Source organism: Xanthomonas sp. LMG 12462 (genome assembly GCF_009192885.1).
GTDB classification, from domain to species: domain Bacteria; phylum Pseudomonadota; class Gammaproteobacteria; order Xanthomonadales; family Xanthomonadaceae; genus Xanthomonas_A; species Xanthomonas_A sontii.
On the sequence record NZ_NMPP01000021.1, the window covers coordinates 1 to 42,735 of the forward strand.

At 69.8% G+C, this 42,735-nt stretch carries 40 protein-coding genes; 9 read left to right on the top strand and 31 right to left on the bottom strand.

The features are described from left to right. Positions 1-403: 403 nt before the first annotated feature. Together CEK69_RS06645 and CEK69_RS06650 are read left to right on the top strand one after the other, a co-directional pair. Entirely contained in the window at positions 404-1,330 is a 927-nt protein-coding gene (locus CEK69_RS06645; protein ID WP_152244568.1) for a carbohydrate kinase, read from the top strand. A gap of 91 nt (positions 1,331-1,421) precedes the next feature. Further along, positions 1,422-1,922, top strand: a complete 501-nt coding sequence (locus CEK69_RS06650; protein ID WP_152244570.1) for an MgtC/SapB family protein — start codon at positions 1,422-1,424, stop codon at positions 1,920-1,922. On the opposite strand, the gene CEK69_RS06655 is transcribed toward CEK69_RS06650, so the two are convergent. Further along, positions 1,883-2,509 (bottom strand): ParB-like protein, encoded by a 627-nt coding sequence (locus tag CEK69_RS06655; RefSeq protein ID WP_152244572.1) that lies wholly within the window; start codon positions 2,507-2,509, stop codon positions 1,883-1,885. The genes CEK69_RS06650 and CEK69_RS06655 overlap by 40 nt on opposite strands. Positions 2,510-2,926: 417 nt before the next feature. On the opposite strand from CEK69_RS06655, the gene CEK69_RS06660 reads away from it, so the two are divergent. Beyond that, complete coding sequence (locus CEK69_RS06660; protein WP_152244574.1) at positions 2,927-4,537, top strand: GGDEF domain-containing protein; 1,611 nt, start codon at positions 2,927-2,929, stop codon at positions 4,535-4,537. A gap of 102 nt (positions 4,538-4,639) precedes the next feature. Here the strand turns inward: CEK69_RS06660 and CEK69_RS06665 are convergent, their stop codons facing one another. Continuing rightward, positions 4,640-5,536: a DUF808 domain-containing protein gene (locus CEK69_RS06665; protein ID WP_152244576.1), complete on the bottom strand. Its 897-nt coding sequence runs from the start codon at positions 5,534-5,536 to the stop codon at positions 4,640-4,642. Positions 5,537-5,676: 140 nt separating this feature from the next. On the opposite strand from CEK69_RS06665, the gene CEK69_RS06670 reads away from it, so the two are divergent. Further along, positions 5,677-7,302, top strand: coding sequence for a dihydroxyacetone kinase subunit DhaK (locus CEK69_RS06670; RefSeq protein ID WP_152244578.1), 1,626 nt, complete (start codon positions 5,677-5,679; stop codon positions 7,300-7,302). Between the two features lie 205 nt (positions 7,303-7,507). On the opposite strand, the gene CEK69_RS06675 is transcribed toward CEK69_RS06670, so the two are convergent. Together CEK69_RS06675 and CEK69_RS21010 are read right to left on the bottom strand one after the other, a co-directional pair. After that, on the bottom strand, positions 7,508-8,668 hold the full coding sequence (locus CEK69_RS06675) for a hypothetical protein (RefSeq protein WP_152244580.1): 1,161 nt from the start codon (positions 8,666-8,668) through the stop codon (positions 7,508-7,510). An 84-nt stretch (positions 8,669-8,752) separates the two neighbouring features. Then, positions 8,753-8,893, bottom strand: coding sequence for a hypothetical protein (locus CEK69_RS21010; RefSeq protein WP_017915346.1), 141 nt, complete (start codon positions 8,891-8,893; stop codon positions 8,753-8,755). Between the two features lie 356 nt (positions 8,894-9,249). Between CEK69_RS21010 and CEK69_RS06680 the strand changes: the two genes are divergently transcribed. Next, positions 9,250-10,941: an AarF/UbiB family protein gene (locus CEK69_RS06680; RefSeq protein ID WP_017911885.1), complete on the top strand. Its 1,692-nt coding sequence runs from the start codon at positions 9,250-9,252 to the stop codon at positions 10,939-10,941. Positions 10,942-11,056: 115 nt separating this feature from the next. Here the strand turns inward: CEK69_RS06680 and CEK69_RS06685 are convergent, their stop codons facing one another. From CEK69_RS06685 to CEK69_RS06710, 6 genes are all read right to left on the bottom strand, one after another. Further along, a complete protein-coding gene (locus CEK69_RS06685) occupies positions 11,057-13,435 on the bottom strand; it encodes a DUF3772 domain-containing protein (RefSeq protein ID WP_152244582.1) in 2,379 nt (792 codons plus the stop codon). 232 nt (positions 13,436-13,667) lie between these two features. Beyond that, positions 13,668-14,690, bottom strand: coding sequence for an NAD(P)H-quinone oxidoreductase (locus CEK69_RS06690; protein ID WP_152244584.1), 1,023 nt, complete (start codon positions 14,688-14,690; stop codon positions 13,668-13,670). A gap of 319 nt (positions 14,691-15,009) precedes the next feature. Next, entirely contained in the window at positions 15,010-16,296 is a 1,287-nt protein-coding gene (locus CEK69_RS06695; RefSeq protein ID WP_226975065.1) for a histidine-type phosphatase, read from the bottom strand. A gap of 32 nt (positions 16,297-16,328) precedes the next feature. Next, positions 16,329-18,830, bottom strand: a complete 2,502-nt coding sequence (locus CEK69_RS06700; protein WP_152244588.1) for a TonB-dependent receptor — start codon at positions 18,828-18,830, stop codon at positions 16,329-16,331. Positions 18,831-18,944: 114 nt separating this feature from the next. Continuing rightward, a complete protein-coding gene (locus CEK69_RS06705; protein WP_152244590.1) occupies positions 18,945-20,039 on the bottom strand; it encodes a FecR domain-containing protein in 1,095 nt (364 codons plus the stop codon). Then, complete coding sequence (locus tag CEK69_RS06710) at positions 20,032-20,547, bottom strand: sigma-70 family RNA polymerase sigma factor (protein WP_026143698.1); 516 nt, start codon at positions 20,545-20,547, stop codon at positions 20,032-20,034. Before CEK69_RS06710 ends, CEK69_RS06705 begins: the two co-directional genes overlap by 8 nt. A gap of 355 nt (positions 20,548-20,902) precedes the next feature. On the opposite strand from CEK69_RS06710, the gene CEK69_RS06715 reads away from it, so the two are divergent. Then, positions 20,903-21,973, top strand: coding sequence for a pirin family protein (locus tag CEK69_RS06715; protein WP_226975066.1), 1,071 nt, complete (start codon positions 20,903-20,905; stop codon positions 21,971-21,973). A 195-nt stretch (positions 21,974-22,168) separates the two neighbouring features. Here CEK69_RS06715 and CEK69_RS06720 read toward each other — a convergent pair whose 3' ends face one another. The 9 genes from CEK69_RS06720 to CEK69_RS06760 form a co-directional block, all read right to left on the bottom strand. Next, on the bottom strand, positions 22,169-22,771 hold the full coding sequence (locus CEK69_RS06720) for a DUF4142 domain-containing protein (RefSeq protein ID WP_193313921.1): 603 nt from the start codon (positions 22,769-22,771) through the stop codon (positions 22,169-22,171). 214 nt (positions 22,772-22,985) lie between these two features. Then, positions 22,986-23,201 (bottom strand): hypothetical protein, encoded by a 216-nt coding sequence (locus CEK69_RS06725; RefSeq protein WP_026143700.1) that lies wholly within the window; start codon positions 23,199-23,201, stop codon positions 22,986-22,988. Positions 23,202-23,204: 3 nt separating this feature from the next. After that, positions 23,205-23,765 (bottom strand): TlpA disulfide reductase family protein, encoded by a 561-nt coding sequence (locus tag CEK69_RS06730; RefSeq protein ID WP_173003435.1) that lies wholly within the window; start codon positions 23,763-23,765, stop codon positions 23,205-23,207. Between the two features lie 391 nt (positions 23,766-24,156). Continuing rightward, positions 24,157-24,441 carry a hypothetical protein gene (locus CEK69_RS06735; protein ID WP_226975067.1) on the bottom strand — a complete coding sequence of 95 codons (285 nt, stop codon included), beginning with the start codon at positions 24,439-24,441 and terminating at the stop codon, positions 24,157-24,159. Positions 24,442-24,516: 75 nt separating this feature from the next. Then, complete coding sequence (locus tag CEK69_RS06740) at positions 24,517-24,948, bottom strand: hypothetical protein (protein ID WP_152244598.1); 432 nt, start codon at positions 24,946-24,948, stop codon at positions 24,517-24,519. 61 nt (positions 24,949-25,009) lie between these two features. Then, positions 25,010-25,498 (bottom strand): DUF6650 family protein, encoded by a 489-nt coding sequence (locus CEK69_RS06745; protein ID WP_152244600.1) that lies wholly within the window; start codon positions 25,496-25,498, stop codon positions 25,010-25,012. 23 nt (positions 25,499-25,521) lie between these two features. Beyond that, a complete protein-coding gene (locus CEK69_RS06750) occupies positions 25,522-25,929 on the bottom strand; it encodes a hypothetical protein (protein WP_152244602.1) in 408 nt (135 codons plus the stop codon). Between the two features lie 59 nt (positions 25,930-25,988). Next, the gene (locus CEK69_RS06755; protein ID WP_152244604.1) at positions 25,989-26,477 is read right to left on the bottom strand and encodes a hypothetical protein; all 489 of its coding nucleotides are present in this window, start codon (positions 26,475-26,477) and stop codon (positions 25,989-25,991) included. 221 nt (positions 26,478-26,698) lie between these two features. Further along, positions 26,699-27,451 carry an IclR family transcriptional regulator gene (locus tag CEK69_RS06760; protein WP_017910861.1) on the bottom strand — a complete coding sequence of 251 codons (753 nt, stop codon included), beginning with the start codon at positions 27,449-27,451 and terminating at the stop codon, positions 26,699-26,701. A 212-nt stretch (positions 27,452-27,663) separates the two neighbouring features. Here CEK69_RS06760 and fucP point away from each other — a divergent pair, with 212 nt between their 5' ends. Both fucP and CEK69_RS06770 read left to right on the top strand, forming a co-directional pair. Next, the gene (gene fucP / locus CEK69_RS06765; RefSeq protein WP_017911550.1) at positions 27,664-28,971 is read left to right on the top strand and encodes an L-fucose:H+ symporter permease; all 1,308 of its coding nucleotides are present in this window, start codon (positions 27,664-27,666) and stop codon (positions 28,969-28,971) included. A 3-nt stretch (positions 28,972-28,974) separates the two neighbouring features. Then, positions 28,975-29,349: an L-rhamnose mutarotase gene (locus CEK69_RS06770; protein WP_017910859.1), complete on the top strand. Its 375-nt coding sequence runs from the start codon at positions 28,975-28,977 to the stop codon at positions 29,347-29,349. Positions 29,350-29,707: 358 nt separating this feature from the next. On the opposite strand, the gene CEK69_RS06775 is transcribed toward CEK69_RS06770, so the two are convergent. The 8 genes from CEK69_RS06775 to CEK69_RS06805 all read right to left on the bottom strand — a co-directional run bounded on the left by CEK69_RS06775 (position 29,708) and on the right by CEK69_RS06805 (position 36,432). Next, entirely contained in the window at positions 29,708-31,027 is a 1,320-nt protein-coding gene (locus tag CEK69_RS06775) for an L-fuconate dehydratase (RefSeq protein ID WP_017910858.1), read from the bottom strand. Positions 31,028-31,276: 249 nt separating this feature from the next. After that, positions 31,277-32,134 (bottom strand): fumarylacetoacetate hydrolase family protein, encoded by an 858-nt coding sequence (locus tag CEK69_RS06780; RefSeq protein WP_152244606.1) that lies wholly within the window; start codon positions 32,132-32,134, stop codon positions 31,277-31,279. Positions 32,135-32,167: 33 nt separating this feature from the next. Beyond that, positions 32,168-32,914, bottom strand: coding sequence for an SDR family oxidoreductase (locus tag CEK69_RS06785; protein ID WP_152238678.1), 747 nt, complete (start codon positions 32,912-32,914; stop codon positions 32,168-32,170). A 31-nt stretch (positions 32,915-32,945) separates the two neighbouring features. Then, positions 32,946-33,827: an amidohydrolase family protein gene (locus CEK69_RS06790; RefSeq protein ID WP_152244608.1), complete on the bottom strand. Its 882-nt coding sequence runs from the start codon at positions 33,825-33,827 to the stop codon at positions 32,946-32,948. Further along, positions 33,824-34,858, bottom strand: coding sequence for an aldo/keto reductase (locus tag CEK69_RS06795; protein ID WP_152244610.1), 1,035 nt, complete (start codon positions 34,856-34,858; stop codon positions 33,824-33,826). The genes CEK69_RS06790 and CEK69_RS06795 overlap by 4 nt, the downstream gene beginning before the upstream one ends. 412 nt (positions 34,859-35,270) lie before the next feature. After that, positions 35,271-35,546, bottom strand: coding sequence for a hypothetical protein (locus tag CEK69_RS21230; protein WP_226975068.1), 276 nt, complete (start codon positions 35,544-35,546; stop codon positions 35,271-35,273). 2 nt (positions 35,547-35,548) lie between these two features. Beyond that, positions 35,549-35,725: a hypothetical protein gene (locus CEK69_RS21235; RefSeq protein ID WP_226975069.1), complete on the bottom strand. Its 177-nt coding sequence runs from the start codon at positions 35,723-35,725 to the stop codon at positions 35,549-35,551. Next, positions 35,725-36,432, bottom strand: a complete 708-nt coding sequence (locus CEK69_RS06805) for an HAD hydrolase-like protein (protein WP_152244612.1) — start codon at positions 36,430-36,432, stop codon at positions 35,725-35,727. Before CEK69_RS06805 ends, CEK69_RS21235 begins: the two co-directional genes overlap by 1 nt. Positions 36,433-36,598: 166 nt before the next feature. Here CEK69_RS06805 and CEK69_RS06810 point away from each other — a divergent pair, with 166 nt between their 5' ends. After that, positions 36,599-36,817, top strand: coding sequence for a hypothetical protein (locus CEK69_RS06810; RefSeq protein ID WP_226975070.1), 219 nt, complete (start codon positions 36,599-36,601; stop codon positions 36,815-36,817). A 516-nt stretch (positions 36,818-37,333) separates the two neighbouring features. On the opposite strand, the gene glpK is transcribed toward CEK69_RS06810, so the two are convergent. The 4 genes from glpK to CEK69_RS06830 all read right to left on the bottom strand — a co-directional run bounded on the left by glpK (position 37,334) and on the right by CEK69_RS06830 (position 42,581). Further along, entirely contained in the window at positions 37,334-38,833 is a 1,500-nt protein-coding gene (gene glpK, locus CEK69_RS06815) for a glycerol kinase GlpK (protein WP_019800732.1), read from the bottom strand. Between the two features lie 101 nt (positions 38,834-38,934). Then, positions 38,935-39,756 (bottom strand): MIP/aquaporin family protein, encoded by an 822-nt coding sequence (locus tag CEK69_RS06820; protein ID WP_017916383.1) that lies wholly within the window; start codon positions 39,754-39,756, stop codon positions 38,935-38,937. Between the two features lie 160 nt (positions 39,757-39,916). Beyond that, on the bottom strand, positions 39,917-41,431 hold the full coding sequence (glpD, locus tag CEK69_RS06825) for a glycerol-3-phosphate dehydrogenase (protein ID WP_152244616.1): 1,515 nt from the start codon (positions 41,429-41,431) through the stop codon (positions 39,917-39,919). A gap of 289 nt (positions 41,432-41,720) precedes the next feature. After that, positions 41,721-42,581, bottom strand: a complete 861-nt coding sequence (locus CEK69_RS06830) for a DeoR family transcriptional regulator (RefSeq protein WP_343195287.1) — start codon at positions 42,579-42,581, stop codon at positions 41,721-41,723. Between the last annotated feature and the right edge of the window lie 154 nt (positions 42,582-42,735).

Consider the following 42,735-nt stretch of genomic DNA (forward strand, 5'->3'; position numbering starts at 1 on the left):
TCGGCCACCCAGATCTCCCGCCACTTCTCCCACCAGGACAAATCGCCCCGAAGGGGCGGATGAGAGTACTGGCGCCGCTGCGTACAACGAAACCCAGCTCGGCCCTGCAGCGCCAGTCGCTTCGCGCCGCACCCTCACCCCAACCCCGCTCCCGCAGTGAGAGGGTCCATAGCGTGCGCGACGCTGCTTCAGCCATCGAGAGCCCTCCTCCCTTCTCCCACCGGGAGAAGGTGCCCCGCAGGGGCGGATGAGGGTACGGGCCCCAGCCAGGCATCCACCCGACACGGCAGCAATCGCTCCGCCTGCCCCCCCCCACACACGGTCGCCGCGCCGCAGCAGGTACGCCACAATAGCCGCCCCATCGCGCCGGCCGGCGCGCTGCAACCTGATGAGGAGCGGTTCGATGTTCGTGGTGTGCGGAGAGGCCTTGTACGACATCTTCATCGACGGCTACGCCGGCACCTCGGTCGGGATGACCGCGCGCCAGGGCGGTTCGCCGTTCAACGTGGCGATCGGCCTGGCCCGTCTGGGTGCGCCGTCGGCGCTGTTCACCGGCCTGTCCACCGATCCGCTCGGCCGCCAGCTGCGTGCCACCCTCGAAGGCGAAGGCGTGGCCCTGGACTACTGCATCGACAAGCGCGAGGCCACCACCCTGGTGATGGTCGCGCTCGACGCCGGCGGCGTGCCCAACTACGCCTTCTACGGCACCGGCTGCGCCGATCGCGCGCTGACCGCGGCCGACCTGCCGGCGCTGGACGCGCGCGTCGGCGGCCTGCATTTCGGTTCCTACACCCTGGTCGCCGAGACCACCGCCAGCACCTTCCAGGCACTGGCCGAGCGCGAGCGCGGGCAGCGGCTGATCTCGCTGGACCCGAACGTGCGGCCGACGGTGGAGCCGGACATGGCGGTGTGGCGCGCGCGGCTGGCGCGCTGGATCGCGCTGGCGCACGTGGTCAAGGTCAGCCAGGAGGACATCGAGCTGCTGTATCCGCAGCAGGATCCGTTCGCCATCGCCCGCAGCTGGCTGCAGCAGGGGCCGTCGCTGGTGGTGATGACCCTGGGCGGCGACGGCGCGGTGGCCTGGCGCGGCGACAGCGAAGCGCGCGTGCCCGGCCGCGTGGTGCAGGTGGTCGATACGGTCGGCGCCGGCGACAGCTTCCAGGCGGCGCTGCTGCAGCAGTTGCCCGACCCCGCCGCGCTGGCCGCGCTGGGCAGCGAGCCGGCCGCGCTGGAGCGCCTGCTGCAGTTCTGCGTGGCCGCCGCAGCGATCAACTGCACCCGCGCCGGCGCCAATCCGCCCAGCCTGGACGACGTGCGCGCCGCGCTCTGAGACCGGCCCACGGCATGCACGCGGCGCCCGCGGCCGGGTTGCCTATGATGGGCCGGCCGCCTGCGGCGACACATCCACCGGGAGACCTGCCTTGACCGACCTGTCCGAGATCGCCGTGCGCCTGGGGATCGCCGCCCTCGCCGGCGCGGCGATCGGGTTGAACCGCGACCTGCATGGCAAGCCGATCGGCATCCGCACGCTGGGCCTGGTCGGCCTGGCCACCGCGATGGTGGTGCTGCTGGCCGACCCGCTCGGCAAGGGCGGCTTCACCGATGCCGGCAGCCGCGTCATCCAGGGCATCCTCACCGGCATCGGTTTCCTCGGCGCCGGCGTCATCTATCACACCCAGAAACATGTGCGGGTGCATGGCCTGACCAGCGCCGCCTGCGTCTGGCTCACCGCCTGCGTCGGCATCATGTGCGGCGCCGGCCAGTGGCAGATCGTGGCGGTGTCGCTGGTCATCGCCTTCGTCATCCTGTTGTTCGGCGGCCGCGTCGAACGCGCCCTGCACGCACTCCTGGGCGGCAGGCCGGCGCATGACGCCACGCCGGATCAGTCGTCGGACAGCGGCCCGCACCAGCCCGGCAAATAGCTCGCCTCATTGCTCTTGGCGAGCGCGAGCGCGGTCTCCACGGAACGGGCGAAATCCTCCTTGACGTCGCGGCGCCGCAGCCGGCGGCGGAACAGGTCGGCCCACAGGAACTCGCTGAACGGCGTGGTGTCCTTGGCGTAGCCGCCCGCGCGGCGCACCTCGCCGGCGAGGCTGCGGTAGGGATCGTCCTTCAGGTCCGCGATCGACGTGGGCATGTCCTTGAACGGGCGGCGCTCGCCCTTGGCGTCGTAGGGATAGGCCCAGCGGCGATGATCCAGCACGCTCCACAGCGCGGCCTTGTCGACCATGCTGAGGTCGGCGATCACCGTGACCAGGATGTCCTCCACCCCTTCGTCGTGCAGTGCCCGCGCCAGATGGTGGTGATCGACCACGTAGTAGCGGCCGTCCGGTCCCAGCACCACCGGGATCATGTGCGTGCCGAGCATCTCGGCCTGCTTGTGCTTGGACGCGTGCGCGCGCCAGCGCTTGCGCTTCTCCTTCACCTCGCGCATGCCCACGGTCATCTGCGTGGGACGCAGGGACAGGATCGGAACGGGATGCAGCAGCGGTTCGCGGGGATCGGCCATGCTCAGTCTCCGTGGAAGTGCGCGCGCCGGCGGCAGGCGCGGCCGCCAGAGTGCCAGCGTCGTGCGCGTTCTGCACAGCGCCGCGGCACACGCGATCTTTCGGGAGCCAGGTGTTGCTCCCTCCCCTCCGGGAGAGGGGTTGGGGGTGAGGGTGCGACGGCCAGGGAACCTCTTCCCCCAGACACCTCCCTAGCGAACCGCCCCCTCATCCGCCCCTCCGGGGCACCTTCCCCCGAAAAGGGGGCCATGGTCCCGAAGGGAGAAGGAAGCAAGGGGCCGGGGGTGAGGGTACGGCCGCCATGGAGTCCTCTTCACAGACACGGCGTCCGCCTGCTCAAGCGCGCGCCGCCAGCGCCGATATCCAGTTCCTGAGCGCCAGCATGGGCGGCGCCTTGACCTGGGGAGGAGCCGGCTGGCATGTCGGATCAACGCGACGAGCCGCCGATCAGCGGACTGCGCAAGCTGCTGTCGCCACGTCGGCGCGATCCCGCGCCGACGACGGCCGCGGCGCTGCCGGCGCGCGCGCAGGGCCACGGCCATGGGCACAAGCACGGCCACGCGGCGCCGCCCGCGGAGGCGGCGACCGATCCGGCTGCCGCCACCGCCGCGCTGATCCGCCTGTTCCAGCAGGCGCACGAGCCGCAAGGCCTGCTCGGCGCCTTCGCCGACGGCATGGCCTCGCTGCACGGCGAACTGGGCGACATGGGCCGGCGCCTGCAGTCGGCGGCGAGCAGCGGCGACTGGCCCAGCTACGGCCGCGCACTGCGCCAGTTGATCGACAAGTACATCCGCACCATCGACGTCGAAGATCCGCTGGCCGGGCCCAGCGACAGCGAGCGCCTGCGCGACCTGCTGCGGCAGACCGTGGCCGGCGCGCTGGCGGCGCTGCTGCACACCCTGCCCGAACTGGCCGGCGAGGCCGAAGCCAGCGGCGAGGCATTGCGCCAGTGGCGTCCCGGGCAGCCGCTGGAGCCGGTGGCGCAGCAAGTGCGCGAGCTGTGCCACCAGATCGCGTTGCGCGCCAGCGACGGCCAGGAGCAGCAGGCGCTGTTGCTGAGCCTGTTCGACCTGCTGCTGGAGAACGTCGGCGAACTGCTCGACGACACCAGCTGGCTGCAGGGCCAGATCGCGGTGGTGCGCGACCTGATCGCCGGGCCGCTGGACCGCTACTCGATCGAGGAGGCGCGCGGCAGCCTGCGCGAGGTGATCTACAAACAGGGCCTGCTCAAGCAGGGCATCGCCGAATCCAAGGAGGCGATGAAGGACCTGATGCTGAGCTTCGTCGCGGACCTGGACGGCATGGCCGCCAGCACCGGCGAATTCCACGACCGCATCGCCGACTACTCGCAGACCATCCGCGACGCGCGCAGCATCGCCGACCTCAACCGCCTGCTGCAGGAAGTGCTGCAGGACACCGGCCACGTGCAGGAGCAGGCGCTGCGCGCGCGCGACCACCTGATCGCCGCACGCCAGGAGGTGGACGCGGCCGAGCAGCGCATCCTGCGCCTGGAGCAGGAACTGCAGGACGTCAGCGGCCTGGTGCGGGTCGACCAGCTCACCGGCGCGCTCAACCGCCGCGGCCTGGACGACCTGTTCGTGCGCGAACTGGTGCGCACCGAGCGCAGCGCGCAGCCACTGTGCGTGGCGATGCTGGACCTGGACGATTTCCGCAAGCTCAACGAGACCTACGGCCACCCCGGCGGCGACAGCGCCCTGCGCCACGTGGTGGAGGTGGCGCGCACCACCTTGCGCGCCAGCGATGCCGTCGCCCGCTTCGGCGGCGAGGAATTCGTGCTGCTAATGCCGGACTGCACGATCTTCGAGGCCAGTGCGGCGGTGACCCGCGTGCAGCGCGCCCTGGCCCAGCGCGCGGTGGTGCACGAAGACCAGCGCGTGTTCGTCAGCTTCAGCGCCGGCGTCGCCCTGCGCCAACCCGGCGAAGCGCAGGACGCGCTGATCCGCCGCGCCGACCGTGCGCTGTACGAGGCCAAGAAGGCCGGAAAGAATCGGGTGGTGTCGGCAGACTAGCGCCGGCTTTGCCGGCGCGGGATTGGGGAGTCGGGATTGGGGATTCGCAAAAGCGGGCGTGTGCGGCGCTGTTGCGAATACTGAATCTCCAATCCCGAATCCCTATTCCCGCACCTTCTTGATGCCCAGCACCACCGCCAGCACCACCGCGCCGGCCACGATTCCCACCACCGCATTCCCCAGCGCAAGCACTAGGCTGCACAGGCCGCCGGTCGGGGCGATCGCCTGGATGGCATGGTGCAGCGGGCCGATGCTGTGCACCAGGATGCCACCGCCGACCAGGAACATCGCCGCGGTGCCGGCGATCGACAGCGTGCGCATCAGCCACGGCGCCAGCCACAGGATGCCGCGGCCGATCGTCGCGGCGGCGGCGCCCTTGCGGCTCAGGTACAGGCCCAGGTCGTCGAGCTTGACGATGCCGGCGACCAGTCCGTAGACGCCGGCGGTCATCGCCAGTGCGATCGCCACCAGCACCGCGACCTGCTGCACGAACGGCACGCCGGCGACCACGCCCAGCGACAGCACGATGATCTCCGCCGAGAGGATGAAGTCGGTACGGATCGCGCCCTTGACCTTGTCCTTTTCCAGCGCGACCACGTCCACCTGCTGGTCGGCCAGCGCCTGCACCTGCTGCGCGTGACGTGCCGCATCCTCTTCCTTCGAATGCAGGAAGCGGTGCGCCAGCTTCTCCACGCCCTCGAAGCACAGGAACGCGCCGCCGATCATCATCAGCGGGGTGATCGCCCACGGCAGCCAGGCGCTGATCGCCAGCGCCGCCGGCACCAGGATCGCCTTGTTCAGCAGCGAGCCCTTGGCCACCGCCCACACCACCGGCAGTTCGCGGTCGGCGTTCACCCCGGTCACCTGCTGCGCGTTCAGCGCCAGGTCGTCGCCGAGCACGCCGGCGGTCTTCTTGGCCGCGACCTTGGTCAGCAGCGACACGTCGTCGAGCAGGGTGGCGATATCGTCGAGCAGGGTGAACAGGCTGGCGCCGGCCATGCGGGGATTCCATTCGGGGTGAGCGGCGATTCTCGCCGATTCCGCAGACCAGGTGCGTGAGCAGGCCGGCCTCAACCGCGCGTAACGCCGGCCCGGCTATGGTGCGCCACACCGCCGCACGGCCTGCACAGGACACCCGCATGGACCAGTTCCTCACCGCCCCCCGCGCCATCGTCGACGACGTCCTCGCGGCCGCGGCCATGCTGCAACCGCTGCTGCTGTCGGAAACAGGCAGCGGCACCCGCATCGTGCTGCAGGCCGAGCGCGATCCGCGCCAGGTCGCGGTGCTGTCCGGCGGTGGCGCCGGGCACGAACCGGCGCATGCCGGCTTCGTCGGCCCGGGCATGCTCAGCGGCGCCATCGCCGGCGACCTGTTCGCCTCGCCCGGCGTGGAAGCGGTGCTGGCGGCGATCCGCGCCTGCGCCGACGCGCCCGGCGTACTGCTGGTGATCAAGAACTACACCGGCGACCGGCTCAACTTCGGCCTGGCCGCCGAGCGCGCCCGTGCCGCGGGCATCGCCGTGGCCAGCGTACTGGTCGCCGACGACATTGCCCTGCCCGACGCGGCGCAGCCGCGCGGCATCGCCGGCACGGTGCTGGTGCACAAGTACGTGGGCCACCTGGCGCGCGAGGGCGTGCCGCTGGCCGAACTGGCGCAGCGCGGCCAGGCCTTCGCCGACCGCCTGCTGTCGCTGGGCATGGCGCTGTCCAGTTGCAGCGTACCCGGCCAGCAGGTCGGTCGCCGCGCGCCGGAACTGGGGCTGGGCATCCACAACGAGCCCGGGGCGCGGCCGGTGCAGCCGGGCACGGTGGAAGAGGCGCTGTCGCTGGTGCTGGACCCGCTGCTGGCGCAGGCCGATGCCCGCCTTGGCGCCGACGCGCCGCTGGTGCTGATGCTCAACGATCTCGGCGGCTGCTCGACGCAGGAACTGGGCGTGCTGACGCGGCTGGCGTTGCAGCGCATCGGCGTCGCACGAGTCGCGCTGATGCCGGTGCCGGCAGCGCTGATGACCTCGATGGACATGCACGGTTTCTCGATCACCCTCGCCCCGGCCGATGCCGACGTGCTGGCCGCACTGCAGGCGCCGGTGCAGACCCTGGGCTGGCCCGGCGTGCGTGTGCCGCATGCGGCGCAGACCTTTGCGCCGGCACTGAAGCGCGACCATGGCCACCGCGATGGCGCGCGCGATGCGCAGTGCGCAGCGGCCCTGGGCCGGGTGGCGCAGGCGCTGATCGCCGCGCAGGCCGAGCTGGACGCGCTGGATGCGCGCAGCGGCGATGGCGACGCCGGCAGCACCTTCGCCGCCGGCGCGCGCGCCCTGCGGCAGGCGCTGGACACCGATGCGCTGGCCACCGGCGACGCCGCCGCACTGGCGCGCGGCCTGGCGGCGACGATCGAACACAGCATGGGCGGCTCCAGTGGCGTGCTGCTGTCGATCCTGTTCACCACCGCTGCCGGTGCGCTGGCGGACGGCCGCGACTGGGTGCAGGCGCTGCAGGCCGGCGTGGCGCGGATGCAGCACTACGGCGGCGCGCAACGCGGCGACCGCACCCTGCTCGATGCGCTGCTGCCGGCACTGGACGCCCTGGCACAGGACGCCGACGTGGAGGCCGCCGCACGCGCCGCCCGCGCAGGCGCCGATGCCACCGCCCAGCTCACCCGTGCCGGTGCCGGCCGCGCCGCGGCGGTGCCGGCGGACGCACTGCGCGGCGTGATCGACCCCGGCGCCGAAGCGGTGGCGCGGGCGTTCGCAGCGTGGCGGTGAAGCGGCCGGTCGGGTCGGCCGATGCGGTGCGAGGCAGGTATGGGTCAATCGGGGCGGCAGGCGTGTTCGGGAATGCCCGTCGCGGCTGAAGCCGCTCGTACAAGGCTTGCGGCGAGCTGTCCGAGCGCACTGTGGGAGGGACTTCAGTCCCGACGCGCGCAAGCCAAAATCCCCAATTGCTTCGGAGCAACGCCCCGTCGCCCCACTACTCCGCCGACGCCGCCTCCAGCACCTGCGCCACCGTCTGCAGCGATCCGCGCACCGAGCCGGGCTGCAGCGTCAGCGGCTGGGTCTTGCCACGCACCACCACCTCCATGCGCTGCGGCACGCCCTGCGCGTTGCCGACGATGCGGTAGGTGGTGTCGCCACGCGCAAAGCTGAGCAGATGGCGGTCGGCGTCGTAGTCCATCGCCTCGCCCTGCGCGTCCGGATACAGCAGATCCACCCGCTGCTGCGCGCCGATCGCCGCATAGAACGGCTTGCTGCTGCTGCCGCCGTCGCCGACATTGGCGAACACCACGATGCGCTTGCCAGCCGGCGCCAGGCGGAACTCGAGCAGGATCTTGCGCTGACCCACCGCCGTCTCGCCTTCCTCGTCCCACAGGTAGTGCATGTCGGGCACGCGCTTGCCGGCACGGTCGCGGTACACCGTCTCCTGTGCCAGGCCCGGCCCGTCGCCGCGCGCGTCCTCGACCGTTTCGCTCTCCAACAGCGGCGCGCCATCGCGGATCGAGTATGTCGCGAACTGGTGCCAGCAGCAGCCGTCCTTGGTCATGGTGTGGAGTTCGCGCGCCTGCGCATCCACCTCGAACAGGCCGCAATTGCTCTGCGCCAGTTCGGTGAAACCGGGGCTGGCCTCGAAGCCGTCGGTGGTGCCCAGGTACACCTGGTAGGACGGGCCGTGATAGCAGCTGTTCTGCCCGTCCATCATCGCCAGGTCCTTGATCCCGTCGAAATTGAAATCGTCGTAGATCAGCACGCTCTGCTCGCCGTACGGCAGTTCGTGCACGTTGGCCTTGACCTTGCCGCTCTTCGCATCGGTGTCCACCACCAGCTCCGGCGAGGCCACCTCGAGCAGCGGCGTGGCATTGCCGCGGGCGAACACGCGCACGATGCCGGGACGGAACACCTCGCCGCTGTCCTCGATCTCCAAGGTGGCGCGGTAGCGATCGGAGAAGTCCTGCAAGTCGTAACGGCGGTGCGTGCTGGCGGCGAAGGCCTTGGCGTCGAAGTCGTCGCCGGCATACCGCTGGGTCTGCGTCGCGGCGGTCGCGGTCGACGACAACAGCACAAGCAGCAAGGCCAGGCGTGCACGTGCCGACAGCACACGGGCATGGCCAACGGCATGCGAGACGATGAAGGACATGGTGGCGTTCCTGGCAGCAGGCAGCGAAAGCCAAGGGTAAGGCCGGCCGTGGCGGCCGGCCAGAGGCCAGCGGACCTTGGCGCGTCAGAACAGCGCGCGTGCCAGCGCCCGCAGCGCCGTGCGCGCCTCGGTGGCGATGCCGCCGCCGTCCTCGCCCAGCCAGGCCGCCACGAGCAGCACCACGACCACCCCAGCCGCCAGCAGTGCGAGCCGACGCCACCTCATCGGCCGAGAGCCCTGCCGAACAGGCAAGGTGCCGGTGCAGCACGTCGCGTGGCTGGCGTCATCTGCCATCGGTCGACGCACCACGACCGTCCGTTGCATCCCTGCCCACTCACCGCCATCGCCACTCACCCTGCTGCACTGCGCGCTGTTCTCTGGCTCTCGTTGCGGGGCAGGATACGCCGTGGGTGCGTCGTCCCAGCAACGGCCGCCGCCGGGCTGGCCGCCAGCGCCGTCGCCGACCTTGCCGCCGGCACCACGCCCGCGCACCTGCGATCCACGACGCGCAGCGGGATTCACCACGCGACGACCCAGCCGTCGCCACACTCGATCACGCCCATCCTTGCCCGGAGCCCACCTTGAGCGCGACGCCCGACGCTGCGGCCACACCGCACGTGATCGGCGGCCTCAGCCGCCGTACCCAGATCCTGCGCCTGCTGCTGCGCTACCGCAGCTCCGGGGTGTTTTCCGGCATGGACATGGAGACCGCCCAGGGCGAGCACGAGCTGCCGCCGGAAGGTACGCCCGAACAGTTCGTCACCGACCTGGAGGCGCTCGGCCCGACCTTCGTCAAGCTCGGGCAGATGCTGTCCACGCGCCCGGACGTGGTACCGCCGGAGTTCGCCACCGCCCTGGAGCGGATGCAGGAGAACACCACGCCGATTCCGAGCGAACGCATCCGCGAGATCGTCGAGGCCGAGCTGGGCGTCGGCATCAACAAGGCCTTCTCCGCCTTCGACGACACCCCGCTGGGCAGCGCCTCGCTGGCGCAGGTGCACCGCGCCGCGCTGCGCGACGGCACCCCCGTGGCGATCAAGGTGCAGAAGCCAGAGGTCGCCGCGCAGGTGCGCGCGGACCTGGAGGTGCTGCGCAGCTTCGCCAGCGCCGCCGACAAGCTGACCGGGCTGGGCCGGCGCATCCGCTTCGCCGACTGGCTGGCCGAGTTCGGCAAGGCGCTGCTGGCCGAACTGAACTACGAGGCCGAGGCCGAGAACCTGGCGCGCTTCGGCGAGCACCTGCGCCCGTTCCCGCAGCTGTGGGTGCCGCAGCCGGTGTGGGACCTGAGCAGCCGCCGCGTGCTGACCATGCAGCTGGCCGAAGGCGTGCGCGTGGACAAGATCTCCGGGCTGCGCCGCACCGAGCAGCCGATGGACGACCTGGCCGCGGCGCTGGTGCGCGGCTACCTGGACCAGATGTTCGTGCACGGCGAGATCCACGCCGATCCGCATCCGGGCAACCTGCGCGTGCTCGCCGACGGGCGCCTGGCGATCTTCGACCTGGGCATGGTCGCGCACGTGCCGCCGAAGCTGCGCGAGCGCCTGCTCAAGCTGCTGTTCGCCGCGGTCGATGGCCGCGGCGAGGAAGTAGCCGAGGAAACCATCGCGCTGAGCACGCGCCTGGAGGACTTCGACGAGGAGCGCTACCAGCGCGAGACCGGGCAGATGATCGCCCGCTACGCGGCGCACGACGCCATGTCCGAAGGCCGGGTGGTGCTGGACCTGGTGCGCATCGCCACCGCCTACGGCCTGCGCACGCCGCCGGAGCTGAGCCTACTCGGCAAGACCCTGCTCAACCTGGAAGCGGTGTGCCGCGCGCTGTCGCCGCACCTGGACACGCGCGTGGTGGTCGAGGACCAGTTGCAGCACGTGATGCGCGCGCGCCTGAAGAAATCGCTGTCGGCGGCCAACCTGGCCAGCGAGGCGATGGAACTGCAGGCGCTGCTGCGCGAAGGCCCGCGCCGGCTCTCTGACATCCTCACCCTGGCCGCGGAGAACCGCCTGCAGGTGCGCGTGGCCGGGCTGGAGGAATCGCGGCTGATGGAGAGCCTGCAGAAGATCGCCAACCGCGTCGCCGCCGGCATCGTCACCGCCGCGCTGATCCTGGCCTCCACGCAGATGATGCGCATCGACACCGGCAGCAAGCTGTTCGGCTACCCCGCGATCGCGATGGTGCTGTTCCTGCTCGGCGTGATTCTGGGCCTGGGCATCGTGGTCAGCGCCGTGCTGTTCGACCGACGCATCCGCGCGCGCGAGGAACGCGGGAGGCGCTAGAAGCTGGGAGTGGGGAATCGGGAATGGGGAATCGCAGGAGCGGCTTCAGCTGCGACCTGCGGCGCCGACAGCTGGCGGCCGAAGCCGCTTCGCGCTCCACCACTCCCCGATCCGGCTACTCCCGCGGATCGCGTAAAAGCTTCACTTCCTGCGGCGACTCCAGGGCGATGCCCTCCTCGGCCAGGCGCTGCAGCAGGGCGAAGAACAGTTCGCTGCGGGTGCCGTAGGTCAGCCGCGGCGAGGCCACGTAGGCGAAGCTGTTGAGGGTGACGTGGCCGTTGGCGATGGAGTCGATGAACACCGACGGCGCCGGGTCGTCCAGCACGCCCGGGTGTGCCGCGTACAGCTCCAGCAGCAACGCGCGCAGCTTGGTCACGTCGGTGCCCAGCGAGACCGCGAACTGGATCTGCACCCGGCCCAGCGGCCCGGCCAGGGTCATGTTGCGCAGGGTCTTGGTGATCAGTTCGGAGTTGGGGACGATCAGGGTGGAGCGGTCGCCGACCTGGATCTCGGTGGCGCGCACGCTGATCCGGCGCACATCGCCTTCCTGGTCGCCGATCTTGATCCAGTCGCCGATCTTGACCGGGCGCTCGGCGAGCAGGATCAGGCCGGACACGAAGTTCTGGGTGATCGACTGCAGGCCGAAACCGATACCGACCGACAGCGCGCTGACCACCAGCGCGATCCGCTCCAGGCCGATGCCCAGCGCGGCCAGCGCCCACAACGCCGCCAGGATGATGCCGACATAGCGCGCCACCGTGCTGATCGAGTTGCGCGAGCCGTCGTCCAGTTCGGTCTTGGGCAGGTAGGTCTGGGTCAGCCAGCGATGCAGGTACTGCATGACGCCCAGGCCGAGCAGCAGCACCAGCACCGCGCGGGCGATCGCGCCCGGATACAGCACCACCTTGTCGCTGAGGCGGATGCCATCGGACAGCAGCGAGAACCAGTCCGAGACGATCGAGACGTTGGTGCCGAACGGCATCAACAGCGCGCCGACACCGATCAGCAACAGCACCACCCGTATCAGTGCCGAGGTCAGCACCCCGGCCTGCTCCAGACTGCTCGAGCGCACCCCGAACGCGCCATTGGCGGCGCGGCCGATGCGGCCTTCGCTGGCGAACAGCCACAACGCGAAGTCGTCGGCGAAGGTCATCAGCAGGCGGATCGCGCCGACGATCATGGTGATCCAGATGATCTGCCGGGTGATGAACAGGCCCAGGTGCAGATAGCCCAGCAGCGCCGCCAGCAGCGCCACCACCACCGCGACCTTGACCAGCACGCCGATCAACGCCAGCGCACCGCCGTGCTGCCCGGGCGGCGGCGGTTGCGCATTGGCCAGGGCCTGCGCCGCCGCTTCGGCGTACTGGCGCCGGCGCAGCCGCGACAGGCTGGTCAGGGTGGCCAGGATCAGCACGCCGTAGACCAGCGCGATCACCCCGTCGGCGGCGACGGTGGCCGAGTCGCTGGTGCGCGCGGCCTGGTTGATCACCAGCAGCATGCTGCTGAGCCAGGCCAGCGCCGCGGTGGCCCAGGTGTACTTGCGCAGGCGTCGCGCGGTGGCGTCGTCGATCGGGAACAGCCGCCAGCTCGGCTGGTTCGGCAGCAGCACGCTGGCGCCGAGCGAGCCCATGAAGGCCGCGGCGAAGCTGACCACCACGAAGCCGTTGAGCACTGCATCCAGGCGCTCCGGCACCGCATCGATGCTGCGCAGCGCCTCGGCCAGGGCCAGCGCGGCCAGGCCCGGGGTCAACGTGCCCAGCAGCAGGAACCAGATCGCCAGACCCGACCGGCGCAGGCGGCTGCCCGGCGCGCGCGACACCGCATAGCGCTTGCCCAGCCAGCGCAGCAGATAGCGCAGCGGGAACAGCAGGATCAGCGCGATGGCGATGCCGACGCCAAGCGCGCCGCTGCCATGCTCGGCGATCGCGTCCTGCAGCGACTGCATGCCGAGGGTGTACAGCGCCAGCAGCTTGGCCTGGTCGTCGGGGAAATCGGCGGCGATCTGCTTCCACAGCGCCGGCGACAGCGGCGACGGCGAGCGCAGCGACAGCTCCTGGCTGAAATGCTCGGCGCGCGCGCGTTCGATCTCGTCGGCCAGCTGCCGCGCCTCCACCACCATCAGCTTGCCGCGCTTGACGCCCGAGTCCAGGCTGTCGCGCTGCTTGGTCAGCGCCCTGCGCTGCGCGGCGATGTCGGGGGAGTCGCCGGTGGCGGCGGGACCGAGCTGCTGCAGGCGTGCCTCCACCTGGGCCAGCTGCGGCGCCAGGGCGTCGACCGCGGTCTGCGCATCGTTGGAGGCGTCCGAGACCTGCGTGACCAGGTCCTGGAAGGCGGTCTGGTTGCCGGCATCCACTTCCTTGCCGCGCGCGTCCTTCAGCGACTTTGCGGCGTTGTCCAGCAGGGTCTGCGGGTCCGGCGGCGCGTCGGCGGCGTCCTGCGGCTGCGCAGAGGCCACCGCCGCGCACAGCCACAACAGCAGCAGGGCGTAACGCAACAGGGAAGATGGAGACGCGGAACGGGGCAGCAGGCGCACGCAGGGACCGGCACGGGCAAGCGCGGACCACCGCGCGTGCGGCGCACTATACGGCGCGGTGCTTGAACCGGGCCAGCGGCGGGCGCGGTCACGCGTGCCGTGTGGGCGCGCCGGTGCCTGCGCCGGCTGCCTGTCGCGACCGAAGCGCGCCGCTCCTACGACGGCAGGCGGGTCGCCACGACCGATACCCGGTTCACCGCGCGTCCGTCGTCAGCACGATCTTGCCGATATGCGCGCTGGACTCCATCAGCGCATGCGCCTGCGCCGCCTCCTGCAGCGGGAAGCAGCGGTCCACCTGCGGCTTGATGCGACCCTCGGCCAGCAACGGCCACACCCGCTCCTCCAGTTCGCGCGCGATCGCCGCCTTTTCCATCACCGAGCGCGGACGCAGGGTCGAGCCGGTATGGGTCAGCCGCTTGGCCAGCAGCGGCATCAAGTCCAGTTCGCGCACCTTGCCCTGCTGGATGCCGATCTGCACGATGCGTCCGTCCAGCGCCGCGGCCTGGTAGTTGCGCGCCAGGTAGTCGCCGCCGATCAGGTCCACGATCACGTCGGCGCCGCGGCCCTCGGTGAGGCGCTTGGTCTCGGCGACGAAGTCCTCCTCGCGATACAGGATGGCCGCCTCCGCGCCCAGCGCCAGGCTGGCCGCGCGCTTGTCGGCCGAGCCCACGGTGCTGATCACCCGCGCACCGAAGGCGCGTCCGAGCAGTGTGGCGACGCTGCCGATGCCGGAGGTGCCGCCGTGCACCAGCAGGGTCTCGCCGGACTGCAGACGGCCGCGCTGGAACACGTTGGTCCACACGGTGAAGAAGGTTTCCGGCACCGCCGCGGCCTCGGTCAGGCTCAGCGCCGCCGGCACCGGCAGGGCGTTGCGCTCGTGCACCACCGCGTATTCGGCATAGCCGCCGCCGGCGACCAGCGCGCAGACCTGGTCGCCCAGCCGGTAGCGCTCCACGCCCTCGCCCAGGCCGACCACCTCGCCGGCGAACTCCAGCCCCGGCAGCGGCGAGGCGCCCGGCGGCGGCGGATAGCTGCCCTGGCGCTGCATCACGTCGGGACGGTTGACGCCGGCCGCAGCCACCCGCACCAGCAGTTCGCCGCGCCCGGGGTGCGGTAGCGGCACGCGCACCGGCACCAGCACCTCGGGCGCACCGGGCTGGCGGATCTCGATCGCGGTCATGGTGTCGGGCAACGCGGCGGCGTGGGTCGGGGACATGGTGGGGTCCTGGCAAAGAGCGCGGCGCACGCAGGCGCAGACGCGTGGGGGAACCGCGATGATCGACCTTCCGCGCTGAGGGGTCCGTGACGGCGGGCGATGTTCGCGATGAAGTGCACGAAAGACCTGCCTGGTCCTCTCAGGCCGTCTGCAGTCGGGACGGAAGTCCCTCCCACAGTGCACCCGGCGGGCTCGCCGCACGCCCCTGTGGGAGCGACTTCAGTCGCGACGCGCGTGACGATGACCGCCAGTCACTTCCAACGCCAACGGTGTCGAGGCGTAACGCTCCGCTCACGCAAGCGCTCAAGGTAGGCGGCGCCTACTCGCCCACTGGCGCCGCCTGCGCCGGCCACTCGGTCATCGCCGGCACGGCAGCCTCGACCCGCTGCAGATCCAGCCGCGCCTGCAGCGCCGGCAGGGCGATCGCCAGCGGGCAGCGCAGACGGCCGCCGCAGCCGGGCAGCGGCCAGCGCCGCTCGCGCAGGCTGCGACCGTCGAAGCGGTTGGCCCGCAGCGCCGGCAAGGTCGGCACCACGCTGCGCAGTTGCAGGAAGTCCTGGCCGTCCTGCCGCACCAGGTCCAGCAGCAGCGCACCGCCGGGCGGATACACGTCCGGCTGGCCGCGCACGATGGGATCGATGCCGAACAGGCCGGCCAGATGCGCCAGGTTGGTGTCGTGGCCGAGCAGCACCAGCGCGCGCGTGTCCGCCGGCGCCAGCGGCGCCACCGCCGGGGTCTGCCCGGCCGCGGCCTGCAGCGTCGCCAGCAGATGCGCGAGCAGGTTGGAGCCGCCGGCACGCGCCGCCGGCAGCGCCCGCTTGCTGTAGGCGAAGGAGGCGCTGTGCAGGCCGATCAGCCGCTGCAGCGCTGCGGCATCGGCGCGCCCCCAGGCCACCTGCGGCAACGGCAGGTCCTGCGCGTATTCCAGCATCAGGTTCTCGGCCAGGCTGCCGGCGGTCTTCAAGACCTTGGCCGCCTGCGCCGGATCCTGCAGCCGCTGCGGATCGTCCAGGCGCGGCGACTCCTGCGCAGCGCAGGTCGACCCCGCACAGCCGGACAGCACCCGCTGCAGCGCCCGCAGCCGGCCGCGCGTGGCCGCGTCCAAGTGCAGCGGCGGCGCGGGTGCATCGTCGTCCTTGTCCTCGTCCTTGCCGAAATGGAACAGCGGATTGTTCTGCGTCGTCGGCAATGCGAGGTAATGCGCCTGGCACCCCGGCAGCAGTCCTTCGGTGAAGGCCGCCGCGCTATCGTGGTTGCGCGGCGTGCTGTCGGCGATCACTACCGCGCCGGACCCGGCGCAGTCCGGCGCCAGCGCCGCCGTGGACAGCCAGCGCTGCCGGTAGCGCGCACCCAGCGCCTGCATGCCGGCGGCACCGTGCGCCGTGAGCTGGCCGGGCGCCACCGGCCATTGCGGCCAGGGTTGCGTGGCGTACCTGGCCAGGTCGTCTGGCGATTGCGTCGGTGCGCGCACGCCGTGGCGCATCACCACGATCGTCAGGCGTACCTCCGCCGCGTTCGATGCCGCGGCAGGCTTGGGCGATGCGACCGCCGACCAGGCGGCGCTGGCGACGCACAGCAACGCAGCCACGCGCCATGCACTGCGCACGCGTGCGAATCGGAAAGCGAACATGGCCGGCCTCAGAACTTCAGCGACAGATCGAGGAACACGCCGCGCCCGGCCAGGCCGAAGTACAGCGGCTGGTTGTCGGAAGAGCGGGTGCCGGCGTAGCCGATCAGCGCATGCCGGTTCAGCAGGTTGTTGACGTCCATGCTGATCGAGTAGCCCTTCAGGCCGTAGGGCCCGTGCGTGCTGCGGTAACCCAGCGCCGCATCCAGGCTGGCGTAGCCGCCCAGGCGCTGGTCGTTGCCGAACACCGTGGTGCCATTGGCCGCGGTGCTGTTGTCCACGCCGTACTGCGCGCCCACCACCTTCTCCATCAGCGAACCGAAGTAGCCGGTGCCGCTGTTGTACAGCAGGCCCAGGGCGGCGGTCACCCGCGGCGTGCCGGCGACCTGGGTGCTGCTGTGCTTGTAGGTGGCGTCGTTGTAGCTGGCGTTGGCGTACAGGCTCAGGATCGGCGTCAGCGCGTAGGTGGCCTCGGCCTCGGCGCCCCTGTACACCGCACCGCCGCCGTTGACGAAGGCGCTCTCGGTGCCGCTGTCGGTGTTGATCAGGGTCTGGCTGATGTAGTTGCTGAAGTCGATGTAGTAGACGTCGGCGCCGAAGGTCAGGCCGCGCGCGGCATAGCTGGTGCCGAGCTGGTAGTTGCTGGTCAGCTCCGGGCGCAGGCCACGGGCGCCGTTGAGTTCGATCACGTCGATCGGCGGCGCCAGGAAGCCGCGCGCGGCCTGCACATAGCCGCTCCAGTGCTCGTTGAAGCTCTGGTGCAGGCTCAGCGACGGCAGCGTGGCGTCGTAGCTGGCGTCGCTGTGTGCTGGCGCCGGCGGGGTGCTCTTGTTGAGTTCGGCATCGAGCTGGCGCTGCACCCGCGCGTAGCGCAGGCCCGGGCTGAGGGTCAGGCTGTCGCTGAGCTTCCAGTCGTACTGCAGGTACGGCTGCAGGGTGTCGGTGCGGTCGTGCAGGTTGTAGTTGTACAGCGGGCCGTACTTGGTGCCGCTGGCCGCGCCGGTCGTCATGTCCACCGGCAACTGCTGGCGCTCGTCGAGGTTGCGCTCCACCCACACGCCGGTCTGCAACTGGCCCGGTCCCAGGTCGCGGGCCAGCCGCAGCACATCGCCGAAGGCGCGGAAGTCGTTGTCCGAGAGCTTGCCCGGCACGTCCTTGGCGGCCTTGGACAGCTTCTTGCCAGTCGCGCTGTAGAAGGTCACGCCGTTGTCGGCAGCGCTCTCGCTGGTGGGGATGCTGGTCTTGGAAGCGGTGTGGTCGAAGCTGTTGTAGTAGACCTTGTTGTCCAGGTCCCACTCGCCCAGGCGCGTGCTCAGGCCCAGGTAGGTGAAGCTGGAGTAGTAGGCGGCGGCGTTGTAGCCGGTGTAGTTCTGCAGGGTCGGATCGTTGCCCAGGCCGTAGCGCCAGCCATGCTGCGCGATCTGCGCGCGGGTGGCGCCCTGCACGGTGTTCTGGTGCTCCTGGTTGTAGCTGCTGACGAAGGTCAGCGTGGTCGCCTCGCCCAGATCGGTGACGGTCTTGAGGAAGGCGTGCTCGCGGCGGTCATCGGTGCCCTTGAGGTACGTGTCGCTGGCTTCCTTGGACAGGTCCGCGAACAGGCGCGTGTTGCCGATGTGCTCGTCGGCGCTGACGCCGCCGGCCCAGGTGTTCCAGCTGCCGCCGGTGCCGTACACGGTCACGCCGTCCACTTGGCTGGGGTTGCGCGTGCGCAGCGCCAGGGTGCCGCCGAAGGTTGCGTTACCGATGGTGGCGCCGCCGCCGGGGCCGCGGTCGATCTCGGCCTGGCCGAGCACGTGATTGTTGAAGTAGGCCGAGGTGGTGTGGTGCAGGTCGCTGGCATCGCCGAAGGGAATGCCGTCGAAGGTGATGTTGAACTGGCCGTCCTGGAAGCCGCGGATGCTGACGCCTTCGTTCTTGCCCAGGCCCGGACCTTCCGGCGAAGTAGTGACCACGCTGGGCGCGTACTTGATGATGTCGTCGTAGTTCGAGTTCAGGCGCAGGCCGTCGCGGATGAAGCGCTCGTCGATCACCGAGGTCGGCTGGCTCGCCTCCAGCGGCGCGGCGCTGGGCGCCAGCGTGTCGACGCTGTTGGCGGTGACGTTGATCGGCGCCAGTTCGCGCGGGCCGTCGTGTTCGCCGTCGGCCTCGACATGCGCCGGAGCGGCGCTGCGCGGCGCCCGTGGGGCGGCGACCGGCGCGGCGGCGACGCTGCTGCGCACGATGGCGACCGAGCCGGGCGTCAGCATGCGGTAGTCCAGGCCGGTGCCGGCTAGCAAGGCATGCAACTGCTGCGGCGGCGCCAGGCCGGCCGGGGCACCGCTGCTGCGCAGGCCTTCGGCCAGCGCCGGGTCGTACATCAGTTGCAGCCCGCTGCTGCGCGCGAACTGGTCCAGCGCCTGCGCCAGCGGCATGGGCGCGATGGCCGAGGCGGAGGCGGCGGGCGCCGACCAGGCCGGCAACGAGGACGTGCAGCCCAACAGCAGGGCGATGGAGACGACGAGAGGCTTGCGCATGACGATCACACCGGAGGGGAGGAAGGGCGGGCCCGCGCGTGCTGCGCGACGGCCATGCTTCCTAGGAGTGCCCCGGTGCGCCGTGCGGCTACCGTCGATTGCATGAATTTTTTCTTACAGCGGGGCCGGTGCGTGGCGGATGGTCACCGCGTGCGCATCGCGCTGCACCTGCACGTCCGGCAGGCTGCCGAGATAGGCGACGAAGGCCTCCGGATCGCGCAGGTGGAACACCCCGCTGACCCGCCGCGCCGCCAGCGCCGGGTCGGCGATGCGCAGCGGCTGCGTGGTGTAGGCGTTGAACAGACGCGCCACTTCGCCCAGGCTGCGATCGTGCACGCCGACCTGCGCCGGCAGCCAGGCGGTGGCGTCGGCGATGTCGGCGTGGTCGCGCCGCGCCAGCACGCGGCCCTGCGCATCCAGCCGCGCCTGCTGGCCGCGGCCCAGGTCGGCCAGCGTCGTCCCCTCCGACGGCAGGTCGCCTCGGTGCCACCACGCCGGGGTATCGCGCGACACCTGCACCCGCCCCTGCAGCACGGTGACGCGGGCGCCGCCGGCCTGCGGGTCGACCCCGAACACGGTGCCGACGTCGCGCAGCACCAGCGCGCCGACGCTGACCCGCAGCGGCCGCGCCGGATCGTGGCCGAGATCGAACACCGCCTTGCCGCGCAGCAGGGCGATGTCGCGACGCTGCGTGCCGTAGCGCACCGCGATCGCGCCACCGCGCTCCAGTTGCACCACGCTGCCGTCGTCCAGCGCGACGCTGCGCGGCGCGTCCGCTGGCGCTGCGTACACCGTCGCCGGCACCTGCTCCGGCGCGCTCAGGCGCAGCGCCACACCCGCGGCGGCCAGCGCGAGCACGGCGGCGGCCGCCAGCGGCCAGCGCCTGCGCCTGCGCCTGCGCCGTGGCAGGACACGCCGCGGGTGGGGCACCGACGTCGGCGTGTCCACATCCGGGCGCAACGGCACCACCACCGCCCCGCTGCGCAAGGCATGCGCGCGCAGCTGCGCACTGCTGGCCTGCTGCGCCTGCGCCGCGGACGGCAGGTCGCCGTGCATCCGCGCGATGTCGAAATAGGCGGCCACGTGCGCCGGCGAGTGCCGCAGCCAGGCCAGGAACTCGGCCTGCCGCGCCGGCGGCAGCGCGGTCTCGCGCTGCGCCAGGTACCAGTCCGCGGCCGCCTCGGCGACGCGCTGCGCATCCTCACGCATAGCGCGCCATGCCCTGCCGGCACACCGCCAGGCCTTTGATGATGTATTTCTTGACCATGTGGCTGGAGATCTGCAGTTGCTCGGCGATTTCCTGGTAGCCCAGTTCGTCGCGGTAGCGCAGCGTCATCGCCGCGCGACACTTCGGCGGCAGCCGTGCCATCAGCTCGGCCAGGCGCTGCCGGCGTTGCGCGCGGTGCACCTGCGCATCGGCCTCGCAGGGCACCGCCAGCCGCTCCAGCACATCGTCCAGGCAGGTGTCGCGCTGGCTGTTGCGCTGGTGCAGCAGCGCGTGCTCACGCATCAGGTTGGCAGCGATGGTGAACAGGTAGGCTTCGGGATTGGCGATCTCCGGCGCGTGCGCCTCGCTGCGCTGCAGCCGCAGCCACACTTCCTGCAGCAGGTCGTCGGCATCCCAGGCCGCGGCGCGGCGCTTGCGGAAATAGCGGCTCAGCGACGGCCGCCATTGCAGGAACAGCCGCGACAACGCCGGCAGGGGTTCGGAACGCACCAGCCACTCGCAGTACCGGCGCCATCGGCGGCCGGCGGATTCGGAAAGGCTGCGATGCTGGTCCTCGGCGATGACAGTCCGATGACGTACCGGTCGTGCGGGCGCGGAGGAGCGGTTGCGCCCCAGCAGGCATTCAGTGCATGCCGCTGACTGCCGGTTTCGCTCGCTCGGCGCATGCGACGCGGCCGGTCACCGCGCCTGCACCATCGCCACGGACGCGGCGGCGGCGCGTCCCAGCGTTTCCCGTGCGGGACAGGATGTCTCTCGAAGCGGCCTTCCGTTCCGTGGGCATCGCCCCATATCGTGAAGATTGCCGCCTCCAACCTTGGGCGGCGTTCGCATGAAGGATCTCTCCATGACCGACCCCATCGTCCAGATCAAGCCGCTCGGCTTCCCTTGGGACACGATCGACCCGTTCCTGTTCTGCGTCTACCACGACGATGCCTACCCCGCCGGCAACGGCGCGATGGGGCCGGCGGCGTCCCTGCACGGCCGCGCCATCGGCCAGGACTTCAGCCGCAAGGACGGCTGGAGCATGTATCACGGCGAAGAGATTCCCGGCTTTCCCGGCCATCCGCACCGTGGCTTCGAGACCGTGACCATCGTGCGCAAGGGCCTGATCGATCATGCCGACTCGCTCGGTGCGGCGGCGCGCTTCGGCGCCGGCGACGTGCAGTGGGTGACGGCCGGCGCGGGCATCGTCCATTCGGAGATGTTCCCGCTGCTGGACACGGCCGCACCCAACCCGCTGGAGTTGTTCCAGATCTGGCTCAACCTGCCGGCGCGCAACAAGCTGGCTGCGCCGCACTTCACCATGTTCTGGTCGGAAGACCTGCCGCGCTTCACCGCCACCGACGATGCCGGCCGCACCACCGAGGTGGCCTGCGTGGCCGGCCGCATCGGCCCGGTCGACGCCGCGCCAGGCAGCGCCGGCGGCCCGCTCGCGCCGCCACCGGATTCATGGGCCGCGCAGGACGATGCCGATGTGGCCATCTGGACGATCCGCATGGCACCCGGCGCACGCTGGACCCTGCCCGCCGCGCAAGGCCGCGGCACGCGCCGCAGCCTGTACTTCTTCAAGGGCGCAGCGGTGACGGTGGGCGGGCGCCCGGTGACCCGCCACGCGGCGATCGAGTTGCGCGCCGATCAGGCGGTCGAGTTGGTCAATGGCGACGGCGAGGCGAGCGAGTTCCTGGTGCTGCAAGGCCGACCGATCGCCGAACCGGTGGCGCAACACGGTCCGTTCGTGATGAACACGCAGGCCGAGATCGCCCAGGCCATGGCCGACTATCGCCGCACCCAGTTCGGCGGCTGGCCATGGCGGGACGAGGCGCCGGTGCACGGCAGCGACCCGACCCGTTTCGCGCGACATCCGGATGGGCGCGAGGAGCGGCCGGCGTCGCACGCGGTCGCCGTCGACGGCTAGGGCGTGTCGCCGATGCGAGAGGACGCCGCGTTCCCAGCCTCGTACATACCAATTCTGCGAGTCGCTTGGCGCCGTCCCCTCACCCCAATCCCCGCTCCGCGCCCCGGCCCGCGCTTGCGGCGCGGGCGCTCCAGGGTGCGCGCGCCAGTGGCGCAGGCCGCACCCTGTCGCCCCAACGGGAGAGGGGCTAGGTGCTCAGTAGCGCGCCGAGGCCAGCGCCTGCGCGCGCTCCAGTTGCTCGGCGATGCGCTTGCGCGCCTGCTGCAGTTCCTGGCGGGTGGCGTCTTCCTTGGCCGCCGGCACCAGCTCGGCATCGATCACCGACAGCGCGTCGGAGTACTGCCGCACCACTGCCGCCGCGTAGGCGTTCATGTAGGCGGAGTCGTCCTTCTCATCGCTCAGCGCCTGCAGTTGCGCGCGGCCCTTGGCCACCTGCGCGGCGATCTTCTCCGCATCGCCGGGGCCGCCCTTGCCGGCCGTGGCCGGGTCGGCATCGTGGTGCACGGCGATGGTCTCGCGGGCGAAGTCGGCCACGGTCTTGCTGACGTTGCGCGACAGCGCCTGCTTGGACAGCGCCACCACGTTGCCCTCCAACACCTGCAGCATCGCCTTGGCCGAGGCGTCGCCGCCGATCGGTGCGCGTCCGCTTTCGCCACCCACCGGCGCGGCGGTGGGCTCCGGCGAGGTGGCCGGTGCGGTGCGCGAGGCCTGGTCGCCGGGCTTGCCGCAGCCGCTCAGCGCCACGGCGGTGAGCGCGGCGAGCAGGGACAGACGGACGGGATGAAGAGGTGAGGTCATGAAGCGCTCCTGGTTGGTCTGCGTTCCACCATGCCCAGCCAGCGCGCAAACCTGCGTGAATCGGCGGCGGCTGGCCGTAACGCAAGGCGCGATCGCGCGCACCAGGCGCGCCCTGCAGAGTCGCAACGCGGCAGATGCTCACTGCGATCCGTGATCGCCGCCAGGCCGGCCCCGATGCCGGAGCCGGCCTGGTGCGACCGGCTCCGGACACGGCTCAGCCGCAGCAGTAGCAGACCAGTGGCTTTCCGGGCCCGCCCGGCCCCAATTCGCCGCCGAACGGTGCGCACTCCTGCTGGCAGGCCCAGGCGCTGCAGGCCGCCTCCTTCTCGATGCCGTCGCCGGCGGTCGCCTGCACCGCGCCGAAGCCCATGCTGGCCAGGAACACGGCCGCAAGCATCCCGTTGCGTAACGCTGTCCAACGCTGTTTCATGGCTTACTCCTCGATGGTTGCCAAGGCCGGCGGCGCATCCGTGCGACGCACTGCGGCCATCAGGTCCTGCATCCGCTCCGTGGTCTCGAAAACGCCGACGCGCGCATAGCGCACGCGTCCTTCGTGGTCCAGCGCCAGCAGCGTCGGCACGTTGCGCGCGCGGAACAGCATCAGTGCGCGGCGGTCGGTCAGCGTGGTCACCGGAAACGTAAAGCCGTGCTCGGCGGCGTAGTGCTGCGCCTGCGCGGGGCTGCACTGGCACACGCCCAGCACCTGCACGTCGGGCTGCTGCGCGGCCAGACGCTGCGCGGCCTGCACCATCTGCGGCGCCGAGCGCTTGCAGTACGGGCAGGTGGTGGTGAAGAAGAACAGGACCTGCCGCTCGGCCGCCGGCTCACCCAGCGTCAGCGGCGCACCGTCCAAGGTGGTAGCGGCGATGCGCGGCACATACATGCCCAAATACGGCTCGGTGGTGCGGGTGACGAACCAGCGCCGTTCCTCGCGCAGACCGCGGTTCTGCCAGGCCAGCACCAGCACCAACGCGCATGCCGCCAGCACCGCCAACCAACTCCAGGGAAACCGCCGTGCCATGCCGTGTGTCCATGTCGCCGTGTTCCCTGCAGGCTGCGCAGCGGTGGCGCACAGGTCAACGCTTTGCGCGCACGCGCAGCGACTGCGTGATCAGGCTGGGGATCGAGTCACGTGCACCGTGGGCGCGCATTCCAGCGGTGTGGCGCACATGTGGTCATGCAGCGCAGGCGCAGGCATTCGCTGACCTTGCCGCGTGCTCGGCGCGTGCAGCGCGAGAACAGCGGCACGGGGGATGCTGCGCGTGGTCGACGCACCGGTGGCGGCACGTCAGTGAGGCCTCCCGAGCGCTGTACGTCGCAGACGGGTCAGGCGGCCTACCCTGCGTTAAGCCGCGCCACGAAGTGGCGCCGGCTTGGATCGATTGTTAGGCAGCAGCCCTTGATCTGCAGTAGGAACGGTTGCCAACCTTCTTGTGTTCAAGCACGCCTTGATCTTCGAGCACCCTGGCGAGGATGGCGAACAGCCAGCCCTTCGGGCCGTACTGCCGTCCTTGCTGCGGCGTGGCGACAAAGTTGAGCTCCAGGGCGTCTTTGACGTGAACCGTGGGAACCCATCGTTCGACGTAGTCCGCCTCACAGCTGCGCACAAAGGCGATGAGCTCATCAGCAGCCGCTTCGATGTGCGCGTGAATTTTCTTCTTATGAGCCACGATAGCCTCGTTCTCCGTGCTGCCTAACACCTGAGTTAATCTACATAGCGAGACGGCATCGTCTTGGACGAATTGTTAGGGTGCACCATTGGGATACCACGCTTCCAAGCCGGTGACTGCCCAGCCGTCTCGGCCGCCAGGACCGCAGCTAGCCACCGAATAGTTGTCATAGTTAATGCTCATTTTACAGTTGAACGCTGGCTCGTTCGCGTAGCGGATCTGCAACAGGTGGACTTCGTCTGGCCCGCATACCACCGGCGTAGCCACACCGCGCACGCTCTTGCCACCGACAACTCTGACCAACTGGTAGTGGCTTCCAACCCGCTGTACGCGCAGGGTGCCGGAGTAGAGCTTTCCGGTGCGACGCTGCTGGCCGATCACGTGGTAGTCCTCATCAACCTGAAATTTGGCAAACTCCGGCTGGACCGGGGTGCAGAGCCCGCGGAAAGCCGGCGGCGGCATAGGTGGCGTACTAGTCGCCATCTGCATCAAGAGCGAAAGAATCATGTGTGTGCCCTAACGCCAGAATTAAGCCGAGCCAATAGACAGATTCGGGCTGAGTGAATTGTTAGCCCTCAACCGCATTGGCTGGGATGATGGCTGCCAATTGCTGCTCAATGTCTAAGCCGTACGCAGCAGCAAGTGCCGCGATGTGCACACCGAAAACTCCCCGAAGCTCGCCGAGTGCACCGATGAAGACCCAGCTAGCGTAGTGACCATGGCTTGAGCCATGACGAACAATGACACCATTGTCTGCTTGCACCGTCTCAAGGAACTTGCGGCACGCAGCCCGCATGGCTGAGAGTGCTTGGGCAATTGAGCCGTCAGGTGGTAGCGAGCCCAACTCATTGGTCAGGAAGCGGCGAATCTCCAAGACGGAGTGAATGCAGTGCTCTGGCAATTCTGCCTCGCTGGGGACATACAGAACACGCCGGTCCTCTAGATATGCAATGACTCGGCGAGCAATAGCCCGATCGCTTTCTGGCGGGTTCCAGGACATGCCGAACACCGGGCTGCTGATGCCTGTAAGGCGACTTGCGATCTCTCGAAATTTCATCACTGTGAACCCTAACACTTGAGCTATGCCGACCCGCGAAGCGGCGTCGGCTCGGACGTATTGTTAAGCGGCACAGCCTCTGAATCAGAGATTCTAAGTGAACAATAGCTGCGCACCGTGATTTCCTGGCAGCCCAGACTGTGCAACTTTTTTCGGCAGGATGTGAGTTCTAACTGCCAGCCAAGCTGCTGCTCCACGAAGGAATCGGCATGCGCCGCACGCCCGCTCAAGCACCGCTTCGACTCGGGAAAGACGATCTCCGCGAGGCTGAGCTTTAACTGCTGCTCCGAAGCGAGAGACGCGACGAGCTCTGCGTGCGAAAGCTCGAAGCGATCCGATGAGCCTCCATCGATCCTGGCCGCCGGCGCAACTTTCGCCGAAACCACGGAGAGCGCGATGCAAGTCGAACCCCATGCGTGTGCGATGTCCATATGCTGACTAACGCCTGAATTAAGCCAAGCCGCGGAGCGGCTTGGGCTTGAATAAATTGTTAGACAGCACCGCGACCAACCTTGTCTGCGTAGATGCGAACAGCGTTGTGATGCTTGTACACAAGGAACGCCATGAGGAGGGACGCCGCAAGGAAAGCCAATGCCGCTATAACGGACATATGCCAGATAAGCGAAACAATGCTAACAAGCAGCAGGAGCATGCCTAGTAGTGCAAACGAAACTGCAACAAGCGAGCCCTTTGGGCTATTGAAGTGCCCGTAGGAATCCTTGCCGCAGAACATGTAGGACTCAACATACTGCCAGGCAACAATCCAAACAGGGATGGCAAAGACAGCCATATAGAGCGCGACGACAAGAGCAGTGCTATCGAGTTTTGTTTGGAGCAGAAGAAGGATGACACCTAGGGAAATGCTCCCCCCACCAATAGCGGAGGAACGCATACGATCTAGAGTACTCTCAGTCAGGCGATCAGTGACAGATTGCATGCCCTTGGAATACAACGAATTGAAGTCAGATTGATCTGTCATGGTGTCTAACACCTGAGTTAAGCCGCGCCGCGAAGCGGCATCGGCTTGAATGAATGTTTGGGCTGTAGTGCAAGGATATGCCAACGCATGGGCTATGCTCCCCAGCACCGCCACCGAGCGTTTAGCATGCCACGGATCGCAGTCTCGGGGCTTACGTCCTCTGCTCGCTTACTGCACGCCGCGATGGCACCCCAGCCTCCGAACCGCCAGCATCACGGCACCTACGCCAACGCCGCACTGATCTGCGCCGCCGCATCGCACACCGCGCGCATCGCCGCCTGCGCGTCGATCGGTTGCGGGCGACGTTCGATGAAGGGCACGGTCAGGGTGTAGCGAGCGACGCCGTGCTGCAGGATCGGCGCGGTGAGGTCGATCACCCCGACCACCGCCTCGCTGGGGTGGATGCTGTATCCCAGCGCGTGCACTTCCTGCGCCGCGGCCAGGAACGCAGCGCGGTCGTAGGCCACCTCGCTGGCATCCAGACGCTGCAGCAACTGCGCCTGCGCATCGGCCGGCTGGAACGCGAACAGCACCAGGCCGGAGGTGGAATGCGCGAACGGGCGGCGGTGGCCGGGGCGCACCACCAGGCCGAGGTCGCTGGGCACGTCCATCTGCGCGATGACCACGATCTGGTCGTCCGACGGCGCCACCAGGTGGCAGGGCTGGCGGATCGCGTCGGCCAGCGCGCGCATCACCGGCAGCGCCACCTCGGTGACGTTCTGCACCCGCGGCTGCTGCATGCCGAGCATGAACAGGCGGTTGGTCAGCGTGTAGCCGCCCTCGCCCGCGGTGCGGGTCAGGTAGCCGCGCTCTTCCAGCACCTGCAGCATGCGGAAGATCTCGCCGCGCGAGCGACCGATGCCCTGCGAGATCTCGCCCATGCTCATCGGCCGCCCGTCGCGCGCCAGCAGCTCCAGGATGTCCAGCCCCTTGTCCAGGGCGGGCGCGCGGTACTTGGGCAAGGGGGTGGTCATTCCGTCGAGGACCCGGCAGCAGGTGAAGAGGACTAGGGTACAGGGAGGCCGCGCCGGCTCGCACCGCCTGGGACCCCGCAGCCCACGCGTCGATGCTGCATCGCAATCCACATATGAACTCAAATTTTATATTTGCATGGCACTCGCCAGCGCAGTACGCTCCGCCAACAATCCGAACGCGACGCGGCACACCTTGGGAGGGGTAGGCGGCAATGCACTACAGCAGCGAATCCGCCACACCGGCGTCCGCCAGTCTCACCCGGACCGCGCTTGCGCCGTTGGTCCTGATCGTCAGCCTGTTCTTCCTCTGGGGCATGGCGAACAACCTCAACGACATCCTGATCAAGCAGTTCAAGAAGGCCTTCGAGCTGAGCGACCTGCAGGCCGGGCTGGTGCAGAGCGCGTTCTACCTGGGTTACTTCGTGTTCGCGATCCCGGCGGCGATGTTCATGCGACGCTACAGCTACAAGGCCGCGGTGGTGCTGGGCCTGCTGCTGTACGCGGTCGGTGCGTTCCTGTTCTACCCCGCCGCGCAGGTGCACACCTACTGGCTGTTCCTGCTGGCGCTGTTCGTCATCGCCAGCGGTCTGGCCTTCCTGGAAACCACCGCCAACCCGCTGGTCACCGTGCTCGGCCCCGCCGAGGGCGCGGCGCGGCGGCTGAACCTGGCGCAGGCGTTCAACCCGCTGGGGTCGATCACCGGCATCCTGGTCGGCCAGCACTTCATCCTCTCCGGCGTGGAGCACACGCCGCAGGAACTGGCGGCGATGGCGCCGGCCGCGCGCGAGGCCTTCTTCGCCACCGAGTCGCTGGCGGTGCAGACGCCGTACCTGATCATCGGCGCGGTGGTGCTGCTGTGGGCGCTGCTGATCGGGCTGACCCGCTTCCCCGCCACCCGCGCCGGTGGCGATGGCGCGCGCGCCGGCGGCTTCGGCCAGTTGCGGCGCAATGGCCGCTTCGTGTTCGCGGTGATCGCGCAGTTCTTCTACGTCGGTGCGCAGGTGGGCATCTGGAGCTACCTGATCCGCTACCTGCAGGACGGCGTGCCCGGCACCCCGGAGAAGACCGCCGCCGATTTCCTCACCCTGTCGCTGGTGCTGTTCATGGCCGGCCGCTTCATCGGCACCGCGCTGCTGCGCTTCCTGGCGCCGGCACGGCTGCTGGGCGTGTTCGCCCTGCTCAACCTGCTGCTGTGCGCGGTGGCGGTGGCGCTGCCGGGCTGGATCGGCCTGTATGCGCTGGTCGCCAGCAGCCTGTTCATGTCGGTGATGTTCCCGACCATCTTCGCCCTGGGCCTGGACGGACTGGACGACGACGCGCGCAAGCTGGGGGCCTCGCTGATCGTCATGGCGATCATCGGCGGTGCCGCGTTGACCGCGGTGATGGGCGCGGTGTCCGACCATGCCGGCATCCACTGGGCGCTGGCGGTGCCTGCGATCGGCTTCGCGGTGATCCTCGGCTTCGCGCTGCATGCGGCGCGAAACCGCGTGGCGCCCCTTCCCTCTGCCCGCGGAGCCTGAACCATGCCGCGCCATTGCTACCTGCTGGACCTGCACGACGACCCGGCGCTGATCGCCGAATACGAACGCTGGCACCGGCCCGACACCGTGTGGCCGGAGATCGTCGCCTCGCTGCGCGCCGCCGGCATCCGCGAGCTGGACATCCACCGCTGCGGCGACCGCCTGGTGATGCTGATGGAGGTGGACGAGGACTATTCGCCCGCCGCCAAGGCCGCTGCCGACGCCGCCGATCCGCGCGTGCAGGCGTGGGAGGAGTTGATGTGGCGCTTCCAGAAACCCTTGCCCGGCTCGGCGCCCGGCGAGAAATGGCGCGAAGCGCTGCAGATCTTTTCCTTGCAGGCGGCGCTGGCCGCGCAGGAGCGCAACGGCACGGGCTGAGGTATTGCGTGGGCGTATGCGTGTGTTGGAAGGCCGGTGCCGAGCGCGCGCGAGACCGGTTGCTCGTCGCGGCTGAAGCCGCTTCTACGGTTGCAGAGAATGCGGCAGGTGCGGTTGCAGAGGTCGCGGCAGGCGCGGCGGATGCTGTGCGACGTTGTGGGAGGGACTTCAGTCCCGACTGCTGCCGAAGCTGGTGCGTGCACAGGTTCGTGCGTCGCGACTGAAGTCGCTCCCACAGCGAGCGATCCAGCGCCGCTGCCGCCGCCGTCGCAGGAGCGGCTTCAGCCGCGACAGATGCACTGGCAACCACCGCAACCGGCGCGCTTCCTTCGGCGGAAGCGCACCAAGGTCGCTGGCGTCAGCCGCCCTGCGCGGCCAGGTCCGCGCTCCAGAACGGGCCATCCGGATACAGGAACTGGGTGACCGAGGCGGCGTGCATCTCGGCCGAGAAGCCCGGCGTGGTCGGCGCCAGATAGCGGCCGTGGACGATCCGAACCGGATCGACGAAGTGCTGGTGCAGGTGATCGACGAACTCGATCGCGCGGTCTTCCATCTTGCCGGTGATGGCGACGAAATCGGCCATCGCCAGGTGTTGCACCAGTTCGCACAGGCCCACGCCGCCGGCATGCGGAAACACGCGCACGCCGAACTTGGCCGCCAGCAGCAGGATCGCCAGGTTCTCGTTGACGCCGCCCACGCGCGCAGCGTCGATCTGGATCAGGTCCACCGCGCCGGCCTGCAGCAACTGCTTGAACACCACCCGGTTCTGGGTGTGCTCGCCGGTGGACACCGGCACCGGGGCGATGCCGCGGCGGATCGCGGCGTGGCCGAGCACGTCGTCGGGGCTGGTCGGCTCCTCGATCCACGCGATGTCGAATTCGGCGAGCTGGCGCATCCAGGCGATCGCCGGGCCGACATCCCAACGCTGGTTGGCGTCCACCGCCATGGCGACGTCCGGGCCGATCGCGGCGCGCGCCAGGCGGCAGCGGCGGATGTCGTCCTCCACGTTGGCGCCGACCTTGAGCTTGATGGTGCGGAAGCCATCGGCCACCGCTTCCTTGGCCAGGCGCACCAGCTTCTCGTCGGAATAGCCGAGCCAGCCGGGCGAGGTGGTGTAGGCCGGATAGCCCTGTTCGAGCAGGGTCTGGATACGCTCGTCGCGCAGCGGTTCGGCATCGCGCAACATGGCCAGCGCCTCGTCCGGGGTCAGCGCGTCGCTGAGGTAGCGGAAGTCGATCGCGGCCACCAGTTGCTCCGGCGACAGCTCGGCGATGAAGCGCCACAGCGGCTTGCCGGCGCGGCGCGCGGCCATGTCCCACGCGGCGTTGACCACGGCGCCGATGGCCATGTGCATCACGCCCTTCTCCGGGCCCAGCCAGCGCAGCTGCGAGTCGTCGGTGAGGCTGCGCGCGAACCCGCCCAGGTCGCCGATCACCGTCTCCACGTCGCGGCCGACCACGTGATGCGCCAGCGCCGCCACCGCCGCGCTCTGCACGTCGTTGCCGCGGCCGATGGTGAAGGCCAGGCCGTAGCCGGCGAGGCCGTCGTCGGCATCGGTACGCAGGCGCAGATAGGCGGCCGAATAATCCGGATCCGGATTCATCGCATCGGAACCGTCCAGTTCGCGCGAGGTGGGGAAACGGACGTCGAAGGTCTCGAGCGCGACGATTTTGCTCATGGGGGTCCTGGTCGGTGAGGCGGTGGGAAAGTCAAAAAAAGCGGTGAAGTAGCCCCTCTCCCCCCCGGGAGAGGGGTTGGGGTGAGGGTGCGGTGGTGCATGGCGGGTACCGACCCTGTGAAACAAGAACGAAGTAACAGCACGTAGCGGTGTCGCTCAATGCGCGAGCGAAAGCCGCACCGGGATGCAATGCGAGGTGGCTTCGCCCCTTACCCTCACCCCAACCCCTCTCCCGAGGGGAGAGGGGCTTTAGGCCGCGTCGCGCGGATGCGCGACCACGGCCTGGCGTTGCTCGCCCAGGCCTTCGATGCACAGCCGCATCACGTCGCCCGGCTTCAGGTACACCTGCGGCTTCTGCCCCAGGCCCACGCCCGGCGGCGTGCCGGTGCTGATCACGTCGCCCGGCAACAGCGTCATGTAGCGGCTGATGTGGCTGACCAGCTCGGCCACGCCGAACACCATCGTGCGGGTGCTGCCGTTCTGGTAGCGGTGACCGTTGACCTCCAGCCACATCGACAGGTTCTGCGGATCCGGCACCTCGTCGGCGGTGACCAGCCACGGGCCGATCGGGCCGAAGCCGTCGCAGCTCTTGCCCTTCACCCACTGCCCGCCGTGCTCGAGCTGGAACGCGCGCTCGGACAGGTCGTTGATCACCGCATAGCCGGCGACATGCGACAGCGCCTCGTCCACCGACACATCGCGCGCGGTATCGCCGATCACCACGCCCAGCTCCACTTCCCAGTCGGTCTTGAGCGAACCGCGCGGGATCGTCACGGTGTCGTTGGGGCCGCTGATCGCGCTGGTGGCCTTCATGAACAGCACCGGCATCTCCGGCACCGCCATGCCCGACTCGGCGGCGTGGTCGGCGTAGTTCAAGCCGACGCAGATGAACTTGCCGACGCGGCCCACGGCGGCGCCGTAGCGCACTTCGCCATCCACCTGCGGCAGCGTGGTCGGATCGAGCGCGCGCAGCCTGGCCAGGCCGGCGGCGGTGAGATGCTCGCCGGCGACGTCGTCGATCACCGCCGAAAGATCGCGCAAGTGGCCGTCGGCATCGAGCAGGGCCGGGCGTTCGTGGCCGGGTTCGCCGTAACGCAGCAGTTTCATGGGAAGTCCTCTGTCAGGAAGGGGAAGGCGCGGTCAGTTCGACCAGCCGCCGTCGATGATGTGGGTCTGGCCGGTCGTGAACGAGGAGTCGTCCGAGGCCAGGTACACCACCAGTTGCGCGATCTCGCGCGGGTCGCCCAGGCGGCCCATCGGCTGGCGGTCGGTGAAGCTCTTCCACACCGCCTGCTCGTCGCCACCCAGCGCCTTGACCCGCTCGCCCAGCGACGGCGTCTTGATCGTGCCGGGGCAGATCGCGTTGCAGCGGATGCCCTTGGCCACGTAGTCGGCGGCGATGGCCTTGCTCAGGCCGATCACCGCCGCCTTGGTCACGCCGTAGGCGAAGCGATTGGGCACGCCCTTGATGCTGGACGCCACCGAGGACATGTTGACGATGCTGCCGCGGCCCTGCGCGAGCATGCCCGGCAGCACCGCCTGGCACAGGTAGTACATCGCGTCGACGTTGATCGCGAACGAGCGCTTCCAGGCCGGCGCGTCGCAATCGAGGATGCTGCCCTGGTGCACGTAGCCGGCGCAGTTGAACAGCACGTCGAAGGTCGGCTGCGCCGCCACCAGCGCCTGGATCGCGGCGGGATCGGTGACGTCCAGCGTCTGCGTGACGATGCCGTCGGCCTCGGCGGCCAGCACCTGCAGCGCGGCGGCATCGATGTCGGTGGCCAGCACCTGCGCGCCTTCGCGGGCGCAGGCCAGCGCGCTCTCGCGGCCGATGCCGGCGCCGGCGGCGGTGATCAGGCAGCGCTTGCCTTGCAGACGGCCGCTCATGCGCGGCTCCCGGAAACGGACGCGAACGTGGTCATGGGGCGGGACTCCAGGTGGGGGAGGAAGCAATCGGATCGGACAGGCGATAGACGCGCCGCGCAGTGCCGGCGAACACCGCCTCGGCGTCATCGACGGCGTGCTGCGCGACCCAGGCCTGCACCAGCGCCATCCACGCGGCGTAGTCGGCGCGCTGGGTCAGCACCGGCCAGTCGCTGCCCCACAGCAGCCGCTGCGCGCCGAAGCAGGCGAACAGGTGCGCCACGTAGGGGGCAAGCGCAGGATCGTCGATGACGGCGCCGGCCGGCAGTTCGGTGAGCAGGCCGGACAGCTTGCACACCACGTTGGGGTGCTGCGCCAGTTGCGCCACGCCGTCGGCCCAGGCCTGGAAATCGGCCCCGCCGATGGACGGCTTGGCGGCGTGGTCCAGCACCACGCGCAAGTGAGGGTGACGCTGCAGCCGTGCCAGCAGCGCCGGCAGGTGCAGCGGACGCACCAGTGCGTCGAACGCCAGATCGTGCTGCAGCAGCGCGTCGAACGCCGCATCCAGCTGCGGCCGCGCCAACCACTGCGGATCGGCCAGGTCCTGCACCATCGGCCGCAGCCCCTTGAGCAGGCCGGCGCCGTCGGCGCACAGCGCGGCGATGCGCGCGGCGACGTCGGCCGCCTCGAACTCCACCCAGCCGACCACGCCGACGATGCGCGGCTCGGCCCGCGCCAACTGCAGCAGATAGCGCGTTTCCGCCTCGCTCTGCGCCGCCTGCACCGCCACCAGCGCGGTCACGCCCTGCGCGTCCAGCGTCGCGGCCAGGTCCTCGGGCAGGTAATCGCGGTACAGCACGCCCAGGTCCGGGGTCAGCCAGGCATAGTCGCCACGCGCCAGGCGCCAGAAATGCACATGGGCGTCGATGACCTTCACGGCGTCGGCACCGGCGCGCGCAGCAGGTCGTCGTCGCGCAGTTGTTGCCACAGCGCCGCGGGAATCGCCGCGCGCAGGCGCGTGGCGGCGCTGGCCACTTCCACCGGCGTGCGCATGCCGGCGACCACCGCACTCACCGCCGGATGGGCGAGCGGGAACTGCAGCGCCGCCGCGCCCACGTCCACGCCGTGCGCGGCGCAGGCCGCGAACAGGCGCTGCGCGTGCTGCAGCGTGGCCGGATCCACCGGTGCGTAGTTGTAGGTCTCGCCCGGCCCGCGCGCATCGCTCAGCAGGCCGGAACTGTACGGCCCGGCCACCAGGATGCCGACCTGCCGCTGCAGCGCCTGCGCCATGATCCGCTGCGCGGCGTGCTGTTCGAGCAGCGTGTAGCGGCCGGCCAGCATCACGCAGTCGAGCGGGAACAGCGGCATCAGTTCCACCGCCACGTCTTCCTCGTTGACGCCGATGCCGATCGCCCGGCACGCGCCCTGTGCCTTCAGCGCGGCCATCGTCGGCAGCGCTTCGTCCAGCGCCTGTCGCAGCATCGCCGGATGGCGCTCGCCGTGGGTCAGGCGGCCGATGTCGTGCAGCAGCAGCACATCGATGTGATCGGTGCCGAGCCGCTGCAGGCTGCTCTCGAAGGCACGCAGCACGCCGTCGCGGCTGTAGTCGAATTCGGCGCGGCGCCCGGCCACGGCGAAGCCCTCGCGCCCAGGCGCGGCCGCGGCATCGTCGTAGACGCAGCGGCCGACCTTGGTCGAGAGCGTGTAGCTGGCGCGCGGCAGCCCGCGCAGGCCCTGCCCCAGGCGTTGCTCGCTCAGCCCGTAGCCGTAGTACGGCGCGGTGTCGAAATGGCGGATGCCGGCGGCATAGGCATCGGCCACCGCGGCCAGCGCCACCGCATCGTCCACCTCGGCGTACAGATTGCCGATCGGCGCGGCGCCGAAGCCCAGGGTGGACAGCTGCACGCCACTGCGGCCCAGCGCGCGCGGCGCCAGGGCGACGTCGGCGGCGACAGCGCTCAGCGCCATGCGTGCACGCCCGGCATGACGGCCACAGCGGATCGCCCACGGACGCGCGAGGGACGGGAATTGCTGGGGTTACGCATGGCACGCCTCTGCCCGGGATCGGGCGCGATGAAGGAAGGCCGCAGCATGCACGCCCAGGGCGGCGATGGGCACGGCGACTGTTCGCATATGAATATAGCAATCACAAGTGAACAATCAACCTGCAGCGCAGCAATTCCGCTCGGCGCCGGCCGAGCCAGCCGGCGCATGGCGGGGCCGACGTCCGCCCGATGGCACTCGGTGCGCCGCTGGATTCCGCGGCGTCGGTGGCGGCGCATGCCGCTGGCACGCCGAGGACAGTGGGACGGCGCGAGGACGCGATCGACAGGTCCCTTCGCGTCGTGCGCGTCTGGCTGCTTCGCTCGGGTCGGCGGACTCAGCGCGCAGCCGGCCGCGTACCGAAGGCCAGGCGGGTCGCCTTGCGGTCGAACTGCAGCGCCACGCGCATGCGCCCCTCGGTCATCGGCCGCACGATCCAGCGCACCTGCGCCTTGCCGAAGCCGGACGTCACCACCGGAATGGCAAGGAACCCGCTCGGTCCCGGCCCGACGCAGTACCAGAACGCATCGGCGGTCTGCAGCGCGGCATCCGGCGCGATCGAATACACGTGGCTGTAGCTACCCTCAATGGTCTGCTTGGATCGCTTGACCACGGTCAGGTCGCTTCCACGCAACGGCCCGTGCTCACCCGGAAACGCCTGCTGGCGAAACGAAGCCTCAGCAGGTCCGTCACCTGGCGGCGACCCATGCGATACAGCGCGCCGATCGACAGGGCGGCGCTACCGAGGAAGACGATCGCGATCACCGCACTGATCGCGTCCGGCAGCCACATCAAGCGTCGCTGCCCATGGCTGCGCAGGTGCCGCACGCATCTGCCTGCCGCGCAGGCGGCTGCGTGCGGTCATCAGCACCAAGCACCAGCGCCCGCAGCGCCTCCGGCCGCTGCAGCAACGGCAGCGGCGTGTGCGGCTGCAAAGCCGCCGGCAAGGTGTAGCCCCAGGCCACGCCGGCAAACGCAATGCCGGCCTGGCGCGCGGCCTCGGCATCGCGGATCTCGTCGCCCACGCACAGCGCCCGCGCGGCGGGAACGCCGCAGGCACGCAGGCTGGCGCGCAACTTGCGGCGCTTGCCCAGCACCGCCGCGCCGCAACGCACGTCGCGGAACTGCGCGAGCAGCGCCGGGCCGAGCACGCGCGCGACGTTGGCGTGGCTGTTGGACGTGACCAGGGCCAGCTGCACGCCGGCCTGCGCCAACTGCGCGAGCAACTCGGCGACGCCGTCGAACAGCGCGATGCGCTCGATCTGCACGCTCATCAGCGTGCGCATGCGTTGCGCCACCGCCGGCACCCGCCACCAGCGCAGGCCGCTGCGCGCCATCAGCTCGCGGGCACTCAGGCTGCGGATCTCATCCAGCCGCGCCACGTCGAAGCGGCGGAAGCCGAATTCGTCGGCGACGCCGTTGATGGTCGCCAGGAACCAGGGAAACGAGTCGGCCAGGGTGCCGTCGAAATCGAAGATGACCAGATCGTAGCGGTGCATGCGGCGCCAGCATGCCGGAGCGCTGGAGTCGGCGCCAGCGGCGGGCGTGCCAATCGCGATGGCAAGGCGCACGCATCGGCCCGCCTTTCATCCGTCCTTGGCATGCGCTTCACCCGCACGCGCTGCCATGGCGCGCACGCTGGAACGCCATCGCAAGGAGAGGCTCATGCACATGCAATCCCCCAATCCTGGCCAGGACCCGCGGCAGCCACCGAACGAGGTGCCGGGCCAGGTGCCGAATCCGGGCGTGGATCCGACCCCGGACCGCCCGATCGATCCGATCCCCGATCAGCCGACCGATCCGACCATCCCGCCGATCCAGGACCCGGTCGGCGACGTCGACTCCCCGGTGCCGGGTCCGCGTGGGCCCACGCAGTACGTCTGAATCCTTCGCCGTTGCCGGGAGTGCGCGCCGGCTCGGCCGCAGCGGCGTTTGAACGACGGCGAGCGGCCTTTCGCGAGAGCGCCCGGCGCGGCGGAAGCCGCTCCCACAGGGAAGGGGCAGGACACCTTGTGGGAAAGGCGCCCTTGCGGGAGGGACTTCAGTCCCGACGACGGAAGGTGTCCGTCGGCTTTCGGTTTCGCGTGTCGCAGCGGCATCACCGCTGACGCCCACCAGGTTCGGTGCGGCGGCTGGCGACTGCCGCCTTCGGCAGTCGCCTCGCACAGGGAAGGGGCAGGACACCCTTGTTGGAAAGGCACCCTTGTGGGAGGGACTTCAGTCCCGACGACGGAAGGTGTCCATCGGCTTTCGGTTTCGATTGTCTCGGCTGCATCACCGTTGACGCCCACCAGGTTCGGTGCGGCGACTGCCGCCTTCGGCAGTCGCAGCGACGAAGAACGCCTCGGCCGGCAAATGCAAAGGAGCAGACGCAGCTCCCGGCCGCACTGCGCGGCCGCCTCAACGAATCCGGAACCCCATCGTCGCCTCCACCGCCTGCTGCCAACCGGCATACAGCGCTTCGCGGCGCTCGGCCGGCATGTCCGGCTCGAAGCGGCGGTCCACCGCCCACTGCTGGGCGATCTCCGCACGGTCCTTCCAGAAGCCGGTGGCCAGGCCGGCCAGGTAGGCCGCACCGAGCGCGGTGGTCTCGGCCACCTCCGGGCGCAGCACCGGCACGTCCAGGATGTCGCTCTGGAATTGCGCCATGAAGTCGTTGGCGATGGCGCCGCCGTCGGCGCGCAGTTCCTTCAGTTCGATGCCCGAATCGACCTGCATCGCGGTCAGCACGTCGCGCGTCTGGTACGCCATCGACTCGATCGCGGCGCGGATGAAGTGTTCCTTGGTGGTGCCGCGGGTCAGGCCGAACACCGCGCCACGGATGTCGCTGCGCCAGTACGGCGCGCCCAGGCCGACGAAGGCCGGCACGAAGTACACGCCGTCGTTGTCGCCGGCACGCTCGGCGTAGGCCTGCGAGTCGCTGGCCTTGCCGAGCATGCGCAGGCCGTCGCGCAGCCACTGCACCACCGAACCGGCGACGAAGATCGCGCCCTCCAGCGCGTATTCGACCTTGCCGTCCACGCCCCAGGCGATGGTGGTGAGCAAGCCGTTCTTCGACGCCACCGCCTTCTCGCCGGTATTCATCAGCATGAAGCAACCGGTGCCGTAGGTGTTCTTGGCCATGCCCGGTTCGAAGCAGGCCTGGCCGAACAGCGCCGCCTGCTGGTCGCCGGCAATACCCGCGATCGGCACCGCATGCCCGTAGAAATACTGGCCCTGGGTGTTGCCGTAGATCTCGCTGGACGAGCGCACCTCCGGCAGCATCGAGGCCGGGATGTCGAGCAGTTGCAGCAGTTCCTCGTCCCAGCGCAGTTCGTGGATGTTGTACAGCAGCGTGCGCGAGGCGTTGGTGTAGTCGGTGACGTGGACCTTGCCGCCGGTGAGGTTCCAGATCAGCCAGCTGTCGATGGTGCCGAAGGCCAGTTCGCCGCGCTGCGCGCGTTCGCGTGCACCTTCGACGTGATCGAGGATCCACTTGACCTTGGTGCCGGAGAAGTATGCATCGATCAGCAGGCCGGTCTTGGCCCGCACCATGTCCTCGTGGCCGTCGGCCTTGAGCTGGTCGCAGATGTCCTTGGTCTGCCGCGACTGCCAGACGATGGCGTTGTAGATCGGCTGGCCGGTGGCGCGGTCCCATACCACCGCGGTCTCACGCTGGTTGGTGATGCCGATGCCGGCGATCGCGCTGGCATCCACCTGGTGGTTGTTGAGCAGTTCGGTGATCGTGGTGTAGACGCTGGTCATGATCTCGCGCGGGTTGTGCTCGACCCAGCCCGGCTGCGGGAAGATCTGCGAGAACTCGCGCTGGGCCATGCCGACGATGCGGCCCTGGCGGTCGAACAGGATCGCGCGCGAACTGGTGGTGCCCTGGTCGATGGCCAGGATGAACTGCTTTTCCATCGGAGACTCCTGCGGGATGCACGCCGCGCGCACGGGCGCGGCGCCAACGGGGAATTAGAGGCGCGCACGCCGCGCGCGGAAACGAACGCGCTGCCGGTGCGCTAGCCGCGGCGCGCAGCGGCCTGTTCTTCTTCCAGCGCTTTCACCCGCGCCGGCAGGAACGGATAGATCAGCCACTGGTAGGCGGCACCGCCGATCACGCCGCCGATCAGCGGGCCGACGATCGGGATCCACCAGTAGTTGTCGGCCGACGGCAGCGCCGAGGAGCCCCAGCCGGCGACGTAGGCGAACAGGCGCGGGCCGAAGTCGCGCGCCGGATTGATCGCCCAGGCTTCGAGATAACCCATCGAGGCGCCGATGGTGGCCACCAGCAGGCCGATGATCAGCGCACCGGAATTGGCGGTGGGCGCGGCCTCGTTGTAGCGCTCGGTGATGGCGAAGATGCCGAAGATCAGGAACGCGGTCAGGATCACCTGGTCGCGCAGCGCGTGCATCGGCGTGATCGCCAGGCCCGGCGCGGTGAAGAACACCCCGGCCGCGCCGCCGCCGGCGCGGGTGAGATGCTGGGCCTGGTTGTAGTGGTCGATCACTGGCGCGAACAGCAGGTAGACGATCCACGCGCCGAGGAACGCGCCGATCACCTGGGCCACCCAGTACGGCAGCACCTTGGGCCAGGGAAAGCCGCGGTACAGCGCCAGCGCCAGGGTCACCGCCGGATTGGCGTGAGTACCGGACACCGAGCCGGTGACGTAGATGGCGATGGTCACCGCCAGACCCCAGGCGATGCACACGCCCCAGTAGGCGTGCTGGTACGGGCTGGGGTCGTAGAGCACGTACATGCACGCCACCGAACAGCCGAAGGCGATGATGATCAGCATCGCAATCGCTTCGGAAATCAGTTCGCCCACCAGTTGCCGGCTCATGCCCATGCCTCCCGGACTGCCGTCGTTGCCGCTGTCGATCCACCCATGCCTGCCACCCTCCACGGTTGCGTCCAGGTTCGTGCGCCGCGGCGGGTGCCGGGCGCAGCGCGATTGTGCACGCGCCGCCGCGGCCCGAACCGGGCCGACGGCAGCGTTTCGATCATGCCGGTGCCGCGGCCAGGGTGGCCGGCGCCTGTTGCAGGTAGGCGACCAGGCGCTGGCGTCCGGCGGCGTCCACGCGCAGGCCGAGCTTGCTGCGGCGCCACAGCAGGTCCTCGGCCTCCACCACCCACTCGTGCTGGCGCAGGTAGTCGACCTCGGCCTGGTACAGGTCGGCGCCGAAGTGCTGGCCCAGGTCCTGCAGCGAGGCGGCGTCGCCCAGCAGCGTGTCCGCGCGGGTGCCGTAGTTGCGCGCCAGCCGCTGCGCGGTTGCCTCGGCCAGCCACGGCCGCGCCGCGCGCAGCTCGCGCGCCAGCGTGGCGATGTCGCTGCGCTCGCCGCCCGGCAGCGGCGCACCCTGCGCGGTCCAGGCCGGCGCCTTGCGCCCGGCATGCGCGGTCAGCCGGTCCACCGCCTCCTCGGCCAGCTTGCGGTAGGTGGTGAGCTTGCCGCCGAACACGTTGAGCAGGGCCGCACCGTCGCGCGTGTCCAGTTCCAGCAGGTAGTCGCGGGTGACCTCGGCGGCGTTGTCCTCCTCGTCGTCGAGCAGCGGGCGCACGCCGCTGTAGCTCCACACCACGTCGTCCGGGGCGATCTGCTTGCGGAAGTAGCGGTTGGCCGCCTCGCACAGATAGCGCGTCTCCTCGCCGTCGATGCGCGGTGCGGCCGGGTCGGCGTGGTAGTCGACGTCGGTGGTGCCGATCAGGGTGTAGTCCTGCTCGTACGGAATGGCGAAAACGATGCGCCGGTCCGGCTGCTGGAAGATGTAGGCATGGTCGTGTTCGAACAGCCGCGGCACCACGATGTGGCTGCCCTTGACCAGGCGCAGCGCGTGGTCGTGGCCGACGTGCGCCACCTCGTCCAGGAACTGCACCGCCCACGGTCCGGCGGCGTTGACCAGCGACCGCGCGCGCAGTTCCTCGCGACGGCCGTCTGCATGCTGCAACTGCACCTGCCACAGGCCATCGACCCGGCGCGCGCCGACGCAGCGGGTGCGGGTGAGGATGCGCGCGCCGCGCTGGGCGGCGTCCATCGCATTGAGTACCACCAGCCGCGCGTCCTGCACCCAGGCGTCGGAATAGACGAAGCCGGTGCGGAACTCCTCGCGCAGCGGCGCGCCCACCGGATGCGTGCGCAGCGCCAGGCGTCGCGACCCCGGCAGGGTGCGGCGGCCGCGGCCCAGGTGGTCGTACAGGAACAGGCCGGTGCGGATCATCCATGCCGGGCGCAGGTGCGGCTGGTGCGGCAGCAGGAAGCGCAGCGGCCAGATGATGTGCGGGGCCAGCCGCAGCAGCACCTCGCGCTCGGCCAGGGCCTTGCCGACCAGGGCGAACTCGTACTGCTCCAGGTAGCGCAGGCCGCCATGGATCAGCTTGGTGCTGGCGCTTGAAGTATGCGCGGCCAGGTCGTCGCGCTCGCACAGGCACACCGATAGGCCGCGGCCCACCGCGTCGCGGGCGATGCCCACGCCGTTGATGCCGCCACCGACCACCAGCACATCGTAGGTCTCACGCATAGCCGACTCCGGAAGTGTCGTGTCCGGCTCGGCAACAGTGGCCGAGCGCAGAACTGAGGACGAAAAGATCGTAAACGAACATTTCCGAACATATCACGCTGCACTGCAGCGTGGCGTCGACGGCATCCTGCAAACCGACCGTAACCGGCCAGCGGCTTAGCTCAGAGCCAGACGGGCGGGCGCGCGGGGCCGCTGCGGCGCGATGACCGCGCCACATCACGCAACATTAACGAAACAATCCGAACAAACGCCCTGTGTGCCACCCCGGCGGCGGCAGGGCCGGCCTCGTTCAGTCCGCGGCCGCGTCCAGCGCCGGCGCGCCCTGGTCGGCCGCCTCGCCCTCGGCGACGAACACGCGGGTGCCGGCCGCCTCCAGCACCGCGGCCAGCTCGGCCGGCGGCGCGCGGTCGGTGAACCAGGCGTGCACCCGCCCGATCGGTCCCAGCCGGACCATAGCGTTGCGGCCGAGCTTGCTGTGGTCGGCAGCCAGGAACACCTGCCGCGAGTGCTCGATGATCGCCTGCGCCACCCGCACCTCGTGGAAGTCGAAATCCAGCAGGGTGCCGTCCGGATCGATGCCGGAGATGCCGATCACGCCGAAATCCACCTTGAACTGGCGGATCAGCTCGATGGTGGCCTCGCCGGTGACGCCCTGGTCGCGGCCGCGCACGCGCCCGCCGGCCACCATCACCTCGAAGCTGGGGTTGGCGCTCATCATCACCGCGACGTTGAGGTTGTTGGTGATCACGCGCAGGCCGCTGTGGCCCATCAGCGCGCGCGCCACGTCCTCGTTGGTGGTGCCGATGTTGATGAACAGCGAGGCGTCATCGGGAATGTGCTGCGCCAGCAGCGTGGCGATGCGCCGCTTCTCCTGGGCCTGCAGCGACTTGCGCGCCGTGTAGGCCAGGTTTTCCACGCTGGACGGCAGGCTCACCCCGCCGTGGTAGCGGCGTAGCACCCCGGCCTCGCACAGCAGGGTCAGGTCGCGGCGGATGGTCTGCGGCGTCACCTCGAAGCGCGCCGCCAGCCCTTCCACCTCGGCATAGCCCTGCTGGCGCACCAGCGCCACCAGTTGCTCCTGGCGCGGATTCAGCGCGGACACCGCGCTCGGCTTGGGAATCGAATGGTCCATGCGCCGATGATGGCGCATGCGCCCGCGGATGCAACCGCGCCGCGTGCACACCCTCGGTGAACCGCAGCCATGGCCCAGGCCTGCGCGGTCTACGCGCCGATGCGGGCCAGCGCCTAGACTAGCGCCCCTCGCCGGGCCTCCCGCACTCCCACACCCGCCATGCTCAACAACG

Coding starts and splice junctions, on each gene's coding strand:
- CEK69_RS06645 (WP_152244568.1), top strand. CDS start 404: ATGTTCGTGGTGTGCGGAGAGGCCTTGTACGACATCTTCATCGACGGC.
- CEK69_RS06655 (WP_152244572.1), bottom strand. CDS start 2,509: ATGGCCGATCCCCGCGAACCGCTGCTGCATCCCGTTCCGATCCTGTCC.
- CEK69_RS06660 (WP_152244574.1), top strand. CDS start 2,927: ATGTCGGATCAACGCGACGAGCCGCCGATCAGCGGACTGCGCAAGCTG.
- CEK69_RS06665 (WP_152244576.1), bottom strand. CDS start 5,536: ATGGCCGGCGCCAGCCTGTTCACCCTGCTCGACGATATCGCCACCCTG.
- CEK69_RS06670 (WP_152244578.1), top strand. CDS start 5,677: ATGGACCAGTTCCTCACCGCCCCCCGCGCCATCGTCGACGACGTCCTC.
- CEK69_RS06675 (WP_152244580.1), bottom strand. CDS start 8,668: ATGTCCTTCATCGTCTCGCATGCCGTTGGCCATGCCCGTGTGCTGTCG.
- CEK69_RS21010 (WP_017915346.1), bottom strand. CDS start 8,893: ATGAGGTGGCGTCGGCTCGCACTGCTGGCGGCTGGGGTGGTCGTGGTG.
- CEK69_RS06690 (WP_152244584.1), bottom strand. CDS start 14,690: ATGTCCCCGACCCACGCCGCCGCGTTGCCCGACACCATGACCGCGATC.
- CEK69_RS06700 (WP_152244588.1), bottom strand. CDS start 18,830: ATGCGCAAGCCTCTCGTCGTCTCCATCGCCCTGCTGTTGGGCTGCACG.
- CEK69_RS06705 (WP_152244590.1), bottom strand. CDS start 20,039: ATGCGTGAGGATGCGCAGCGCGTCGCCGAGGCGGCCGCGGACTGGTAC.
- CEK69_RS06715 (WP_226975066.1), top strand. CDS start 20,903: ATGACCGACCCCATCGTCCAGATCAAGCCGCTCGGCTTCCCTTGGGAC.
- CEK69_RS06720 (WP_193313921.1), bottom strand. CDS start 22,771: ATGACCTCACCTCTTCATCCCGTCCGTCTGTCCCTGCTCGCCGCGCTC.
- CEK69_RS06725 (WP_026143700.1), bottom strand. CDS start 23,201: ATGAAACAGCGTTGGACAGCGTTACGCAACGGGATGCTTGCGGCCGTG.
- CEK69_RS06740 (WP_152244598.1), bottom strand. CDS start 24,948: ATGATTCTTTCGCTCTTGATGCAGATGGCGACTAGTACGCCACCTATG.
- CEK69_RS06745 (WP_152244600.1), bottom strand. CDS start 25,498: ATGAAATTTCGAGAGATCGCAAGTCGCCTTACAGGCATCAGCAGCCCG.
- CEK69_RS06750 (WP_152244602.1), bottom strand. CDS start 25,929: ATGGACATCGCACACGCATGGGGTTCGACTTGCATCGCGCTCTCCGTG.
- CEK69_RS06755 (WP_152244604.1), bottom strand. CDS start 26,477: ATGACAGATCAATCTGACTTCAATTCGTTGTATTCCAAGGGCATGCAA.
- CEK69_RS06760 (WP_017910861.1), bottom strand. CDS start 27,451: ATGACCACCCCCTTGCCCAAGTACCGCGCGCCCGCCCTGGACAAGGGG.
- fucP (WP_017911550.1), top strand. CDS start 27,664: ATGCACTACAGCAGCGAATCCGCCACACCGGCGTCCGCCAGTCTCACC.
- CEK69_RS06770 (WP_017910859.1), top strand. CDS start 28,975: ATGCCGCGCCATTGCTACCTGCTGGACCTGCACGACGACCCGGCGCTG.
- CEK69_RS06775 (WP_017910858.1), bottom strand. CDS start 31,027: ATGAGCAAAATCGTCGCGCTCGAGACCTTCGACGTCCGTTTCCCCACC.
- CEK69_RS06780 (WP_152244606.1), bottom strand. CDS start 32,134: ATGAAACTGCTGCGTTACGGCGAACCCGGCCACGAACGCCCGGCCCTG.
- CEK69_RS06785 (WP_152238678.1), bottom strand. CDS start 32,914: ATGAGCGGCCGTCTGCAAGGCAAGCGCTGCCTGATCACCGCCGCCGGC.
- CEK69_RS06795 (WP_152244610.1), bottom strand. CDS start 34,858: ATGGCGCTGAGCGCTGTCGCCGCCGACGTCGCCCTGGCGCCGCGCGCG.
- CEK69_RS21235 (WP_226975069.1), bottom strand. CDS start 35,725: ATGTGGCTGCCGGACGCGATCAGTGCGGTGATCGCGATCGTCTTCCTC.
- CEK69_RS06805 (WP_152244612.1), bottom strand. CDS start 36,432: ATGCACCGCTACGATCTGGTCATCTTCGATTTCGACGGCACCCTGGCC.
- CEK69_RS06810 (WP_226975070.1), top strand. CDS start 36,599: ATGCACATGCAATCCCCCAATCCTGGCCAGGACCCGCGGCAGCCACCG.
- glpK (WP_019800732.1), bottom strand. CDS start 38,833: ATGGAAAAGCAGTTCATCCTGGCCATCGACCAGGGCACCACCAGTTCG.
- CEK69_RS06820 (WP_017916383.1), bottom strand. CDS start 39,756: ATGAGCCGGCAACTGGTGGGCGAACTGATTTCCGAAGCGATTGCGATG.
- glpD (WP_152244616.1), bottom strand. CDS start 41,431: ATGCGTGAGACCTACGATGTGCTGGTGGTCGGTGGCGGCATCAACGGC.
- CEK69_RS06830 (WP_343195287.1), bottom strand. CDS start 42,581: ATGCGCCATCATCGGCGCATGGACCATTCGATTCCCAAGCCGAGCGCG.